Here is a 57,671-nt window from a genome sequence, read left to right as displayed (position 1 = left end):
CAAGTTGGTGATGAACCTAATGCTCAGCGAATTAGCGCTTGCGATTCCATATAAAATGGATTTCAAGGTGGCCGACCGTTTTGGTCGGTCGGTGCTTGATCGCTTCCGTAATCCATTTATCAACCACAAATTAATCGATATTACGGTACAATACACAACGAAAATGCGGATGCGCAACATTCCATTGCTCGTTCAATACTACCAGGAATTTGGAAAAGCACCCGAATTATTTGCGATGGGCTTTGCGGCCTATTTGCAATTCATGCATGCGGTGAAAGAAGAAAATGGCAAGTATTTTGGCGATTCGAATGGAGAGATGTATCCGATAAACTGTGATTACGCGGCCTATTTTTATGAGGCGTGGAAAGATTTTGATTTGAAAAAAGTATTAGCAGATACGAGTCTTTGGGGCGCTGACCTAAGTGCATTACCTGGATTTGAGGCTGCAGTACAGAAATACATATAACAAACCTATGAAGGCTTTTTTAAACGAAGATTTTTTATTGCAATCGCCTACGGCGCAGACGCTTTATCATGATTTTGCGGCGAAAATGCCCATCATCGATTACCATAACCACTTGGTTCCTCAGCAAATTGCGGAGGACAAGCAATTTGATAATATTACGCAAATCTGGTTGTATGGAGATCACTACAAATGGCGTGCGATGCGTGCCCATGGCGTAGATGAAAAATACATCACGGGTAATGCAAGCGATGAAGAAAAGTTCATGAAGTGGGCGGAAACGGTTCCATACACCATGCGAAATCCTTTGTATCATTGGACGCATTTGGAATTGCAACGCTATTTCGGTGTATCGGAATTATTGAATAAAGATTCGGCGAAACGTATTTATGACCATTGTTCGGCATTACTTCGTACGAAGGAATTTTCTGTGCGGAATTTATTGCTAAAAATGAACGTGAAGGCTCTTTGTACAACAGATGATCCGATCGATAATTTGAGCTATCACAAGCAAATCGCAGCGAGTGGATTTTCGATTAAGGTATTGCCTACATTCCGTCCCGACAAAGCAATGGGCGTAGATGATGAGCTTATTTTCGTTGAATATGTGAATGCATTAGCAGAGGCTGCGAGTCAATCGATTCGTAACTTAGCCGATTACAAAGCTGCTATAAAATCACGTCACGATTTCTTTCATGAGGCAGGTTGCCGTTTGAGTGATCATGGCTTAGAGCATATATATGCGGAAGAATTTACGAATGAAGAAATTGAATTAATTTTCGAGCGATTAATCACAGGAAAATTAATCAGTAAGAAAGAGAAATGGCAATTCAAATCTGCCATGCTCGTATATTTTGCTCATTTAGATCATGCGCGCGGCTGGACCCAACAATTCCATTTGGGTGCCATTCGTAATAACAATGCCCGTTTATTAGGTGCATTGGGACCTGACACGGGATTTGATTCCATCGGCGATTTTGAGCAAGCGAAACCACTTTCTGCATTTTTAAATCACTTGGATTCAACGAATCAATTAGCCAAAACGATTCTATACAATTTGAACCCACGTGATAATGAATTGCTCGCTACCATGACGGGCAACTTCCAAGATGGGACCATCGTGGGCAAGATGCAATTTGGATCGGGCTGGTGGTTTTTGGATCAAAAAGATGGTATGGAAAAACAAATCAATGCGCTTTCGAACATGGGCATGTTGAGTCACTTCGTGGGGATGTTGACGGATTCCCGCAGTTTCTTATCTTTCCCGCGCCATGAATATTTCCGCAGAATCTTGTGTAATTTACTCGGACAAGATGTGGAGAATGGGGAATTACCAGCCGACATCGCTTGGTTAGGTAAACTGGTAGAAGATATTTCGTACAAGAATGCATCGGCATTTTTTAATTTTGAATAAAGCATGAAAAAAGTAGTCACGTTTGGGGAAATCATGGGACGTTTAAGTCCTCCAGGCTATTCCCGCATTGTGCAAACACAGTCATTTAACATCACTTATGGTGGTGGTGAAGCGAATGTTGCAGGAGGCTTGGCCCATTTGGGTATTCCAGCAAAACATGTTACACGTTTCCCAAACAATGAATTAGGAAAAGCTGCCGCGGGATATTATTCCCAGGTGGGCGTTGACACGAGTGATATCGTATTTGGTGAAGGGCGTTTGGGTTTGTACTTTGTTGAATTTGGTGCAGCGATGCGTCCGAGTAAAGTGACTTATGACCGGGCGGATTCAGCATTTGCGAATTTGAGCCCATCGGAATTCAACTGGCAAGAAATCTTCAAAGATGCGTGTTGGTTCCACTGGACGGGTATCAGTCCGGCCATTTCGGAGTCGGCGACGCAGACATTGCGTGAAGCCATTTCGGTGGCAAATGCCTTAGGTATTACGGTATCGGCAGATGTGAATTACCGGAAAAATCTTTGGCAATACGGAAAATCAGTTCAAGAGGTGATGCCCGAGTTAATTGATGGCTGTGATATTATCGTTTGTGGCAAAGGAGATGCAGAAGACATTTTGGGAATCGTTCCCGATGGTAGCACAAAAAGCGGTTGGCATTCTGTTTGCAAACAAATCAAAGCGCAATTCCCTCGCTTGAAAAAAATCATCAATACAAAAAGAGGCCAAATATCCGCTTCGCAGAATACACTTGCTGCCATGTCATTTGATGGTGACAAAGTGTTGAAATCTGAAACCGTTGAAATCAGCCAAATCGTAGACCGCATTGGTGGCGGTGACGCTTTCATGGCAGGTTATATCTATGGGAATTTGATCTATGGGGATGAGGAGCAATCCTTGGCATTTGGCGTAGCAGCCTCCGCGTTGAAACATACCATTGAAGGCGATATCAATCGGGCGAATTTGGATGAAATTGAATTAGTAATGAAAGGCGACTTAAGTGGTCGTTTAAACCGATAATCATGGCAAGAAATAGCTCAACTGTTGTTTACCAACGCATTTCCGAAACTCCCATTGTTCCTTTGTTTTTCAATGCTGATTTGGGTGTGGCCCAGTCGGTATTAAAAGCTTGTTACGATGGAGGCATTCGCGTGTTCGAATTCACGAATCGAGGTGCGGAAGCGCCAGCCATTTTTGCCAAACTAATCGACTTCTGTGAGAAGGAGTGTCCAGATTTGGTATTAGGTATCGGTACGATTTATGATGCCAAACAAGCGTATGAATTCATCCAAATGGGAGCTGATTTTATGTTACAACCCTTTACGACACCCGAGGTGGGAGAGATTTGCGCGAAACATGATATTCCATGGATGCCAGGCACGATGACCTTAACGGAGATTCGCAATGCGGAAGTTTTGGGAGCAAAAATCGTTAAAATATTCCCCGGTAATGTCGTAGGACCGGGCTTTGTAAAAGCAATCAAAGGACCGATGCCGCATAGCAAAATCATGGTAACGGGTGGAGTAGAGCCGACACACGAAAGCATGAAGTCCTGGTTTGATGCAGGAGCATCCGCGGTAGGTATGGGGTCTCAATTATTCCCACCTGCCTTAATTGCTAAGCAAGATTACCAAAGTATTTCGAATACAATTAGTGATTTAATACACATTTATAAGGGTCTAAAATAACCCGAACAAACCCCTCTAAACCATGAATAAAATAGGAACGTATCGCTGGCGAATTTGTGCCTTGCTCTTTTTCGCTACGACGATTAATTACTTGGATCGCCAGGTGATTGGTCTTTTAAAACCGGTTTTGGAAGACCAGTTTAATTGGTCGGAGACCGATTATTCCAACATCGTCATCACCTTCCAAGCGGCTTACGCGATCAGTTTATTGGGATTCGGAGGAATCATCGATCGCATCGGAACAAAATTAGGCTATACCATATCAATCATTGTTTGGAGTATTGCGGCGATGTTGCATGCATTGGCGACAGGAACCTTGAGTTTTGCGTTTATGCGTGGACTTTTAGGATTAGGTGAAGCGGGCAATTTCCCTGCTGCGATTAAGACAACAGCGGAATGGTTTCCGAAAAATGAGCGTGCATTAGCAACGGGAATATTTAATTCAGGCGCAAATATTGGAGCCGTTGCGGCACCGATTTTAGTGCCATGGATTTTGGGTGTTTACGGCTGGGAAATGGCCTTTATTGTCACGGGAGCCATTGGATTCGTTTGGTTGATTTTCTGGTGGTTCTATTACGAAGTGCCATCGAAGCATAAGATGTTATCCAAAGAGGAATTTGACTACATCCATGCCGACAAGGAGGAGAAAGACGAAAATCAAGAACCCGTTAAATGGGCTCGTTTATTCGGATTTAAACAAACCTATGCGTTTTTATTTGGCAAGATGTTGACAGATCCCATTTGGTGGTTTTTCTTATTCTGGTTGCCATCGTATTTCAATGAGCGTTTCCATTTAGACTTGAAAAAACCAAGCATGGAATTGATTATCGTATACACAGCCACGACCATCGGAAGTATTGGAGGCGGTTGGTTATCCGGCTGGTTAATTAATAAGGGATGGCCTTCGTTTAAAGCACGTAAATTCTCGATGTTGGGTTTTGCCTTGGCGGTTGTTCCGATTATGATGGCGCGTTATTGCGATAACATCTGGCAAGCGGTTGCATTGATTTCCCTTGCGGCGGCAGCGCATCAAGCATGGAGCGCGAATATTTATTCGATTGCTACGGATATGTTCCCGAAGAAAGCGGTGAGTTCTGTAATCGGAATCGGAGGAATGGCTGGTTCTGTGGGCGGTATTTTCTTCCCCATGATCGTGGGATTCTTGTTGGACAAATATAAAATGGCAGGAGACATCAATGATGGTTATAACATCATCTTCTTACTTTGTGGTAGTGCCTATGTATTGGCTTGGGGGATTATTTATTCCTTGGCTCCAAAACTTGAAACTGCGAATATCGATTAATTGATATAATTTTTTTTATCCCCCTTCGTTAGCTTTGCCAAACCTTTAAGGATTGGCAAAGCTTAAGGGCGATGTCATTTTTACTCGCCAAAGTCAATTTCATTTGCGCCCCATCTGCCCGCATAATCGTTACTTGGTTCGTATCCGTTCCAAATCCAGCGCCAGGGTCTCTCAAAGAATTCAATACAATGTAATCCAGTTTTTTGCGGATTAATTTGGCCTGTGCATTCACCTCCTCATTTTCCGTTTCTAATGCAAAGCCCACCAAAACCTGGTCAGGGTGTTTCATTTCCCCCATTTGGGCTAAAATATCCGACGTTTTCGCTAGGCTTATTGACCAGCTCTCCGCCTGTTTCTTAATTTTTTCATCTGCAATCTGTACTGGCCGATAATCAGCTACCGCTGCAGCCATGATGCCAATATCCGCGGATGGGAATTCCGATAAACAAACGGTTTCCATTTCCGCCGCTGTTCGAACAGGTATAACTCGAATGCCTGCATATTGCACTGTGACATGCATCGGTCCTGCTACCAGCGTCACATCTGCTCCTAACAAATACATCGCTTCGGCAATGGCGATTCCCATTTTCCCCGACGAATGATTCGAGATAAATCGGACAGGATCAATCGACTCTTGCGTGGGACCTGCCGAAATTAAAACCTTTTTCCCTGCAAAATCTTGCTTTCTAAAAACTTGTGAACATAGCGCTTGAATCATTTCTTCCGGCTCAGCCATTCGACCAGGCCCATGTAAACCTGAAGCCAATGAACCTGTATTCACATCCAAAACGAGGGTTCCCCGAGAACGCAACATAGCCATAGAAGCCTGTGTGGCTGGATGTAAAAACATATCCTCGTCCATCGCGGGCGCAACTACCACCGGGCAACGAGCTGAGAGAAAAGTAGCTAATACCAAATTATCGCACAGGCCATTCGCCATCTTTCCAAGTGTATGGCAAGTGGCTGGGGCAATCAACATAACATCTCCCCAAAGACCCAATTCTACATGGTTATTCCAAACGTTATTCTCGTGAAATTCCATCCAAACCGGATGGCCCGAAAAAGTGCTTAACACCAAGGGTGAAACAAAATCTTGTGCAGCTTTCGACATGACTACTCGAACTTCAGCTCCCTGTTTTGTCAATAATCGAACCAACATAATACATTTATAGGCGGCTATGCTGCCTGTAATGCCTAGAATTATTCGTTTCCCCTGTAACATAAGCCCAAAAATAGGTAATATTGCCTGATATTTTAGTCAATGAAACAATTCCAAACACAAGATTCACTTAAATTATACCTCCAAAACACCGGAGGCAGCATCGGTTTTGTCCCCACCATGGGTGCTTTGCATGCAGGACACCTCGCATTGATTAAAGCCGCGCAAGCACAATGTGATCTAGTTGTTTGTAGTATTTTTGTCAATCCCACGCAATTCAATGATCCAAGCGATTTTGAAAAATACCCAAAAACCTTAGCGAATGATTTGCTGCTGCTAAGCGAAATGGGTTGCGATGTGGTGTATACGCCGGAAGTTGCCGACTTATATCCTTCAGGCATGACGGATTTACCGCATTACCCGCTTGGCCGATTAGAGGAATTGCTCGAGGGAGCTCACCGACCAGGTCATTTCCAGGGAGTTTGCGTAGTCGTAGACCGACTCCTTCAAGCGGTAAAACCTGATTATTTGTTCATGGGGCAAAAGGATTTCCAACAAATTGCTGTCGTTCGAAAAATGCTCGAAATCACGCAATCTCAAGTTAAATTAATCGCCTGCCCTACCGTTCGCGAAGCCAATGGATTAGCGATGAGCAGTCGGAATACCCGACTAAGCGCCGAACAAAAAACGCAAGCCTTATCAATCTATCGAGGCTTTCAGAGTGCCTCCGCGGCGGAATTTGAGGCAGCATTGTTGGCAAACGGATTTGATTCCGTCGACTACATTGCATGTTGCGACCCGAACACGTTAGAAAATAAACCTTGGGGAGAACGTCCCTGTCAACTATTAGTCGCCGCTTTTATTGGAGGCGTCCGACTGATCGATAACCACTATATGCCATGAGCTATTTGAAAGAATTCAAAAAAATTACCACACACAGTTTGCTTCTGATGAAGCAGCAGGCTGAACGCATTTCGATGCTCACCTGCTATGATTATTCGATGGCCTTGTTATTGGATGCAGCGGGCGTAGACTGTCTGTTGGTAGGCGATAGTGCTAGCAACGTCATGGCAGGACACGAAACGACCTTGCCGATTACACTGGACCAAATGATTTACCATGCCCAATGTGTCGTTCGGGGAACGAAACGCGCACTTGTGATTGTGGACCTTCCTTTTGGTTCTTACCAATCAAATTCCGAAATCGCCTTGTCGTCAGCCATCCGCATCATGAAAGAAACGGGTGCACATGCGATCAAGTTAGAAGGGGGATTAGAAGTAGTCGAAAGCATTAAAAAGATTGTGGGCGCCGGAATTCCTGTCATGGGACATTTAGGCTTAACCCCACAAAGTATTTACCAGTTTGGCTCTTATGCTGTTCGTGCGAAGGAAGAAGATGAAGCCCAAAAGCTTTTGGAAGAAGCTCAACTTCTACAAGCAGCGGGATGTTTTGGCTTAGTAATGGAAAAAATTCCTGCCGGACTTGCTAAACAAGTGACGGAGACACTCAACATCCCGACCATCGGAATAGGCGCGGGAAACGCTTGCGATGGTCAGGTATTGGTGATGCACGACATGCTTGGAATCAATACAGAATTTAAACCGCGATTTTTACGTCGCTATTTAAACTTAGGGGAATTAATTCCGCAGGCTGTCAAAGCCTATGTTGCGGATGTGAAAAGTCAAGATTTCCCTAATGCGGAGGAATCGTATTAGACTAATCGGTTCGCTGCATTTGGAAAAACTACAGTTGGTTTGAAGGTTTTGGCTAGTTCAAAATCCATCAAAGCATAAGAAATGATAATGACGATGTCGCCTACGACCGCTTTCCGAGCAGCTGGGCCATTTAGACAGATAATGCCTGAACCCCGTTCTCCTTTGATTAAGTAGGTTTCAATGCGTTCTCCATTGTTGACATTAACCACTTGAATTTTTTCGTGTTCAAGCATGTTGGCAGCCTCCATTAAATCTGCATCCATGGTGAGACTCCCCACGTAATCGATGTTGGCTTCTGTGACTGTTGCCCGGTGAACTTTGGATTTTAATATTTGTATTTGATACATAAAAAGGCGGAAATTGTGAGAAGCAAAATTACCGAATATAAATTTGAATGAGATGAAATTGTTATTGGATTTTGGGAATTCCCGCTTAAAATATGCGGTTTATGCGGGTGATTCGAAAGTTACCGAGGGATTTATTCCCACATTAACAGAGAAAAACCTGTGCGAAATTCCTCATTTTGCGGAGCTTGAATCTATTCACTTAAGTTCGGTCATTGACATACCCCCAGCGATTCACGCATTGATTTCGCCAAAACTAATTCCCAATCAAACAATCATGCGTGGAAATGGCTACGATGTTAGCAGCTTAGGAGAAGACCGGAAACTGATTGCTTTGGGCGCGGGACCTAGCCATTTAAGTATTTGCTTGGGAACCTGTATCACCTACAATCTCGTAAATGAAGCAAATGAATTTGTAGGCGGAGCCATCAGTCCCGGATTGCACATGCGTGCTGCTGGAATGCACGCGCATACGGCTCATTTACCGCAGGTGGCCCCCCAACATCCTTATCCATTTTTTGGACACGATACGCAAAGCAATCTTATCGCCGGTGTGATGGCGGGTGTTGAATTTGAAATGCAGGGATTTATTCAGCAAGCCAAAAAACAAATGCCGAATCTCCAGGTGGTTTTGACGGGGGGAGATGCCCACCACTTTTCAACATTGTACAACGTAGATCCCGATTTAGTTTGGAAGGGAATGCTGATTTGAATATCAGTTAATTGATATAATTTTTTTCTCCAGCCAGCGTTAGCTTTGGCAAACCTTTAAGGATTGCCAAAGCTTAAGGCGAAGGAAAATTATTTCACCAAATACTGACCTAACTGTTGATTATACCATAGGTTATCATCGAAATCCTGTTCTTCGATAATTTTACCATCTTTCATTTTTACAAGCGTCACGCCAGACAAGTTCATCATATTACCTGTCTTGATGTGTTTGCCTTTAAAATTCCAGTGTTTCACTAATTTGTCTCCGTGACCCCAAACATCAATGAACGTGAATTTGATGTCGGAAAATGTAATCAAATAGTAATTAAACGCATTTTTAAATCCCTCAATACCCGTCGCGCGAATTCCCTCTTTTTGATTCAATAAGACAACATCCTTAGCGAAATTTATTTCGTTAATCGCATCAATATCGCGGTGATTAAGAATTTTATCCCAGGTCTCTGTATACATTTTGACGTTTGCCGACATGTGATTTTCTGCATCGAGTAATTCTTTGCATTCCTTGCTACTTTGTGCTTGAGCGCCTAGGCTAATAAGAACGAATAATAGAATCGATATTTTTTTCATACATACTTGTTTTGATTGAATTCAAAACTACCCGAATCTGATTGAAGAATAGGGAAAAAGATCCCCTAAAATGTTCCCTATTCCTTAAATAGGAACAAGCTCATATGAATTAACGATTTCCTAATTTTTACTTAACATACAGAGAATGGGGAGCTTGTACTTTTGGTAAACGAAAATACAAGCCATGCGGCCAACCTACAAGACAATCGTCATCTCCGACTTACACCTAGGGAGTAAGGGAGCAAAAGCAAAAGAAGTCAACGAATTTCTGAAGTCAAATTCCTGCCACCAGTTGATTCTCAACGGAGACATCATCGACGGATGGCAATTAAAAAAAGGAGGTTCATGGAAAAAGAAGCATACTGGTTTTTTCCGCGCCGTATTAAAAATGATGGACCGCTTCGATACAGAGGTCATCTACTTGCGCGGAAACCACGATGATTTCTTGGATCAAATCTTGCCTTTAAAAATTGGAAAGCAATTCTCCATTCGTCAAGATTATATGTTGGCCTCTCACGGCAAAAAATATTTCATCACCCACGGCGACATCTTCGATAGCATTACAAGCCAAATGAAGTGGCTAGCCTATTTAGGCGACATCGGTTACACTTTTTTATTGTGGTTGAATAAGTGGTATAATCAATACCGTTCTTGGCAAGGAAAACCCTATTATTCCTTATCACAAGTCATCAAGCAAAAAGTTAAGGCAGCCGTAAATTTCATTTCCGATTTCGAAGAGAAATTAGCTGAATTAGCGAAAGCTAAAGGTGCCGACGGCATCATTTGTGGACACATTCACAAAGCGGAGATCAAGCAAATCGATGGGATTACCTACATGAACTCAGGTGATTGGGTGGAATCCTTAACGGCATTGGTTGAAACGCATGCGGGTGAATGGCAATTAATCGATTATCCTAGTTTTGATTTAACATCTGAATTAACAGCAATATGGGCAGATTCATCTTTACCGTCCAAGGAGAAGGTCGCGGGCATTTAACGCAAGCGATTTCCTTAACCCAAATCGCACGCGAAGCGGGACACGAAGTAGTCGGCTATGCCGTAGGCTCCTTTGAAGGCAGAAAAATTCCTGCCTTTTTTGCTGATTTCATCGGCGAGACGCCCATCATTCAGTACGAAAGTCCTTCGATCAATTATGGTAAAGGGAAATCGGTACAATTAGGTAAAACTGCGATGCAGGCTTTCACCAAATTTGGGACCTATTGGAAGAGTGCCACGCAATTGGGTGAATTCATCGAGGATTTACAACCGGATGGAATCGTCAACTTCTATGAATCCATTACGGGTTTATATAATTTAAAATCGGGCTCTAAAATACCGTGCATGTCGGTAGGCCATCAATACCTCCTGCTCAGCGAACATTTTGAATCCATTCCCGAAAAAGCACTCGATCGCTATTTATTGAATGTGAATACGCGGATTACGGCCATTGGCTCTCGCAAATTATTGGGCTTATCTTTCCGCGAGTTGCCTAACGATACCAAACGGAATATCATTGCTGTTCCTCCCCTATTGCGTCAAGAGGTTAAGTCGATCCAACCACAAGCGGGAGAACGCTGGTTAGCCTATCTAACTCATTACCGACTCGCTGATGAAATCATGGCTTGGTCGAAACAAAATCCGGAAGTTAAATTGGATTGCTTTTGGGATAACCCTACGCGCAAAAGTGAATACCAATATTCCGATTCGCTTACCTTCCATCCAATCGATGCAGAAAAATACCTAGATAAAATGACCCATTGCGCAGGTCTTATCTCGACCGCAGGATTTGAGTCGGTGGCTGAAGCCATGTACCTAGGCAAACCAGTAATGATGGTTCCGGTACCCAATCACATTGAACAAATGATCAATGCCCATGATGGTGTATTATCAGGCGCTGGCGTTCGAGCTCGTTCATTTGATTTGAATATTTTCAAAGACTATTTACCACTCCACAAACCGGTTCAAGATACCTACCAGCACTGGGTTTCGCAGGCTAATTTTGGCTATCAATTGACCGATTTAATTCGTAAACCTGTTGCAAGTCCTACATTCAGCCCACGCAATGAAGGTGGTTTATCGACAAGTTGGTGAAAATTTAATATTTGATTTCCAAGATTAATTGATAATATAGGCTTGGAAATTAGTTACATAAAAGATGAAGTAGAATACAAAAAAAAGCCGAAGGATTTTCCTTCGGCTTTTTCATTTAAGACAAGATGCGACTAGAATGTATAGCGTGCACCTGCTTGCATCTGCCATCTTGAACCCAATTGATCAATTGAGTAAGGTGTCGTAGGTACTGCAAACTTATATGTTGGATCAGCAGCTGTACCCGAATTAACACGAGATAAACCTAAACTAGCTGTTGAGTTAAATGTGTTTGGAGAGAAATAAAGTCTTCCCCAATCCTTGTTAATCAAGTTCGTTGCATTGATGATATCCAATGAGAATTGTAATTCGTGACCATTCGATACTTTGATTGCATGTGAAATTTTCATGTCCACAGTTGCATTCCAAGGTGTACGACCACCGTTACGTTCTGTGAAATCACCTTTACGTGTTTTCAAATACTCATCGCCATTCACAAAATCCATGAAAGCCTGTGCTTGTGTCGCGGCAGAGCCTAATTTAGAATCTGAAACAAAATAACGTTCTGCTTCGGTAGCATCTTTAAACACATAAGCTAATCCAGCTGCTTGTGGCGTATTTGCAATCGTACTGTTCACAAAACCCCATGTGAATGGCGCTCCTGATTGTGCGGAGAACACACCTGAAATTGTCGTTGCTCCAGCTTTCTTCCAGTTAAACGTATATCCAAACTGACCGATAATACGGTGACGAATGTCAAAGTTTGAATACGCTAATGAAGGATTGTTCGGGTTCAAAGACTGATTCAACTGCCAGTTTGATTCCATCGAGTTACGAATACCATTTGTCAAGTCATAACTTTGGCCATAGGTATAAGCAGCCATGAAGTTAAATCCGAAATCATACGACTTCGTTACTTGCGCAGTTAAGCTAAAACGGTGACCTTCAGACGTGTTCGCTAATTCGTAAGCATTTGAGAACGAAGTATTCAATTTCTGACCTGTTGCGCCGCCCGACAAGTAAATAGGCATTTGACGTTGCGTATCGTAGCTATAGTACTTCACAGAATCTTTCAAGTTAACCATTTGGAATTTCAAGTCCGAAATGGTTTTTGTGTAAATACCTTCCAACGTAATCTTGTATCCATTGATCGTTTTATCAACAGCTAAACTACTTCTCCAAACCTGTGGCATTTTGAAGTTATTTGCCATCGCATCTACTTGCGTCAAACTCTTTTGACCATTGTTGAAAGCAAACGTTTTTGCTCCATCTTTCAACACATCACCTACGTTCTTACCTGCTACGTTATTCACGTCAAAGGCTCCGTAACCAACACCATCATTGTAGAAGGCATAACCCAACCAAGCAAATGGAATACGACCCGTGAAAATACCTGTTCCACCGCGGACAATCGTCGAGCGATCACCGTTCACATCGTAATTGAATCCTAAACGTGGAGAGAATAAGATTTGACCAAAGATTGAATTACTTACTTTGTTTAATGGCGTTGCTGCTGTATAAGTCGTACCAGCATTCACATCCGTTGGAGTGGTTGCCAATTTCGGGCTTAAGTTAGGAGCATCTGTGCTCGCTAAGTCAAAACGAATACCTGGAGACAATTTGAATTTTTCATTCACTTGAATTTCATCTTGTGCGTAAACGCTGTACAAACCTACATTAAAAGTTGCATAAGGATTGTTGTAGATGTAATCACGATCGTTGTTTGTGAAGCTGTAAGATCCACGAACACGGTTCACATTAGAAGCTAAGAAATCTGCTACGCTTTTGTAAGACACACGACCATTCCAAGAATTCACAAAACCATAGTTGATGTTGTATAGCTCATTATGCGTTCCCACTAAGAATGTGTGATCTCCTTTGAACCACGTGATGTTATTCGTGAATTCAAAAGTCTTTTGCTTCATGTTAAACACGGTCGCCTCACGCTCATTTCCTAAGAAGATTGTTCCACCGTTTGCGGCAATTTCCACTTGAGGAAAAGCAAAGTTTGAACTAGATGGCGTACGGTAATCTCGGATGTCTGAGTACCCTAAAATCAAACTGTTTGAAGCACTACCAAAATGGCTTTTTAATTCCGCAACAGTTGAGTTTGTTTGATTATGCTGCTTAAAGTCCATTGAACCAAAACGGAAGTTGGCCGCATCACGCTCTAAATTCGAAGCTTCTGAATTAACATAGCTGTTACGAATAGACAATTGATGCTTATCCGAGATATTCCAATCTAAACGATTGAAAAACTTCGTGCTTTGTGAGTAGATAGAGTAGTCGCCAAATGCACCAGCATCAAATCCGTAATTTGATTTCAAGAAAGATGAAATTTGATTCGCAGTTGCCTCATCAATAACACCACCTTTATCGCCCGCTTTGTAGAACAAAGGCTCGTTGCGACGCGTAATTTCTTCGTTGGTAAATAAGAACAATTTGTTCTTAATCAAAGGTAATCCCAAACGGAAACCTGTTTGATAATCTGAATAACCGCTTGGAATCGCAGCGCCATCACCCGCATTATTTGGGCCAGTTAAAAATGCATTACGACCGTAACCATAAACAGAACCCTTTACTTGGTTTGTTCCTGTACGCGTCACCGCATTGATAGAACCACCAGTAAAGTTTCCGATTTTCACATCGTAAGGAGCTACATATACTTGAACATCTTGAATCGCATCCAAAGAGATAGGATTTGTACGTGTACTAGAACCTGGCATACCTGAAGTTCCTGATTGACCTCCTAAAGATGGGCTAAAACCAATCGCGTCGTTGTTAATCGTTCCGTCAACTGTTACGTTATTATAACGGAAGTTGGTTCCTGCAAACGAGTTACTCGAGCTACCTTGTGGCGTCAAACGCGTCATGTCTGTTAAACTCCGATTCAAAGTAGGAACTGCTTTGATTGCCGTTTCACTGATTGTAGTCACAGAACCTGTACGTGTACCGCCTTTGTCGGCCTTCACAACAACCTCTGTCAACGTAGTCGTTTCTTCAGAAATGATTACATTGACATTCGGATTTGCACCCAAAGTCAAGTTCAAGTTTTCTGCTTTAAATGTTTGATAACCGACGAATGAAACCGTTAAGGTATAAGGACCACCCGGATTCATATTGGCCAACACGAAATTTCCATCAATTTGTGTAGCCACGCCATAACGCGTTCCTGTGGGCGTGTGCACTAGAACGACGTTTGCACCAGGGATTTCTTCTCCTTTGGCATCTTTCACTTTACCACTTACGGTTGAAGTTGTGATCTGCGCATTTGCATCGAATGAAAAAACGGCTAACATGATCATCATCAGCGCGATTGCCGACTTGCTAAAATTGTACATTTTTTATATTGGTTGTTTTAACGAGTACAAAGGTAAGTCGCTCAAACAAATCCTATGTTAAGAAATTGTTAAGAGAATATAATCGAAACATTAAGACTAGCTTGCAAAACAAAAAAAAGGCCTGAAATGAATTCAGGCCTCTTAAATGAAATAATATCGATAACAATTATCCCGTAATCCAACGGAATAAAACGAATAAGGTTGCTGATAAAATGATTGTAATAGGCAAGGTTAATACCCATGCCATGACAATATTTTTAACTGTGCCACCTTGTAAATTTTTAATACCGCGATTGGCAACCATTGTTCCAGCAATACCGGAAGATAAAACGTGAGTCGTACTCACGGGCCATTTGTAAGCAGTTGCTAATCCAATGGTCAATGAAGCGATTAATTCAGCAGATGCTCCTTGTGCATAAGTCAAGTGATTCTTTCCAATTTTCTCACCAATCGTTACAACAATACGCTTCCACCCTACCATGGTACCTAATCCCAAGGAAAGTGCAACTAGCCACATCACCCAAGCCGGAGCAAAATCGGTAATCCCAGCAATTCCACTTGAAGAACTTGCTCCAAAACTAAAGAAAGGAGCCTTTTTACCAGCTGTCGCTCTTTTTAAAGCATTTAAATCGGTTGCAGATAAAGCAACAGATTCGCTTTCAATTAACTTTTTAGCATTTTTATTAATTGTCAATGCGGCCTTACGAATTTGGAATTTTTGATCTACCGATAGTTTGGCAGTTGTAAGTCCGTCAACTAAAATCGTATCTAATTCATCACCCGCTTTCAGTACTTTGTGATAGCTTTCTACTTCTTTCTCCGACAAAGGAACTGTATCAATTTTAGCAACAATTTGTCTCACTTGTATCAAGCTCGTTTTCACTTCCACCAGGTCCAAATTTGTATTTACAGCAAAGTATCCAGGTAGGAAAGCGATTAAGATAACCATCACCAAACCGATACCTTTTTGCCCGTCATTCCGCCCATGAAAGAAAGAAACGAGGGTACAGGTTGTCACCAAAATAGCACGAATCCACAAGGGTGGAGGAGTATTTTTCTTAGGCTCTTTGAAAATCGCTTTATTCTGAACGGTCTTCTTTAAGATATACATCAAGATGATCGCCAATGCAAAACCAAACAGAGGAGAAAGCAATAAAGCCTGTCCAATTTCGATCGCTTTATCCCAGTTGATTGCCGAAATTCCTTTATTTGAATTCTCAGGTAAAAGCGCGTGTCCAACTCCAATTCCAATAATAGAACCAATCAAGGTATGCGAACTAGAAGCTGGAATTCCCAAATACCAAGTTCCTAAATTCCATAAAATAGCCGAAATCAAAAGTGATAAGGCCATCGCCATGGAATGATAGACATTAGAATCTATGAGCAATTCCGTGGGTAGCAAACCAATGATACTCATGGTGACACCCACCCCTCCTGTCAATAATCCTAAGAAGTTCATGAAGCCAGACCATACAACCGCCTGCGTTGGTTTCAACGAATGCGTATAAATTACCGTTGCAACAGCATTAGCTGTATCATGAAATCCATTGACAAATTCAAAAGCACATGCTGCGAATAAGCAGAAGAACAACAAAAAGAGGAGAGTTGGATCGAGTCCGAACATAGGAATTTATTTAAGGAATTCGAAATTTAACAAAATTAACAGAAAGCACATAGCTCAATATTACGGAATTGTTAAGAATGCTTCCGCAGAATTAAATTGTCAACTAATTCAAATATCGATTACGAAGCTTTTGTAAGCTTTTTTGATCCAAGCCTAATTCTTGACTTAAGAAATTATCCATGGAACCATATTGCTTATCAATAGTAGCTAAAAAAGTCTCCATATAGAGAGCAGGCGCACCTAACATCCCTTTGGCCTTTGCTTCACTCATCCCTGACTTAACCATCATCAAAATCATTTTTTCCTGGGTAGCCTTCCAATAGTAATTAGTTGCTTGGTAATCCGCAATTATGGTATTTCGGTCAACACCTAAACTTGATAAAACTAATGCTGCGCCAATGCCTGTACGATCCTTACCTGCTGTGCAGTGAAATAACATCGATTTACCAACTTCTAAATTAAGCAATTGGTCAAACATGGGTTTATATTTTGCTTTTAGAAATGAGGTGTTAGCATACATGGCTAGGATTAGAGAATCCGAATTCATTTTCGCGTAATTAACCGTGGTAGGTAAAGATTCGCTCCCCGCAGGTAAATTTAAATACATGGCACCCGCAGGCAAACGATCTGGACTTGCTTTAATTTCAGCTGGACCGCGTAAATCACAAACGAGCGAAACATGCAAATCTTGCAATTTTTGTAAATCTGAATCAGTCAATTTACTAATATCAGCAGAACGATAAACCTGCCCCCATTTCACTTGCTTTCCATCTTGTGTTTTATAACCTCCCAAATCTCGAAAATTTTGGGACCCTTGCAAAACCACTTTACGCTGTAAACTATCAGCAATTTGTGCGTTTGAAATCGTGGCGATTCCCATCGCCACGATAAATAATATTTTTTTCATGTTACTAATTAAAATAATTCCCAACGAACACCCGCTTGCCCTCTGCTAGAATACCATTCCAACATAGTCACGCGACGTTCATCTCCTAAATACGTTTTCAAAGGCTCATTTGTCAAATTATTCAATTCAACAAATGCTTTAATTCGCTTACTAACTTGTACACTCGCGGAAGCATCAAGCGTGAAATTTTTACCCGTGTAAGTATAAAAATCTTTTCCAAGAGTTTGGTTAATCGTCTCCAAAGAAGCTCCTCGGAAATTACCTGCCAATCGAAGCATTAAACCATTTCGCTCATAGTATAAAATAGCATTGTATAAATGCTTAGACTGATTTGGCAAGGTTGTTTTATCCATACGCGTGGTTCCAACTACAGGTACAGAAGCCTCACTTTGAATATTCGTGTAATTTGCCTCCACACCTAAACCACTTAAGAATCCAGGCAAGAATGTTAAACGCTTATTGATACCGATTTCAAATCCCAACAAATGACCATTTGAAATATTGGAAGCTTGAGTTAACATATAATTCACCCCATTGATGCTTTCCATGCTGCGATTTGAAAATACGATATCTTTCAATTGCTTATAAAAAACACCCCCTGAAACAATTCCTAAATTGTCAAAATAGTGCTCATACATGATATCAAAATTATTCGCCCGAGTTGGCTTCAAACTCGTATTTCCACGTGAGATTGTCGGAATGGCTTGCGTCATATCCACATTTTCTCCTGGATTCAGGTCAGAGAAATTCGCGCGAGAGAATGTGCTTGTATAGGCCAAACGTAAATTCGACTTCTCATTCAATGCAATCTTCGCGTGGAACATAGGCAACAGGTTCGTATAATTTGTTGACTGTGAAATCGGAGTTACACCCGAAGTGGTAACTGTACCAACTTTCGTCGTCGAAAGCTTATTTCCATCCAATGTCAACATCGTTGACTCCGAGCGAATTCCCCCAATTAAAGTAATTGCATCCGTCGGCTTATATTCAGCCATCAAATAAGCCGCTAAGACCGATTCATTTGCTTTATATTTCAAGGTTGCATTGGTTGCAGGAGATACATCACGCATCCCATTCGCAGTCAGAGCTGCCGGCGAATACAAATCAAACAATCCTTGAGGAGTCAATGGATTTACGATGAATGCCGAATAATCTAATTCCAATGGATTGAAATATCCAGCACCAATTGGAAACTCTTCACGAGGCAAAGTTGACAAAGGAATTAAAGCGGGAGAATTAGGCACACCTAACGCTGCATTTGGCACAAAAACAGCAGTTGTTCCGAAAGATGCATCTCGGTTTTTAACGCGGTATTTTAAACCTCCTTTTAACTTCAATTGCGAGTTTGCTTCATGGGTAAAATTCACCTGCATATTCTGATCTGCCTCTTCTGTATCTAGGCCATAGATTACCAATTGCTGCAAAGTCAATTTGGCTGGATCCATCTTCTCATTGGCATCGGCTAACATGGGATCAAAAAGCAATGGATCTTGACCGATACCATCCGGTGAATCGAAATTCCAATATTTCTTTCCATTGGATGACAAGCCAATAAATCCTCCGTTAATTTTCTGACGAAATGTTGAGATGGGTAAACCCTTTGTGCCATTTGTAGGTGGCGTTTCCAAATAAAAACGCGATATGTAGCTAGAAGCTAACCAATCAACTTTAAGTTTTTCTCCAAAAAAATGTTCTCCACCAAATTCAAATCCATTCAATCCAGTTTGATAATGTGAATAGCGGTAATTGTATTGATAACGCTTATTAGTATAATCGACGTAAGACTCGTGCACTGGACGAATGTCATTAAACTTATCCCATAATCCACGTGAATAAATTTTATGATTGTTGTTGAATTTGTATTCAATTCCATAAGTCAGACCATAGGTTTGGCGCTTACCCATATAGCGTTTAAACATGATGCTATTGACAGATGTGCGATCCATTGCGACAGCAGAACCCGTGTTGTATGAAACATCATACGAATCCGTACCCCAATTCCGATCCCAGAAAGCCCCGGTAACGACAACACCTAATTTTCCTTTAAAAAAACGGTCACCAAATGTCAAAGAACCATTCGTTGATCCATTTTGTGAAAATGCATTGTAACCACCAGCTGCACTGACATTTAACACGCGTTTTGCTGGCGCAGTCTTTGTCACAAAATTAATAGAACCTCCAATCGCATCAGCTTCCATATCAGGAGTAATGGCTTTCGAAACTTCAACACGTTGAATCATTTCTGATGGAACAGCATCAAGAATAGACGCGCGCGTACCATAGACAGATGCCGACGGCAAGCGACTTCCATTAAATAACGTTGATGTCCATGAAAAAGGTGTACCACGAACCGTTGCTTGATCTGCTTCCCCGTGATAACGTGCTACAGCCACACCTTGAATACGCTGAATAGCTTCCGCTGCATTTCGATCCGGTAATTTACCTATGGCATCAGCAACGACTACATCCATGATGGCAATGGCATTTTTCTTGATTGAATAGGCTTTCGACTGCGAGCCTGCCACAAAACCTTTAACAATGACTTCACCTAAAGTGTTATTTGCTGGCTTCAACGTAATATTACCCAAAGCAGTTAGGTTGCTTGAAAGAATAATCGTTGTATCTAAGTTCTCATATCCGATGAATGAAAATTGCAAATCAACTTTTGTTTGTTTGGATAGCATCAAACGAAAGTCTCCATTTTCATTTGAAATCGCTGCCAAATTTGAACCTTTTAACCGGACAGTAGCCCCAGGAAGCGCACCTTCCGCGGAAATCAATTTCCCTTGAATCCCTTGCGCCATTACATCTATTTGAGAAAATAACGTAAGCGCAAAAATGTATGTATAAATAAACTTTTTCACAATCGTGTCGATTAAATATTACAATGAATAAAATTTGACTTGACCATCATTTTCAGATGAAACAATGAGCAAAGGCTTACCTGTTGGGCTTTTATCCGCAGCAACAAATAATACTCCTTCAGGAGCATCTCCCGTTTTAAGTGTCATAATAAAAGATGGGTATCTCGGATTGGTCACATCAAAAATCATCAACGCATCCGTACGCTCACATCCTAAGAAAGCATAGGTCCGATTTCCAATTTTACCTAATGCGATACCTTCCGGTTCTGAACCTTTATCATCAGACCGTGCATCATCATATAAGCCAGCAGCAATGGAACGCTGATCAACTTCATTTTGCGTATCATAAATTTGAACACCTGTAAGACCATTCCAAACTGACATTGAACGAGCTCCCAAAGAATACAATTCATCGAAATCGCCATCTCCATCTGTGTCACCTAAGGTCGTTGTAACATTTAATCGACCAAGAACAGCATCTGCTTTCAAGGCAGTACCAAAAGGAAAATTGGCATAATCTAAAGTCAAATCTTTTACGCGCTTAATTTCAGCAAAAGCAGTATACTCGCGCGCATCTCCTTCATTTGCAGTAAACAAATATGGAATCCCATCCTTTTCTTGAACAGCGATTGCATCAGGCATATACATCCCTTTTACTTTTGCATAAGCACCAAACCCAACTTTCGAATCTTTGTCAGAAAAGTCAAACGCATTATTGGCCACACTGTAATCTTTAAATCCCAAAGGAAAAACATCCGTAATTGCCTGAAGATTCAAATCAATTTTTGCGATTGCGTTATTTTCCTGTAAGGTTACCCAAGCCGTTTTAGAATCCTCTGAAACCGTAATGTATTCGGGTTCTATATCTTTTACCAATGTTGCCTTAGGCCCAAAAACACGTAAACCCTTCTTTTTTAAAATTGCTGCATATGACTCAAATCCGGCAAAATTTAATGTCTTCACCGAATAACCCGCAGCGATATTAATGACAGATACACTGCCTTCAGGGTCTGTTAAATAATCATCAGAAGGTTCGCCTTCATTAGCAGTTAAAATCAAATTCCCATCAGGCGAAAACGTAACCATATCCGGCAATGCACCTACAGTAATTTGCTTAATCTCCGTCAAATCATTGGTATTAAACACGACACACTTACCCGCATTTTGCTTTACTTTGGCCTCGATTGCAGCGGCTAATTTTCCATTGGAAACGGAAAGACTATTCACATAACCGCCATAAGGTTCCATTAATATTTTGGAAACCAACTTAGGCGAGGTAGGATTCGATAAATCCAACACATCTATTCGATTAACATCAGAATTATTAACGACGAATAATTTCTTTGTAGCTGGATCATAGGCCGAAATTTCTGAAGCTCCTAACCCACCCAAAGTGATACTTCCCACTTCTTTGAATTCAAATACCTGAGGGTCATTTTGAAAATTTCCCAATTCATCTTTTTGACAAGACTGTAATGCCAAAACGACGATGGCAGAAAATATTATTCTTTTCATGAATATTAATTGTTTATGTCCAAAAAAGTGGCAGAACAATGTCCTGCCACTTGATAAGAATCACTAATCAACTTTAGAAAACTATAAACTTATTTAATTAACCACATGATATCGTTGATATCATCCTTGCCAGCATATTGACTCGCAATTGAGGCCGTATAATTCGTAGCGTTTGTCGTACGCTCCGTTGTTGGATAAATCCATCGCTGTGCAATACGACCTGAATTACCATTACCTACACCAGTATAAAACTTAGGATAACCCGTTCTTCTCCAATTGAAATAAGCTTCCATTCCTGAATTCATGAAGAATGACAAATACTTTTGAGATACGATTTGCTCAATTGCTTTATCGGTAGCCAATTTAACAGCTGGTTGAGCATAGTAGTCAGCAAATGTAAAATCTACATTATAAGTTACTTGATCAGCAGCAGCCATTGAACCTGTTTTTGAATAAACCATTGCGTTAGCTCCGTCTTTGATGCCATAGAAAGATTGAGAGGCTTGGATACCTTTTTTGTACCAATCTTCTGTCGTTCCAGTAGCCCAACCCCGTGCAATTCCTTCTGCAATGTTGAAGCACAATTCAGGATAACCTACGATGAATGTATTCTCTGCTGTATAGTTCTTGTAATAACGGTTACGATTTTGAAAAGAGTATTTTCCTGGGGCAAAACCCGCTCCATTACTAATACCTGCCTTAGATGACATATCTGCCAAATCCTCACCAGAACTAGCACCTACGAATGATGTATAATCAGATGGCAACTTTCCTGATTTCAATTCAAAACCTGCAGGCTCGCAAGTAATCATTACACGAGGATCTTTTAGGCCAACTAATAAATCTACATAAGCCGCAGACATATTTTGACGTGTTGCATCAAAACCAAAGTTGTCAGGATTTGATGGATACTTATTAAACGCATTCCAAACAAATTGTAAGCTCTCTGCATTTGAAGTTAACAAAGGATACTTCGTCGGATTAGTAACCATCTCAGCAAACTTTGCTTTTACGCCTAAATCTGTATCCGCCTCTTTCTTAGATAAAGAAATCAAAACACGTAAACGATAAGCATTTACCGCCTTTTGCCATTTTTTCAAATCACCTCCGTAATAGATATCACCCGAAACTGTTTGTCCTTTGGCAATTAATGATGTCAAATCTGTGTTTGAATCATCTAACCACTTCAAGATTTGAACATAAATTGCCTTTTGCGAATCATACTTTGGGGCAACTCCTTCAATACCTTTTAATGCTTCAGTCATAGGCAAGTCTCCTACACGCTTCGACATTTGATCGAAAAAATAAGCACGGAAAAACTTACCTAACGCTGAGTAGCCATTAACATCTGCTAAACCGGCACGCTTCGCCTCTTCCTCCATTTTTACTACGTTTTTCAACGTCGTATATTGGTTAGGCATTTGTCCGAAAGTATATTCATTATTCGCATAATAGTTATAGTTTGAACAATAGAACTGGTTCCAACGCATCTCTGCTGAGAATGGACGTCCATTATCATTGAAGAAACTATTTTCAATCCCTTGTAATACAAGCGATGCTGGTACGTTAACTGGACGGTTGGAATCAAATTCCAACTGATCAAATGGTTTCTCGCAGCTTGTTAAAGAGAGTGCTACGACACCCATGATTCCGAATAAATAATTTTTAATTTTCATTTTATATAATTTATATACGATGACTCGATGTGGATTAAAAAGTAAGGTTTAAGTTCACCCCGTAACGACGTACTGATGGAGTTTGAGGGCTCGAGCTACCATCACCGATGTATTGATTTAAATCAATATCCTTTTTCTCAGCGAAGTACAATAAATTACGACCCACTAAAGAAACAGTAGCTTGGTTAACATATTTACCAAACCAAGTTTTGGGTAGATTAAAAGTCACATTAACATCACGCAACATGCTGAACGTACGGCTCATCAAGTTACCTTCATCTGAATTATAGTAACGCGAAACATAATCCTGTACAAATTGCTTTGTTGCATTTGGCGCGTATTGTAAAGCTGCGTAATTCGTAACTTTTCCATCCGAGTCATATGCCAATGCAACACCATTACTTACTTGAACACCTTCTCCTACGAATGCCTTAACACCCAAGGCATCTTGTGGACGCGCTGCAGCAAAAATACCTTCTGTTGTTCCGATGTGACGACCACCGCGGTAAGCTTGTCTTTGTGTGTAGTTGGAAATCACACCACCCACACGACCATCAAATTGGAAGCTTAAGCTTACTCCTTTGTATGTCAACTTATTGTTGATACCATATACAAAATCAGGATTTAAATTACCCAAGTATTGATTAACTGGCGCGTAGATTGGTCGGCCTGATGCATCGTTAATAATTTGGCCTTGTGGTGTACGAACAAATGCACGACCGTAAAATTTATCCACACGATCACCAACCTTTAAGAAGGTATTCAAGCTATTCACACCTGGATAAATCTCTGTTAATTTTTCAATGTAAGAACCGTAGTTAGCAATCACATCCCATGAAAAATCCGCTGTCTTTACTGGCGTTCCAGTTAAAGAAATATCAAATCCATTCTTCTCTGTTTTAATACCATTAACTAAAGCCGCTGTGTAACCAGAGGTCGAAGAGATTGGCAAAGAGAAAATCGATGGACCATCTTGTGAATTCCAATAGGTTACATCTAAACCAATTCTATTTTGTAAAATACGCAAGTCCATTCCAATTTCCTTCTGAGAAGTCTCGGATGGATTCAAATTAGGATTGTTCAAGGTATTCGTAAAATACGCTGCCGTCTGGTTATTGTAAGCGAAAGACGTCGAATAAACTGCCGAGTTCGTGTAAGAAGGTCCATCATAAGGTGAGTTATAATTCTCTCCTGAATAAACTCCAGCCATATTACCAATCGTTGATTGTGTCAAACCATCCTTAACGTTTGCATATGAGGCACGGAATTTCAAGAATGAAATTACCTCAGGCAATTTCACGTAATCCGTTAATACCGTCGAAGCTGCAACGGATGGATAGAAGAATGTGTTATTACCTGAAGGCAATGTTGACAACTTATCCATACGACCTGTTGCCGAAACCGTCAAGAAATTCTTATATGAAAAGTCAGCAGAGTAATAAGCCGACAATACGCGCATTTCAGAACCAAAGTTCGCGATTTTTACAGGGTTCGCTGAGTTAGCGAAATTGTATAAACCTGGAACATTTAGGTAATCCGTTGTTCCATAAATTGAACGGTATTGGAACGTACGCATCGAAGCACCCGCTGTAACTTTTGTATTTAAACCTGAGAATAGGTCTTTGTCATAAGTCAACAATAATTCTGTATTATTTTCGAACAACGAACGACGATCTTCACGGTAATCACCACGACGTTCATCGCGACCATAAGTACCCGCTGAATAAGGGAATTTCTCTGTACGAACCATGTCCCAAGTTGTTACTTGTGTACGACCTAAAACTTCTAAGCCGTCTGCAACTTGGTAACGAAGGGATGCTTGACCAACCACATCGTTTTTGTAATGGCCACGTAACCATTCATATGACATGAAATATGGGTTATTGTAACGCTGGTATTCCGCATAAATTTGTTGGGTACCTTCTTTACCAGCTTGCCAGTAATTGCGCATATCGGCTACGTTCCAATCTGCGCCTGCCCAATAAACGATGTTATAAATAATCGAGTTAGGACCATAATTTACATCAGGAATATTCGGAGTATACTGGCGATTGTATTGTAAATTAGACTCAAACTTCAACTTATTTGAGAATTTATAATCTGCTGTTACGTTAAAGTTAGAGATGTTCAATTTTGTGTTTGGCACAATTCCTTTTTGATAGATATGCGAGGTAGAGAAACGTAAATTGTATTTCTCACCCGTTGCAGAAACGGAAATGTTGTTTGTAGATAAAACACCTGTTTCTAAGAAACGCTTTAAGTTGTCTTTTCCACGTGCAATCCAAGGTGTTCCTTGACGAACGCCTGTAATTGGATCTACTGGAGAATCATACTGAGGAATCAATTGACCATTAAAACGAGGTCCCCATCCACCATCATAATCACCATCATTCAATCCACCACCTTTACCGTCACCGAAAGCATAAGCGCCATGATCGCCAGGACCATACTCGTCTTGAACTTCAGGAATTGCATAAAAACCCTTTTCCATCATCGTAGAAGAGTTTACTTCTACAGAGAAACCACGCTTATCTTTCGACCCACGCTTCGTTGTAATTAAAATCGCACCATTTTTTCCACGGAAACCATATAATGCAGATGCTGAAGCTCCTTTCAATACCGAATAAGTTTCAATATCATCAGGTGAAATATTCCAAGTATCTGAGTTGATTGGAACACCATCAACCACATATAAAACTGTTGAGTTACCACGCAAGGAAATATTCGGCTTACGTAATAATTCCGGCTGAGCACCAATTGTCAAACCCGCAACTTTACCAGCTAACGCATTAATAGCATTGGGCTCACGCGATTTCACAAGACTCGATCCATCAACCGTTTGAATAGCTACACCAATCTTCCGAACGTCTTTCTTGATACCCAAGGCCGTTACAACGACTTCTTGTAATTGCTTTTCATCTGTTATTAAAGCGACATTAATTGTTGACTGTGTTCCAACTGAAACTTCTTTAGCAGCAAATCCAATCATTGAAAATTGCAAAATTGCATTATCGCCTACTTGGATCGAAAATTTACCATCAGCACTTGAAGTAGTACCTTTCGAACTTCCTTTTAAGCGAATGGAAACGCCAGGAACTGTTGCGTTATCATTGGCTGAAACAACCGTACCACTTACGGTACGACTTTGGGCTAATGTAACCAAGCCCGAACAGGTAATCATTGCAAAAACGAACCAAAACGCAAGTTTCGATCCCTTTTTCACAAGTAAATTGGGTAGATAGTTTTTCATTTTTGAATTGTTTGTTAAAAATTTTCACAAAACTAGTTGAAGCCTTTTAGCCCAAAATAGAGTGCTTGCAAAATTATTGTTAAGAAAAGTGCGCCTATGTTTTCGAATTGTTAAGGATCTGAACGATTGCCAAAAAGAGCGCAATTAATCTTCAAAAAATACAACAAATAAATGCTTAACAATTTCATCACAATGCGCTAACGATGGATTAATCTCCAATGTGGATATTCGAAAAAATATTACCATGAAAGCAATTAAATTAGTAGTCTTTGATATGGCGGGAACAACCGTCCTGGATCAACATGAAGTTGAAAAATGCTTCAAACAAGCTGCCCTAAAAAATGGCCTAAATTCATCCGATGAACGTATACTTGCCTTGCAAGGCTATGCCAAACTTTGGGTATTCCGCACTTTATGGACCGAACAGCTAGGCGAGAACAATCCGCTAACTGAGGAATTGGCACAAAAATCCTTTCAAGACTTCAAAAGCATTCTGGAAAATCACTACCGGACCGAGCCGGTTTTACCCACAGAAGGTTGTTTAGAAACGTTTGAATTTTTACACAAGCAAGGAATATACATCGCTTTGACTACCGGCTTCTACCGCGAAGTTGCTGATATCATTTTATCCAAATTGGGCTGGGGACAATCCTTGAATCGAGACTATAAAAACATTAACAATAAATCAGGCATCCACCTTTCTGTTACGCCAGACGAAGTTGGAGGTAAAGGCAGACCTGCTCCCGACATGATTGAATACGCGATGCGCCAATTAGGGATCACCGATAAACAACACGTTATCAACATCGGTGATACGCCTGTCGACTTACAATTTGGCATCAATGCAGGAGTCGCTTATGCGCTAGGTGTATGCAATGGAACGCATACACGGGAACAATTAGCTAAGCATGCGAACGATGGATTACTCAATGATATTTCAGATTTAATTGATTTCATTCAACATGATTAAAAACAAAAAATACGATTTGATTATTGTCGGCGGAGGTGTAATAGGCACATTTTGCGCCTACCACGCCCTACTCAAAAATAAAAGTGTTCTATTATTAGAGAAAGATGCTCAACCCTATGAGGCAAGCTTTCGAAACTTTGGACAAGCGGTTCCTTCAGGACAGCGGCTGGATACTTGGTTTGAACATGGAAGAAGGTCCCTCAAAATTTACAAGGAACTTCAAGAAGAACTCGATATTTCTTTGGTACCAAACGGATCTTGGTATGTAGCTTCGGATGATGAGGAACTAGGATTACTCGAGGAAATGAGTGAGCTCTTAAACGAACGTGATTATAAAAATCGCTTATACACGGCCACGGAAACGAGCGAAATCAACCCACACTTTAAAAAAGACTACGTCAAAGGGGGCTTATTCTTACCAGATGAGGCATCACTAAACCCTTTGGTCATGGTTCATCGCGTTCGCGAATATTTAATTAAAAGCATGGGGCTTCATTACCAAAATTTATGTCCTGTCATTGGTGTAGAAAAAAAACGGGGTATCGCCATGTTGACTACCGCCAATAAAAAAACTTATTGGGCGGATGATGTCATTTTAGCGAATGGTCGGGATACTCAATTCCTTTTTCCTGAACATTATCCGAGCGATGAATTAAAAGTGTGCAAATTGCAAATGATGCGATTGGCTCCACAGAAGAAAATTCTAAAATCCAATATCTTAACTGGGCTTACGATTCGTCGGTACGAGAGTTTTCATTCATGCCCATCCTATCAAAAACTCAGCACGAAACCCGAACATGCACCTTTCAAAAAATACGGTATTCACATGCTTTTTAAGCAAGCGGATGATGGCTCCATTATTTTAGGGGATTCACATGAATATGCACCTGTGCATAAAAGTGCTAATTTTGGATTTGAAATTTCCCGTGAAATCAATGAGTTGATGTTAGCCGAAGCTAAACGTATCACCAATTTAGAAAAATGGGACGTTGACCAAACTTGGGCGGGTTATTACTTACAAGGCACGGAGTCAGAAGTATTTACCAAAACCATTGACGATGTGATTCACATTATTAACGGGATTGGAGGAAAAGGCATGACGACGAGCCCGGGTTTTACACAGAACTACATCAAAAATTTATATCTCTAAGATGAAAAAAATTATTCTTTTTTGCTTGTGCAGCATCAGTTTATTTGCCCAGAACAAACCCAAAAACATCTTGTTTTTAGTAGGTGATGGCATGGGAGTGAGTCAAATTTATGCCGGCTTAACTGCGAATAAAGGCCATTTGAATCTAGAGCAATTCAAGGTGATTGGATTTCATCGCAACCAAGCATCAGACAATTATGTGACAGATTCCGCCGCAGGAGCGACTGCTTTTGCGATAGGAAAGCAAACGTATAATGGGGCCATTGGTTTGGATTCCTTAAAGCAACCGAGTGTTAGTCTTTTGGAGCTTGCTGAACAAAAAGGTTTATCCACGGGGCTAGTCAGCACGTGTGATATTACAGATGCGACGCCTGCTTCGTTTATCGCTCACCAATTCAAGCGTGCGATGCACGAAGAAATAGCGAAGGATTTCTTGAAAACGGATGTTGATGTGGTAATCGGAGGGGGGCGCAAATACTTTGAGGCGCGCCAAGACAAGCAAAATTTATTGGACACCTTGCGTAAAAAGAATTACGCAGTTTTGGGAGATATTGCTTCGATGGAATCCATTCACCGAGGCAAATTAATTAACCTATATGCAGCAGAAAATCCGATAAAAATGTCGGAGGGTCGCGGAGATGCTTTGTTAAAATCCACCAAAAAAGCCATCGAACTTTTATCGCAAAACAACAAAGGATTTTTCGCTTTGATTGAAGGATCTCAAATCGATTGGGGCGGACATGCGAACGATGCGCCCTACGCCGTTGCTGAAATGATCGACTTCGACAAAAGCATCGGATATGTATTGGAGTTTGCCCGTAAAAATAAGGAGACGTTGGTGATTGTCACGGCCGACCATGAAACGGGAGGAATGGCACTGATGGGTGGCGATATGAAGACTGGCGAAGTTAAAGCTGCCTTTACAACCAAAGGCCATACGGGGCAAATGATTCCCGTTTTCGCTTTTGGTCCTGGAGCAGAAAACTTCTCAGGGATTTATCACAACTACGATTTATTTACCAAAATGCGGGACGCTTTGCATTTAGGTCAAAAATAGATTGTAAACTTTTCATGTGAGTTTCGAAAGCCCACGGCCTGATAAAAGGCGTGGGCTTCTTTTCTTCGCTTATTCGATGTTACCTCAAGCGAGACAGCTCCCCATTTTTGTACTTGTTGGACGACATCTTGAATCAACTTCTTTCCGTAACCCTTTCCTTGTTGGACTTCCGTGACGATCATTTCTTGAATTTCACAAACTAAGCCCTGATGATGCAATAGGTATTGCCCCCTGCAAGAAACAAACCCGATGATTCCATCCGTCGAACTTTCTAATACCCGCAACAGGGTCATCGGATCGGCTAGGTAACTAGCTAGAATTTGATTAAAAATCGAGGGATCCGATTGGTTATTTTCCAACTCATTTAACAGCAGAATTAGCGCCTCGGAATCCGTCGCATTCGCATCCCGGATTGATACATCATTTGGCATATTACGAAATCATTATCGCGGCGTAAAATGTGCTTTAAATAAGCAATAGGCCATTTTATACCAACATTGAAGGCGCTAATTTAAGTAAAAATTCGCCATGAACACATTGATAGAAAAAATAGAAAATCTCTTTCTAAAAGCCGGAGATTCTGAATACGGAGGAGAATCGGTTACCCAGGGTGAGCATGCGCTTCAAGCCGCCTTTTTAGCCAAATCCGAAGGCTATGATGCACACCTCATAGTTGCTTGTTTATTACATGATGTAGGGCACATGCTTCATGCTTTACCTGATGATGCACCCGAGCAGGGCATTGATGATTTACATGAAGAATTAGGCTTTCGATTCTTGGAAAAATATTTTATTGATGCGGTTGCTGAACCCGTGCGACTGCATGTAGACGCTAAACGTTATTTGTGTGCAAAAGAACCCGAATATTTTGGCCAATTAAGCGAGCCTTCCCTAATCAGTTTAGCCTTGCAGGGTGGCCCCATGTCGGCAATAGAATGCCAAGCATTTGAATCCAATCCGTTCTATCGCGAAGCAGTCCAGCTCCGACGAATAGATGACTTAGCTAAAATTCCTAATCTGGAAGTTGACCCCATCAGTTCATACGGGGAAATGTTGAAAATAAGCGCCAAATGATCGCCTATATTTCAAGCGAAAATAAATCGTTTTCCTTAGCACATTGGACAAAGCACCCGCTTTGGTCGATGGTGGCCGCTTTCGGTTGCTATTTTTGTGTCTATGGATTTCGTAAGCCTTTTACAGCGGGGCAATATGTGGATCAGTATTGGTTGGGAATCCATTGGAAATCTATCTTAATTTCTTCACAAATTGCGGGATATATGCTCTCCAAATGGTGTGGCATCTTTTTTGTATCCTCCATCACTTGGGAAAAACGAGCACGTGCCATTCTCATTAGTATTTTGATTGCCGAATTGGCCTTACTCGGTTTTGGAATTGTACCAAAGCCCTGGAATTTGGTTTTCCTAGTCATGAATGGACTTCCATTAGGAATGATTTTCGGCTATATTCAAGGCTTCTTGGAGGGCAAGAAGAATACGGAACTTTATATTGCAGCCCTCGGATCCAGTTTCATTCTGGCAGATGGAGTGTCTAAGTCTGTGGGAATAAATATCTTAAATTGGGGAGTTTCTGAGACATGGATGCCCTTTTTTGCTGGATTATTATATGCCTTGCCTTTATTGTTTTTTGTATGGATGTTGACGCGCATTCCGAAACCAAGTGAACAAGAAGTGGCGGATCGAGCAGAGAGGACACCAATGAATCAAGCTGATCGGATCCATTTGGTGAAACAACTATGGCCAGGAATCCTTACAATCAGCATCCTGTATTTATTCGCATCATTATTACGTGGTATGCGATCTGATTTTGCCCCCGAAATTTGGAAATATCTGGGCTTCAAAAGCTTACCTGAAACGTATTCTCAAACGGAAATTTGGGTAACGGTGGGAATTCTTGCCATCAATGGCAGTTTGGTGCTGATACGAAGCAATTACAAGGCATTTTTTACGAGTATATTGGCGATTGCAACAGGATTTCTGCTTTTAATCATAGCTGGATTTTGGGGGATCGATTCCATGGGACCCTTTTGGCTGATCGTATTAACTGGATTTGGGATTTACCTTCCATACTTAACCATTACGACATCCGTTTTTGAACGCATGATTGCGATTACGCGACATAAGGCCAACATCGGTTTTTTAATGTATATCGTAGACTCCGTGGGTTATTTAGGATACAACGTTTTACTCCTTTCCATTGGATTTATTTTCCCTAATCTCGATATACCTGAATTGTTTTTTACTTGGGTAAAGCTACTAGGAATCGCAGGAATGGCACTTTGCTTGATTTCAAGTGCCTATTTTATCAATAAACTGAAGCAATAAAGACATTGAATGGCCGTTAGACTGACGCTGGCAGGGTCATGACCCTGCCAGCGTCTACCCCCTAACTTATTTCTTTGCCGATTGAAAATTCAATCCCATAAGTGCTGAAACTTGATGAATCAATTCGCGCTGATAAACTTGCTCTTGACCATGAACTTCACCTAAAGCAGGAACCTTCGCCCCGATCATCGCATACCAAATCTCATGGCAATCTTTTACCTTGTCACCATGCGATGTCCATTGTGCTTTAATCTTATCACCACGCCCATGATCAGTCGTAATTAAAAGCGTAGTTTTACCTTTATACAAAGGATCAGACTCTACGAAATTCCAAATTTCAGATAGCCAAGCATCGAATTGATGCGCAGCATTCAGATAGTGACCATAATGCCCTTCATGCGCAAATTCATCTGTCTCACCATATGAAATGAACATCGCTTTTGGCTTCTTATTTTTCAAATAATCCATCGCTTGAAAATGCATATAGTTGTCTAACACCTCCACTTCACCAAATGCACGAAATGATTCTTTTGTCATACGTGATAATAATTCACTTGATTGCGTTTGGGCATAAGCGTGATAATCATCATATCCATTTATCACAGGGAAACCTGCACGCTTCTCATTCAAAATACGATCAAATGCATCCCAGGCACCGAAAGCAGCCACAGACCCTTTATAGGCAGAAAGGCCGTTCAAATACTCAAAGAAATTCGTATTAGGATTCGGTAGGTATTCATTCGAATTAACAGCCGTGTCAACTTGACCTGTCAACAACTCACTATATCCTGGATAGGAAAACCAATAAGGATTTGCCACATTGACCAAAGAACCCAATGAACGATTCCCGTGTAATTGACCCTTTTTAGCAATCGTTTTCCAGAAAAAAGGCAATAATTTTTCCCTACGTACATTAAGCTCTGGAGCCCAATAGTTCTTAATGATGTTGGCACTATCGCCATGATGAAAACGCTTGACTTTTACGATGGATGAATCTACTCCACCAAAAACTTCTTGCCAGCGAAAGCCATCCGTCATAATCACAATGACCCGATGATCAGTAACTTTTTGTGCCTGCACAGCGGGCAAACAAACAAAACAAAATACTACTAAATACAAATACTTGAACATGACGAATTCGATGGTTGAAGAACAAATATAGCGAAGGAAGACTAAGGAAACATTATGCGAAAATTAACAATAGGTTTTTTTAGTTGCGAATCATATAAGGTTATATAAACAAGAAATGCCGGCAAGAATCCTGCCGACATTTTCTTAATTACACCAATATAAAATCGTTTTAGAGGCCTATGGTAGAAACCCAAGCTCTCTTTTGTTTGTCATATCGTAAGGTGGAATCCGGCCATTCCACATAATGTTTCATCGCAAGATATTCTGTCAAATGTCCCTTTTTTACGAATTCACGGAATAAAAAACCTCCACGTTCTTGGACAGTTTCTTTATCATAGTGAGGCGTATTAACAACTTCTTCAAACTGATCAATCTCAAATGAATTGGCTTTTAGGGTAAATGAACCAATCACACCCCGAAGAAGGTCTTTACGACCTGCCACGGGTCTACTGATCAAATAACGATAGACTCCTGAAGTATCTTTTTCAAGATGAATGAATTGATAAAGTGGCAGTCTGCCAACGTATTCTGCCCGAAATTTTGCTTGGTATTTAGTTGAATCCGTCGCATAAAGCGCTTTTTCACTAATAATGCTGATGATATTGGTGAGTAAAGTATCCCGTTCTGAATCGGAAAAATAATAGGATGCCTCATCTTTAGAATGGCATGAAACTAAGGCAATAACACAAAAAATGAAGCTTAAAATAATATTTTTCATATTGGTATAAAAAAGGGCTGCACGTAACGTGCAGCCCTGAAATCAAATTACTTAATATAAAGTACTGAGTTAGGAGAGAATTCAGCCCAACCAGCAGTCCAATCTGAATCTTTAAATGCTCCAATGTAGTCTGAAGCAGTCATTCCTGGCAATGCAGGCAATGCTGTTCCGATCAATGACTCAGATGTACCAGCAGTCAAAGTCAATGTAGGACGAGCTGACCACAATGCAGAAGAAATTCCCGTATTGGCTGTAGAGGTCAAAACTTTGTTACCCGCAATTGCCTTGAACCAAGCAGATGCCGAAACACCTGTTCCAATTTCGATTGGCTTAGTAGCGACAGTTCCAGCAGCACCCGTTTTCGCAATTTGCTCTTCGTCAGCTACAGCTACACCAAAGCCATAAACGTTCGCATTTAACGCTGTGAAACCTGAAGTTCCCCAGCCTGATGTACCTGCAATTACTACGTTTTTCACAATCAAATCACCATTGGCCGCGTTTGTTTTCGCGGAACCTTTTTGGCTATCAATGTATAAACCCGTTGGGTAACCCGTGATAAATGTATTGTAAATCTTCAATTTGTTGTTACGACGTAACTGTGCACCATTTTGGAAGTTGAAATCCAAGTAAGATGAAGCAGTACCTTTCGCTCCAATGATCGAGATATTCGCGAATGTTGCCGAAGTAAATGGCGTAGCAGCATCTCCATTTGAGTTATTGTCTACCTCAAAACCATTTGACCCTGACGCATCTGCCAAGTTACCATCACGGTAGCCTAAGCCAAACTGAACGTTTCCTGAATAACCGTTATCTACATCAAAATCATCATCCGTACCTTTGTAAGCGATCAAATACTTCGCATTAACTGTACCACCAAACCACTCAAAAGAATCATCTAATCCAAATGAAGCTTGAACATACTCAATCGTTGTACCTGAACCTACTGAACCCATTGTTAATGAGTTAATCTCTTGGTTTGGATTCAAAGGAATACCTGCATATTCAATACGAACGTATTTCAACGTACCAGAATTATCCGCCGCATCTGTTCCACCGTGGAAACCTTTGTAACCACCTTCTAATTCAACTGTACCTGTTAAGTTGTTAGGAGCCTTACCACAAATAACAACACCACCCCAATCACCAGGAGCACGGCTACCCACACCTTCTGCAGATGTAAATACAATCGGAGCCGCAGCTGTACCGATAGCGATCAATTTAGAACCACGTTGTACAACCAAAGTTCCTTTTGTTGCCTTATCACCAATGATAACCGTTCCCGCCTGAATAGTCAATTGACCCACTTTAGTCACTGTACCAAATGTAGCCTCTTCACCTACACGTACATAACCTTTCAAACGATAAATTTTATCTGCTGTCCAAGTTACGTTTCCTTCAATCACACCTTCTACATCAACAATCGTTTTTGGAGGTACAACTGAAACTGTAACAGGAATCGAAACCAAAGAAGAAACCTGATTTTTGTTATCCGTTACTTGAACTGTAAAAGTAACCGTAGAACCTGCAGTACCCTCAATAACATAATCTTTAGAATATTCAGCCGTTTTTTCACCCGTCATCATTTTCGAATCAAAAGCCGCACCATTTTTTAATACAGTAATCGACTTAATTCCAGCAGGCGCATTGATAGATGCCTTTACGGTAACTGTAGCACCAGGAATACCCGCAAGCGTACCTGACGCTGAAATCGTAGGGACAGGGAATACTTCCTCTTCCGACGAGCAACCCGCTAATGTTGTAACTGCGATAGCCAACATTGCGAATACTTTAAACATGTTTGTTTGTAAGCGTTTCATCACTTTTGTTTGATTAAATTGTTAGATTAATTAATTGAATGGAGAAATAATAAGTCCTAAAGAAGCTACGCGACCCGGCGCATAATTCTGAATAATTTGATCCTGATTACGATCGAAAACCTGATCTTGATTTCCATCTTGTAGAATGGTGTTGCCTTGATTCAAGATATCCGTCACGCCACCTTTCAACATGATGGCTTTCGTCAATTGCTTTGAGAAACTAAAGTCAATCACATTTCGTGGCATCTCAAACCAGTCTGGATACGGTGAACCAAAGTTGTTCCCTACCGCAAAAATTCGTTTACCGATTACATTGTAGTTGAAGTTAACCTGCAATCCCTTTTGCGTATCATTGTAATTCAGGCCCGCATTAACAATGTAAGGAGACTGTCCCTGCAAAGGACGATTGTCCGACTGGTCATTTGCCACCGCATCATCTAATTTCACCCGACTAAAAATGTAGGTACCATTAAATACTAAGCTCGTTTTGCCTAGAATGGAATTAGGTTTTTCAGGGCTAAGATTTTTACGCAATTCCGCTTCGATACCCGTTGAATAGGCCGATTTCGCATTCGAGAAATTCAAGATTGGATTCGCGCCTGATGCAAATACTACCTCAATCGGATTCGTAAAATCTTTGTAGAAGGCTGCTACTGAAATCAATTCAGTTGGAGTCGGATAAAATTCATAACGGAAATCAAAGTTTTGAATATCCGCATTCTGTAAAGTAGGATTACCCGATACCGTACGGTTATTGACAAAATCATAGAAAGAGAAAGGAGCTAACTCGCGGAATTCAGGACGATTCAATGTCTTTCCATATGCTAAACGCAACAAGGACTTCTCTGAGAAATTGTAAGTCAAGTTCAAGGAAGGCAAGATATCCAAACGCGTATTGTTATAATTGATTGGCTTGCCAACCAAATCTGCTGAATTTAATTTTTGACTATTTTGCTCAGCACGAACACCTACAATGGCATTAAATTTCTTACCCAAAGCATAATTGGCCGAAACGTATGCCGCTAACAAATTATTGGCCGCATTATAAGAGTCATTCGGATTCGTTTGCTCGTCAATTTTAATTCCCGTCTTGGAATTAAAGTTCTGAGGGGAAAACAATTGGTCGATCGGCAATGACGTCTGAAAGGATGGAGTTGATTTTACATATCCAATATTTCTTGCACCAAAATCACGCGATTTATCTTCATAAAAAGCACCCGCTTTGAAATCCAATTCTTTCCCATCTGCTAATGCATACTTCTTGTCTAAATTGAAAGCAGCTGTTACTGAACTTTCATCCATGTTGATGTAGGTTCTACCCAACAAAAAGGTTTGAGCAGCGCCGTTTGGAATAAACAAGAAAGAAGATGATCCATCTACATTGTAACGGAAACGCTTATAGTCCGGTTGATTACGGTATGCTGAATTATATCCAACCATCCAGTCTGTTTTCAACGAACCTGCTTGAAATTCGTGACGGCCTGTCAATTGACCCGTGTAAATACCTCTGAATACCTGATCGAATGAACGAATGTCCCAGTTCGAACCATTATCAAATCCTGTACGCTGAATGTATTGCGTATTCGCTAATTGATTAAATAAGTTTTTGAATTCGATGACAGAACCACTAGCAAAACGTGCCGACCAGTTGTGGGAAACACCAAACCGAAGCGCATTTGTATATTGCTTATCAAGGTAATTAAAGATTTCATCTGCTTCACCAGTTGACTGAATATTACTATATCCCCAATCGTTACGCTCCATATTAAAAATCGAACGTGTATTGGAATAATTGACAGCGGTAACATTACCTATTTTCACAGAACCTAGGTCGAATTTAACGCCTCCAGACAAAGAAGCACGTAAATCAGGCATTGCCGTAGATTCTACAGGAACCCAATTGTTCTTTAAAGAAGCGCCAATCGCATCTAAGCCTGCTGAACCTGCATTTATTAAAGCCGTACGATTTAACGGGAAAGACTTGGGTAAATCAAAATAACCTTGATCAAACCCCGTCCAAGCTAAATTCGCATTTTTGGTACCAAAAAATGCCGAACCTGTTGTTCCCTCGCGATAGGCACTTGAAATATCCAAGGTAATAAAATTGTTTTCTGGAATAGACTTCGTGAATATTTTCACAACCCCACCGGCAAATTCACCCGGAATTTCCGCCGAAGGTGATTTAAATACCAAAATTCGGTCGATTTGTCCTGCAGGTATAATATCAAACGAGAACGAACGAACATCCGTTTCCATCGAAGGAGCAAACGCATTATTTAATTGAACCGTATTATAACGCTCATTCAAACCACGAATGTTGATGAATCGCTCCCCAAAAATCGTAACGCCCGGAACTCGCTTGACAACTTCAGCAGCTGTACGATCCAATGTTTTAGTGATTTGCGCAGCAGAAATTCCACTAACAACTAATTGTGCGGCTTTAATTTCCGAAATAACCGAAACTTCTGTGTTGGTCAATTTCTGGGCCACCACTTTTACTTCAGCTAATGTTGCTGATTCCTCCGCTAACGACAAGTTCAATTCCGTCACTTGGTTTGATTCGACTTTTACTCCTTCATAGATTTTCGATTCATAACCAACGAATGAAACTTTTAAAGAATAAGAACCTGCTGGCAATTTGCCAAAAGAGAAAAAACCATTGATATCTGTTGCGGCTCCTTTATTAATCCCTTGAACGAGAATAGTCGCACCGATAATGTCTTCTTTTGATTTTGAATCTTTGATTGTACCCCGAATAGTTCCTCCTTCTTGTGCAAATGCGGCAACTGTAGATACGAGTAATAGAATAAATACGTAAATGGATTTCATGCGAATTTTAATACTGGTGAATTTTACGATGCAAAACTAGCCTGAAATACTAGCAGCCTTATTACGAGTCAATTAACGATGCTTTACCAAATCGTTAAAACAATAACACATTCCATAACAATTCCGTAATACAATGATTTATGCTGTACTTTTCCGACAATTTTCCAACAATCCTAAACTGTTTATTGTATTATTTTGTGAATTATAATTTTTTTAAGAAGAACTTTCTTGAAAAAATGAAATTTTACACGGATTTAATTTGGAGCTAAATGAGAAAGCCTAGTTTTGGGTCAACAAACGGAAATAATTCCGCCTAAGTATTTTTAAATCAAACGCTTATGAAAAAGCAAATCAAAAACGCATTGGCTATTGCCTTATTTGCAATCAGCATGTCCATGACTTCCAACGCAATGGCAACGGAAGTAAGCTTACCAGTTAGCATTAACCAAGTAGGAAAAATGAAATTCCTAGTAAGCGCAGAACCGAATTCGAAACTTGTTGTCATCATTTATGATGCAGACCAAAATATCATCCACCAAGAAGCCATCGCAAGCAAAAAGCTTTACAACTTCGCGAACCTTTTAGATGGGAAGTATAAAATGGAAATCATGAATGCCAACAAACAAATCATTCAATCTAAAACATTTAACATCCTAACGGAAGTAAAACGCGATTTAGTCGCTGTCCAATAGGTTCCATCAACATTGAAAGATTAAGGGTAAAAGGGCGCGGATTTTCTGCGCCTTTTTTTATCAATTTACGCAACGAATTACCCAGCAAAATTTCCTATTTTTGCTCCCCCTAATTCAAATAAAATCAAACCCTATGGATTACCTGGCAGGTCTCAATGAGCCCCAACGAAAAGCAGTCGAACACATCGATGGTCCCTTAATGATCATTGCCGGTGCCGGCTCGGGAAAAACCCGCGTACTGACCTACCGAACAGCCCATTTAATCGACAAGGGCGTTGATCCATTTAGCATTTTGCTATTGACCTTTACAAACAAAGCCGCTGGCGAAATGCGCCATCGGATCGAAACGGTCATCGGCTCCCAAGCCAAAAACATTTGGATGGGAACTTTCCACTCCGTTTTTGCCAAAATCCTACGTTTTGAAGGGGAGCGCCTAGGATACACCTCCAATTTTTCAATCTACGATACAGACGATGCCAAATCACTCATCCGAACACTGATCAAAGAGCAAAATTTGGATGATAAAGTCTATAAAGTCAATCTCGTGTTGAACCGCATCTCCAATGCAAAGAACAGATTGATTGGCCCAGAACAATACTTAAATAGCCCCGTTTTAGAACAAGAAGATCGCTATGCCAAAATCCCCATGATGGGACAACTGTACAAATTATATTGTACACGCTGCTTTCAGGCAAATGCCATGGATTTTGATGATCTCCTTTTTCAAACCAATATCCTTTTCCGCGACCACTTAGACGTGTTGCATAAATACCAACACAAATTCAAACATGTGATGGTGGATGAGTTTCAAGATACCAACGTATCCCAATACCTCATCACGAAAAAACTGTCGGCCGTTCACCGCAACATCTGCGTAGTGGGTGACGATGCCCAAAGTATTTATGCCTTCCGCGGAGCCGATATTCAAAATATCTTGAACTTCGAGCGCGATTACGCGGATTTGACAACCATCAAACTCGAAGAGAATTACCGATCTACGAAAGCGATTGTGGCCGTGGCCAATTCGGTCATTGCACGCAATAAGAACCAACTCAAAAAAGACGTCTTTACGTCCAATGAAGATGGAGATCAAATTGAAATCATCCGAGCTGGAAGTGATAATGAAGAAGGCCGGATTATTGCATCAAGCATTTTTGAAACCTGCCAGAAAGAGGGTTTACATTTCTCCGACTTTGCCATTTTATATCGGACAAATGCACAATCTCGTTCATTTGAGGAATCATTGCGAAGACTAAACATCAAGTATCGGATCATCGGTGGGCTTTCTTTCTACCAACGTAAAGAAATCAAAGATGTTCTAGGCTATTTGCGATTTGTTGTAAACCAACAAGACGAAGAGGCATTCAAACGCATCATTAATCTACCTAAGCGTGGAATCGGTGATACGACCATAGCCAAAATCTCCTTGACAGCAGCGGAACAAAACTCAACCGTTTGGGATGTCGTTGCCAACATCAATCAATTTCAAGGGGTTCGTGGAACCGCTCCGATTGAACAATTTGCCGACTTGATCAAGTCTTACAAATTGATGGTCGAGGTGGAGCAAAAAGACGCCTACGAGGTCGCAAGTCATGTGGCCAAAACCTCTGGACTCGTACGGGAACTTTACGAAGATAAAACGGTCGAAGGCTTGGCGCGCTACCAAAACGTGCAAGAATTACTGAATGCCATCAAGCAATTCGTGGATTCAGAAGAGAATGAAGATAAATCGTTGGCAACCTTCTTACAATCCGTTTCCTTATTAACGAATGCGGACACGACCGAAGACCCGAACGACAAGGACAAAGTAACCTTGATGACGGTCCATTCGGCCAAAGGCTTGGAGTTTAAACACGTGTTCCTCGTAGGGCTTGAGGAAGATTTATTCCCGAGTCAAATGATGTTGCAAAGTCAAGCGGACTTGGAAGAAGAACGTCGCTTGTTCTATGTTGCAATTACCCGTGCGGAGAAAAAATTAATGATTTCCTATGCGGAATCCCGCTATCAATTCGGCCGATTAAAAAGTTGTGAGCCGAGTCGGTTCATCGATGAGCTCGATAGCACCTACCTGAAAATGGCCAAAACGCCAGAAAAAAAAGACACTTCAAATTTCCGTCCTGTTCAAAAAACAGGCTTTGTCGAAAAGTCTACAAGTGCAAGTGCCGCCCAATTGATTCAAAAGCCGAAGCAAAATACCAATTATCAACACGTTCCGTCGACAAATTTTGTACAGTCGGACCCGATGAGTTTAGCCGTAGGCCAACGAGTTGAGCATCAAAAATTTGGCTTTGGTACGATTCAGAAATTAGAAGTTAACGGAGCAGAACGCAAGGCTCACATTTTATTCGAACAAGGTGTGGGTGAAAAGACTTTACTCTTGAGTTTTGCAAAACTGATGATTATCGCTTAGCCGTATAATATAAATGGGCGGGACTCGTTAAACTTGCAATCTCTGAAATCGTTGCATAACCTTGATTTCTTCCATCAAAAGCCAATGCCTCACCTTGCGGTTCAAGGATACTAGGCACGATGCGGGGCTCCCGTCGTAACGCATCGGCAATGCTCTCATGTTTTTGCTTTTTCCAATAATATATTTCTAAATAATTACGAATGATGATTTCTTCGTTGGTAGAAGCCACATTCCCATCCGTAATGAAATACAATTGCTTCAACAGACTTAGGTCCGAGGTCGGTATAGAAAAATTCAATTCATACAAAAATTGAGCACTTTGTACACCTTTTGATGCGAATGTTTCCGATGGTAAAAAATAGAGTCGCTTTCGGTCTTCGCGCTTTGAAATAAAGTACAAATCACCCGTAATCTGATCAATTAACATACATTCCATATCGCGAGCACCGTCAGGTAACGTAAATTCAACTGTTTGAGAATGTTTGATAACCCGGCGCAATGGATCCGTTAGCTTTAACGAAGGCTCTAAAAAACGATGTACGCGATAGGTAGGATTTTGCGCAAAATTATCGCCAATATCGGCAACATATAAATAGGTTTGCCCGGTCCGGTTTTGCCAGCGGCCCATCGCTTCCCAATCGCGATTATGTAGTCCAAGCAAGCTGTATTCCGCTTTTCCTTGGCCAGACTCGCTCACCAAAAACATCCGATTCAAATCCTTCGAATCATTAATTACCCAAAAATTTCCAGGATTTCGAAGCGAAGCGACCATGCCGGAAGCTTCATCAATTTCTATGTTGGCCAGTATTCCTACATCCTTCGTGTTTGAAAAACGCGTTTTGGCTTGATCTGAATCGCCGATATAAAAAGACTGGCATGCCCAAACGAGCAAACCCATCATAAAAACCTGAATCCGACTCCTGTTTCTCACTTTTTCTTGTAATAATATAAGTGGGGAGGTGTCAAATCTGGCGATTCAGAGATCGTGTAATATCCGGAACCATCGAGCGAAAAAGCAACTCCCTCTCCTTGTGGTTCTAATTGGTATGGAACAGCCTTAGCTGAACGAAGCAACGCTTCAGGGATACTTTCGCCCGTTTTACGTTTCCAGTAATAGATGCCAATGTAGTTACGAATCAAAATTTCGGAATTGTCGGGTGAGACACTTCCGCCCGTTAAATAATAAGCTTGTTGAACTTTCAAATCGCTCGAAAACGGTGTTGAAAAGGTTAAATCTTGAATGTATTCAGCAGTTACAGTAGTTCCATTCAGCACCTTTGCCGCCGGTATTTTATAAAGGCGCTTACTATTTTCACGTTTACTGATGACAAAAATATCTTTCGATTTTTGGTCAATCAACAAAGTTTCCATGTCGCGAAATCCGTCCGGCAAATGAAATGTTAGTTTGTTTATATCCGTCAAAACGGTGTATGGATTCGATGTAATCGCTAAATCCTTGAACCAATAAATGGCATAATTTGGGTTATCTTGAAAATTATCACCAAAATCAGCTACATAAACCGTTGCGGATCCGTCTAGTTCATTCACCACGGCCAAATCCTCCCAATCTCTATGAACAGCACCACTCAGCAAATATTCTTTTTTCCCCTTTCCTAAGGAGTCAATCAAATACAACATCGGTCCTTTTGCATCCGAATCATTTGTTACCCAAAAATAGCCCGGGTTTTTTCTGCTCGCAGCGATCCCAGAAGCTTCCATGATACTCGGATTATCTAGCGCACCGCGATCGACGGCATTCTCAAAGGAGGATTCGCCTTGAGTTGGATCCGTAGGCTCAGGCATCAGTTTAACACAAGCCGATAAACTAAGACCTACCAAGAAAATATACAGGTTTATGCTTTTTTTAAACATCTTGTTCGGAAACGGGAACATCGTTCTTTTTATTGCTCACTTTTACTTTTTTGACACGTCGGGCATCCACCGATTGAATTTTAAACTCAAAATCTTCCCATATTATTTCCTCTCCGGAATTCGGAATACGGCCAAATAATTCGATCATTAAACCACCCAGCGTTTCACTCTCGCCTTTGGCCTTTTCAAAATAAACGACATCTAAATCAAATACCCGACAAAAATCATTCAAGGAAGTTTTGGCTTCAAACAAATAATTTTGCTCGTCAAGGCGCTTGTAGTCGGCCGTTTCATCATCAAATTCATCGTTGATTTCCCCCACAATTTCTTCGATGATATCTTCCATCGTCACAAGGCCTTCTGTCTCTCCATATTCATTGACAACCACCGCCATGTGGACACGCTTCTCTTGAAAATCGTAGAGTAAATCGTCAATTTTCTTATTCTCAGGCACGAAAAAAGGTTGATGCAATAAGGAAATCCAATCGAATTTTTCGTCTTCTTCTACATGGACCAATAAATCTTTGATGTACAAAATTCCTTCAATTTTATCGATGGTTTCTTTGAAAACAGGAACACGCGAATATCCGTTTTTATTGATTTTATCCATTAATTCATGGAAATCCATTTCCGTATCAAAGGCTACAATATCTCGACGAGCTTTCATGACTGATTTCACGGATGTATTCCCAAAATTCAAAATGCCACGCAAAATATCCTTTTCCTGCTCTGTGGTATTTTCGTCGGTTGTAATCTCTAATGCATGGTTCAATTCATGCGCCGTCAAAGTATAGGATTTCTTTTCGATTCGTTTTTCGATCAAATTAGAAATGGCCAACAATGATTTGGAAAGTGGGGTGAAAACCAAGTTGAAAAACTGAATTAATGTCGCAGAGAACGTCGCAAAACGAATGTTGTTTTGTTGGGCCCAAACCTTCGGAATCAATTCTCCAAAAAACGTAATGATGAAAGTTACCCCAAACAATAAAAACAAGGTAACAATCAAAGTGCCCACCGATTGCGGCCCTAAAATCATTTCCGTTAAATAATTGGATAAGGTAATGAAGATGATGTTGACAAAATTAATCGAAATCAACAAAGTCGCTAAAAGCTGCTGTGGCTTATCCAAAAGAAGGCTCACGGCCTTTTCTGCGGGGTTATCGCTATCACGGAGTGCCGCACGTTGCTCCGCATTCAAGGAAAAGAATGCTACTTCGGAACCAGCCAATAGCGCGGAAAGAAATAATAAAGCAATCAATATGAGCCCGATGAAAAACACCGAACTTAACGGTAGATTGGGATCAATGAAGCCAAGTAAATGAATGGGAAAGGGGTCAGCCTCCATAAATTAATGTGCACAGTACGCACAAATTTAAGAAAAAGGGAATAGAGTCATCCTATATTCCCTCTTCTTATTGAAAATTTAAAATGGCAAATCATCGCCATCTTCCTGCATCACCGCAGGAAATGGGTTCACATTTGCTGCAGGGGCATTTAAATTTACGGCCTCTGGCTTGGGACGCTCTGCGGAATCTGATCCTTTTTCATTCCGTCCGCCAATCAAATTCATATTCGTTGCACGAATTCGATAACCACGCACTGTCGCTCCCGTTTTATCTTGCCATTCTTCTGAACGAATTTTGCCTTCGATGTAAACTTGATTTCCTTTTCGTAAATATTGCTCGGCAATGTTTGCCAAATTATCCCATAATTCTACACGATGCCACTCGGTTTGCTCGACCCGTTGGCCATCTTTGCCCGTATATGATTCGGACGTCGCGATATTGATATTCGCCACTTTCACCCCATTGGGTAATGCACGCACTTCAGGATCTCCGCCTAAATTGCCTAATAAAATTACTTTGTTTACGCCTGCCATAATAGTATTGTTTAAAGGTTAGGTAATTGAACAGCCAAATGTACATGTTCTAGCCTTCCAATATTTCCTTCAATGCAATATTATCAGTAATCAGATTTAATAACAAGACGGGTTTGCCCAATTGCTCAAATTCGGATGACAAAATCCATTGATAATCTTGCGGTATTTTGAAGCTAAATTCGGCAGGCAATTGTAGCAACCAAGCGGCAGAAATAATTTTCTGATGGCTTAATACATGGATTGCAGGGGCCTGCAATGCCACGGCGTGTGCCATAAGCGGTGACAAAAATGGGTGCGAATTAATTGCTTCTTCGATCGAAGAAGATTCGACACAAAAGAACTCCCATAAACCTTGCCAAATATCCTTTGCTTGACGCTGATGTACTAAAACCTTCCCATCTTGTTCGATGATAAAGTATTGAAATTGGCGAATGCGTTGGGGCTTCGACTTTGATTTAACAGGTAATTGGTTAATTCGATTCTCCCGATGTGCCACACAAGATGTGCGCAAGGGACAACTTCCACAATCCGGTGCAGGACTGCACTGAAGCGAACCAAACTCCATAATCGCTTGATTAAAGCGCGCTGGGTCTGACGAAGGAATTAATTCTTGCGCTAATGCTGTAAATTCCTTGCGGGCTGAAGAATGTAGAATATCCGTTTCGATTCCAAAATAGCGCGCCAAAATGCGATAAACGTTTCCGTCAACCACCGGACTGGCTTCACCAAAAGCAAAGGAGGCAATGGCCGCAGCGGTATAAGGACCTACACCAGGCAACTTAATTAATTCAGTATAGGAATCCGGAAATTTTCCACCTAGCATATCAACCACATATTTGGCTGTTTTGTGCAAATTTCGGGCCCGACTGTAATAGCCTAAACCTTGCCACAAACGAAATAAAGTCGTTTCGTCAGCTGCGGCTAAATCGTAAACGCTAGGGAAAGCCTCGGTTAATTTATAAAAGTAAGGCAAGCCTTGTGCGATGCGCGTTTGTTGGAGGATAATCTCCGACATCCATATTACATAGGGGTCATTCGTTCTTCGCCAAGGCAAATCACGCGCATGATCTGCATACCAGGTAATTAGAGTTTCGGCAAAAGGGTGTCGTTGAGCTTTCTTCATGAAAGTATCAAAGATAAGGGGGCCGCCAAAAGCAAAAAAATAAATATCACTTTTTCATTTGCCCCTTTTAAAGAAAAACCTTACTTTTGTGTCCCTTTTGAAAGCAAGGGGGAATGAAATAGAATCAACGAATAAATAAAGACTCATTACCGTGACTAAGGCAGATGTAATTGCTGAGATTTCCAGCAAAACAGGGATAGATAAAAACGATGTATCTAAAACGTTAGAAAACTTCTTTGAAGTAGTAAAGGATAACCTAGCGAATCAAGAAAATATTTATGTTCGTGGATTCGGAAGTTTTATCAACAAGAAAAGAGCGAAGAAAATCGCGCGTAATATTTCGAAAAATACGTCAATTACGATTGATGAGCACTATGTGCCGAGCTTTAAGCCAGCAAAAGTGTTTATAGAACAAGTTAAAACAAGCACTGACCCTGCTAAAGCTTAATTCATTTGAAATAAGTTTATAGGTCAATAAAATGAATAAAACGCTTGCGATCATTTTATGTGTTGGCCTTGGCTTAGTAGCCCTCATTTTCCAATTACCTAAAGGAAATGTGAGTAATAAAACAGAAAACTCCGTGGCAGGAGGGGCAAACCGAGATGCTGCAGCAAAAGAAACTGCGCGACCGGAGTCTGAAAGCAGCCATGCCACTCCCTTAACACCGGAGCAGCAAAAACAAATCGCCGGTTTAAAAGTAAATCTGCAAAATGCCAAAACAGAAGCACAGCAAGTAGCCGCTTTGGAAAAACTAGCAACGGCTTTTATTGGCGCCGACAAATACGATAGTGCTGCTTATTATGCAGCAGATTACGCGAATAAACATGCGTCTTTGACCCATATTTTACGCGCAGGTCAATTGTTTTTTGAGGCACAAACCTACGCAATCAACGCTAAAAAGGGTCAAATCCTTGGCGAGAAAGCGCGTAATTACTTTGAAAAAGCGTTATCGCTCGATCCGAATAACCTAATGGTTAAAACGAATATGGCGATGACTTATGTAGATACACCTACGCCGATGAAAGGCATTAGTCTTTTGAGGGAAGTGATTGAACAGGAGCCGACTTTCGTGCCGGCGATATTCAACTTAGGTATATTAGCCATTAAATCGAATCAGTTTGGCAAAGGCCAAGAACGATTCACACAGATATTGAAGCTGGAACCTAACAACTACAAAGCCGCCTTAAACCTCGGATTTTGTTTGGCCCAGTTAGATAAAAAAGAAGAGGCTAAAAAGATTCTGAAGCGCGTTCTGAACGAAAGTAAAGATGCTGAAGAGAAAAAAGCCGCAAACGAATTGCTTGCAGAAATGCAGCATTAAATACTGTAGAGATACGATTACGTGTCTTCACAACAATAGAAAGCTGAAAGTCAGCTTGGTAAATTATTAATAAATAAACGCTCAAAGCTATGCCTTGCGGAAAGAAAAGAAAACGTCACAAGATTTCAACACACAAAAGAAAAAAACGTCTTCGTAAGAATCGTCATAAGAAGAAATAATATAAGGTTTACAGTTTCATTTTGGAATTGTTAGCAAAACCCAAGAACAGGCATTTTATCTAACAATAAATAGCCTGTTTTTGGCGTTTAATTTCCTGTATATTTTATATTCGGGTTTAGGCCCCAATAAAACATTCTTCTTGTCAACATTGTGAGTAATGAATTAATCATTAATTCTACACCCAAGGGTGATAGAATAGCCCTTTTGCAAGACAAAAGGATCGTAGAATACCACATTGAACAATCGGAACCACAATTCTCCGTAGGAGATATTTACTTAGGTACGATTAAAAAATTGGTTTCTGGATTAAACGCCGCATTTATTGATATTGGTTATGAAAAAGATGCATTCTTGCATTACCATGACCTTGGTCCTAATTTACATACACTTCAAAAATTCACCCGTGATGTCTTAACCAAAAAAGGAAAGACGATTAAACTGGAGAACTACAAATTGGAGTCGGAAATTGACAAATTAGGCAAAATCGATAAAGTACTGACTCGTGGACAATTAGCCCTTGTGCAAGTTGTCAAAGAGCCTATCTCAACGAAGGGCCCTCGCCTTTCTTGCGATATTTCCATTGCTGGACGCTTTTTAGTGTTAGTTCCATTCTCAAACGGAGTTAACATTTCAAAGAAAATTACGTCAAAAGCAGAACGCAATCGCCTTCAAAAATTGATGACATCGATCAAACCAAAGAACTATGGGGTGATTGTACGTACCGTTGCTGAAGGGAAAGCGGTGGAAGAAATGGAGCGCGACTTGAAAGAGTCAATCGCGAAATGGGAAGAAGGCATCAAAAAATTAATTGATGCGAAACCCGCTGAACGAATCATCGGTGAAATGAGTCGGGCGACATCCATGTTGCGTGATTTATTAAACAATGATTTCGACAATGTGATCGTCGATAGCCAAGACCTTTATAACGAAGCGAAAGACTATGTGCATAATGTCGCTCCAGAGAAAGAAAAAATCGTAAAACTACACACGGGCAAAACGAAGTTGTTCGAACAGGTAGGCATCGAAAAGCAATTAAAAATGCTTTTTGGCCGCTCGGTATCTTTACCCGGTGGTGGCTATTTGATCGTGGAGCATACAGAGGCTTTGCACGTGATTGATGTCAATTCAGGCAATAAATCGAATTCGGAGGAAGATCAAGAAGCAACAGCTTTAAGTGTCAACCGCGAAGCTGCGAAAGAAATTGCACGCCAATTACGTTTACGTGATATGGGCGGAATCATTGTGATCGATTTCATCGATATGAAGAAGGCGGATAATCGCAAATTGATTCAAGATATCATGCGCGATGAGATGCGTGGCGACCGTTCGAAATACACCATTCTTCCGTTAACGAAGTTTGGCTTGATGCAGATTACGCGCCAACGTGTACGTCCGGAGATGAACGTTTCTACGCACGAAACGTGTCCAAGTTGTGGGGGTACAGGAACGATTACGGCGAGTATCGCGGTGTCGGAGATTGTGGCCCAGCATGTAGAGCATTTGGTATTGAAGCAAAATGAAAAGAAATTAACATTATTGGTTCATCCATTCTTGCACGCATATTTCACGAAGGGATTCCCATCCATTCGAATGAATTGGTTTTTTAAATACAAAACCTGGATTTCCATCATGGAAGACTCCTCGTTTGGCATTACAGAATTTAAATTCTTAAACCAAAACGGAGATGCAATTGAAATCTCATCTTAGGATACTATTCTTATTTGTGTTAACACTACCATTGGCCTTTCAAGCGGAAGGCCAATGGTGGAAGTTGACCGAAGATGCTGAAAAAGAGCGCTCCAAAGGCATGCTCCTGCTCACCTCTGAAGTACAGATTGAAGCCACCACGGCTATCAATCAAATGTACAATTTCCACTTTCCTGAAGCGGAACGCGAATTCAATTACCTGAAAGTTAAATACCCGAACCATCCCCTGCCCGACTTCCTTTTGGGTCTGATGCAATGGTGGAAAATTGTCCCGAATACCGGCAATGAAGTCTATGACGATCGTTTAATCGAATACATGGATAGTAGTATCGATAAAGCGGAGAAGATTTGGGATGAAACAGAAAACCCAGAAGCGGCATTCTTTATGGCGGCGGCTTATGGATTTAAAGGCCGACTACATGCGGAAAGAAAAAATTGGACGCGAGCAACATTGGCCGCGAAAAACGCCTTAAAATACCTGGAATACTCCCGTAATTTTGCGGATTTCAGTCCGGAGTTGATGTTTGGCGATGGCTTGTACAATTACTATTACCACTTTATCAAACAGAATTTTCCGCTCTTAAGACCTGTACTCTGGTTATTCCCCAAAGCCAACAAAATGCAAGGGGTAGCCCAACTCGAAAAAGTGAGCTACCAGGCATTTTATACGCGTACGGAGGCGCGCTATTTTCTCTTGCAGATATATGCGATGGAAAACATGAGCGATAAATCCTATGACCTAGCGAAATACACACATGAGAACTATCCCGATAATCCATTCTTCCATCGATACCATGCCCGTGCGGCTTTTATCGTAGGCCGGATGGATGAGGCGATGGAGCAATCAAAAGAAATTTTAAATCGAATAGCTCAGCATCAAGTGGGATATGAAGCTGTTTCCGGTCGGTATGCGAGTTATATTTTGGGCTATTATCAATTGTACGTCTATAAAAACAGGCCGGAAGCCAAGCAATATTTCCAGCAATGTATGGATTTCAGCAAGCAAACGGATTCCTTTGAATCGGGCTATTACTGGGCCTCTGTGCTTGGTTTGGCGCGTATTTCGTTTCAAGAAAACAACTATGACCAGACCGTAGATTATTGCAAAGAGGTATTAGATAAGGCAGAAAAGAAATCAGCCCAACACATCGAGGCCAAAAAATTACTAGCTGAGGCGAAGAAAGCTCGGCGTAAAAGGAAATAAGAAGCTTCCGGGGAAATTCGTACCTTTGTTATTACATGGAAATGAACGCAGCATTAATCAAAAAATACTTTCCTGAAATTACGGAACAACAAGAAGCTCAATTTGATCAGCTTTTACCTTTGTACACGGAATGGAACGAAAAAATCAATGTCGTATCTCGGAAGGATATCGAAAATTTGATGTTGCACCATGTATTACATTCACTTGCAATTGCTAAATTCCTCCCTTTTCGCCCAGGCACGGAGGTACTTGACGTAGGGACCGGAGGTGGTTTTCCGGGCATTCCTTTAGCCATCTTATTTCCAGAAGTGCAGTTTTTGCTTGTAGATAGCATAGGTAAAAAAATCAAAGTGGTAGAAGGTGTTGCAGAGGCATTGGGATTAAGCAATGTTCAAGCGAGACATATGCGTGCGGAAGACGTCGATCAGGATTTTGAATTTATAGTTAGTCGGGCCGTAACACGCCTCACCCCTTTCTATTATTGGGTTAAAAACAAAATCAGTCCAAATCATTTTCATACAAAACGAAACGGCTTATTATTATTAAAAGGCGGAGAATTAACCGAAGAAATTGCAGAATTAGGCAAAAAAGTGAAAGTGACAGATCTGACTTCGTATTTCAAAGAAGACTTTTTTGAAACGAAAAAATTGGTTTACGTTCCGATGTAATCTACGAGTATATGCAGAAAATTTCCGTAGCCATGTGCACTTATAACGGTGCAGAATTCCTTTCTAAGCAATTGGAATCTATCAAGCAACAAAGCATGCCCATACATGAGCTTGTTGTTTGTGATGACGGTTCATCGGATGAAACACTAGCGATTCTAGAGCGATTCAGTAAACAAGTTGCCTTCTCAGTTCAAGTTCACAGCAATCCTCAAAATCTTGGGAGCAGCAAGAATTTTGAGAAATGTATGGCCTTATGCGAGGGCGATTTGATTTTCCTTTGTGATCAGGACGATGTTTGGATGCCTGAAAAAGTTGAAAAGATTGTGGCTTATCTAGCGGCGCACCCGGAACAGGAGGCCGTTTTTTCAAATGCGACCATGATTGATCAGGCAGGATTTCCTACCGGAAAGACATCGTTTGAACAAATTGAATTTACACCTGAGGTGCAGAACAAATGGAATTCAGAAGGCGCTTTTGACATCTTATTAAGAGGCTATGTTGTTACTGGCGCCACATTAGCCATTAAAAAATCTGCGTTAAATTTAGTCTTACCCGTTCCCGAAATTATCCCTGATTTAATTCATGACGGCTGGATTGCATTGATTTTAAGTGCTCACAACAAGATTGGATTTATTCATGATACTTTAATTGAATATAGAGAACATGCGACCCAACAAGTTGGCCTAAAAGGAAGCCAAAAACATATCACTTTAATAGATCGATTTTTAAGGAAAAGAGATGCTAAAATCAATCGAATTAAAAATAAACAAAATGATATTCTGAAGTTGACGGAACATTTGTTACCCCTACCAATCAATGAGTTATATAAACAAAAAATAATCAGACGAAAAGAATTTTACACGATGCGTGCAACACTTCCTTCGTGCCGAATCCTGCGCATATATCCTGTGGTTAAATTTGCAATGAATGGTGAATACCAAGCGCAAGAGGGTGGGAAATGGTGGCGACCCATGTTAGGCGATTTATTTGAATAGCTATGAAAAAAGTTGCAATCGTCATTCCGATATACAAATCAACATTAACACACAATGAAGAAAAATCATTGTTGCAATGCCAGCGAATTTTAGGAAAACATCCCATTATATTCGTAGCTCCCAATTCGCTCAACCTAAATTTCTTAACTAAATGGGATATAGAATATTCTGCTATTCGATTTGAAGATCAGTACTTCAAAAGTCCTAAAACATATAACAAACTCCTTACAAACAGAAAATTTTATCAAGCATTCCTCAACTACGAATTTATTCTTATTTATCAGTTAGATGCCTATGTTTTTGAGGACAACTTATTGAGTTGGTGTACTAAAGGATATGACTATATTGGAGCTCCTAAATTGAGAAATCATCATTTAACAGACAAATTATCCTGCGAGCCTATCGTTTTGAATGGTGGGCTTTCACTGAGAAAGATCAAACCAATCATTCGTTACATAACTATTTACAATTTATTTTTCAAAGAGTGGCTGGCCAATGAGGACATGATGTTTTCATTTGCGCAGAAACGCGTTTATCTACTGAGATTTTTATTAAAATTACCCCATTGGAAAGAAGCTTTATCATTTTCAATAGAGAAAAATCCTTCAATTTCGTACGAAATACTTGGTAAATTACCTTTTGGGTGCCATGCATGGGAACGGTATAATCCGAACTTTTGGAAGCAATTTATACCACAAAGCGAGGACTAAGATTAAGCTTCAGCGGCTTGAAAAAGTAAGCGCATCGAACGCACTTTACGTCTTGAAATCGGAATGATTTCATCGTTAATTAAGCGAATTGCCTTTTGTGATTTGAAATCAATATGACAAATCGCTGCGGGATTGATTAACGCCGACTTAGATGGACGAATAAATCCCCCAACTTCAAGAACATCCGCGAAATACTTTAGGGTCCTGCAAGACAAAAACTTTCGACCATCTTTAAGGATTACGTGCGAGTAATTTCCTTCGCCCCGGACAAGCAAAATATCCAAAGGCATTACTTGAGTTCCATCGAGAACAAAAGCAGGTAACACATGTAACTTTTCTTCAAATACCATATTGACACATTAAATCACCACATTGGCTTATTCGAAATTAGACGACATTACCTCGAAAAATGAATACAATTGAGTTATTTGCGTTATTGTTATTTTAAAGCTTAAATTCGTTTATTAATCGGGAAAAAGAAAAACATGCAATTTATGTTTAAACACATTTATTGGCATTAAAGATAGAATTCCAACCTAAAAAAAGACAAACAAAAAGCCAATAGCGGATAGCCATACCCGAAAAAAGCGATATTATTGTGCATTATAAAAGCAAGAAAAAAATGAAAACAAGACGATTTGGTCGGACCGACTGGCAAGTGAGTGAACTAGGTTACGGTATGTGGGGACTTGCAGGATGGACAGGTTCAGATATTGAAGAAGTGAATGCCTCCTTGGAAAAAGCAGTATCATTAGGCGCTAATTTTTTTGATACGGCCTGGGGATATGCTGAAGGAAAAAGTGAACAAATTTTAGGTGCTTTGATCAAGCGTCATCCTGATAAAAAATTATACGCGGCAACTAAAATTCCGCCAAAAAATTTCACCTGGCCATCTAAATCTCATTTCAAAATTGAAGATTGTTTTCCTGCAGCGCATATAATTGAATACACCGAGAAAAGCTTAAAAAACCTAGGCGTTGAGCAAATAGATCTCCAACAATTTCACGTGTGGGAAGATGCTTGGGCAAATTCAGAAGAGTGGCAAAAGGCTGTTGAGCAATTAACTTCTGCCGGCAAAGTAGCCCATTGGGGGATTTCGGTGAACCGTTGGGAACCCAACAATTGCCTCAAAACACTTGAAACGGGCTTAATATCCTCAGTTCAGGTGATCTATAATATCTTCGATCAAAATCCCGAAGACCAATTATTTCCTTTATGTAAGAAACTAGATGTGGGAATCATCGCGCGTGTTCCCTTTGATGAAGGAAGTTTAACGGGCCTTATGAGCTATGAAACAACTTTCCCGGCGGACGATTGGAGATCTACCTATTTTGTGCCTGAAAACCTGATATCAAGTGTTGACCATGCGAATGCGTTAAAGCCATTAGTTCCAGAAGGAATGACATTGCCCGACATGGCATTACGCTTTATTTTAGCGAACCCTGACGTGGGAACAATCATTCCAGGTATGCGCAAAATCAAGCATGTAGAAAGTAATATTGCTTGTTCAGATGGAGCAACGCTACCCAACAATTTAGTAGCTGAATTAAGAAAACACCGTTGGGAACGCCAACCTACTGAATGGTCCCAATAGCTTGATCAAATAATTCTTTGAGCTTAGGCTCTTCTCGGAATCCCGTTGTTTTTTGGATTAATTTTCCTTTGCGAAAAACCAAAAAGCTCGGGATTTCGTCTATTCCATTGGCCTGTAAAATCGCTTGATTTCCATCTGCCTCCACTTTTATCACAGTTACCTTTCCAGCATAGTCCCCTGCAAATTTATCCACCATCGGCATCATTTTCAGGCAAGGAGCACACCATTTGGCATAAAAGTCTACGACAACCGCATCATTTTCCTTCGCCATTTTTTCAAAATCCGCTAAACTCCAAGCAGCATCGTGTTTCACAGTGGGCACTCCTTCTAAAGGCATCAATTTTGTTGTCCATTTCAAATATCCCCCTTTTAGTTCTGTCACTTGAAATCCTTTAGCCCGCATGAGCTCGGCGGCTTGCGCTGACCGACCACCCGAAAGACAATAAATCAATACCGGTTTCGACTTATCTAGTTTATCTATTTCCTTCGCAAATCCTTCCGAACGGAAGTCGATATTCGTTGCTTTGGGTAAATGCCCGCCACCAAACTCACCAGATGTACGAACATCCAACAATAAAGCCTGCGGCTGTTCAGCAATTTTGGCTGAAAACGATTCAACGTCAAGCACTTGCGCGAATAAAGAACCTACTGATAAAGCTAAAAACAGGACTAGAAGGGAATATTTTTTCATTTTGAGAGGATGTCAGGTTATAAAATCATGAATAAACACAAAACTCACGGAAATTATCCAAATTTTGCGTTATTTTGCAAGGCAATTTAAGCAATTACATCGTAATCATTTATTCACAATAACAATAAAAAGATGAGTGCAATACAGTACGTACACGCCAGACAAATTTTAGATTCACGCGGAAATCCAACAATCGAAGTTGATATCAAGACCGAAGATGGAGCTTTCGGTAGAGCAGCAGTTCCTTCAGGAGCTTCTACAGGTATCCATGAGGCTGTTGAGCTTCGTGATGAAGACAAATCAGTTTACGTAGGTAAAGGGGTTTTGAAGGCTGTTGAGAACGTAAACAGAGCTATTGCTGAAGAATTATGGGGCTTAGAAGTTTCTGAGCAAAACATGATCGACCGTTTAATGATTGAATTAGATGGTACTTCTAACAAAGGAAAATTAGGTGCAAACGCAATCTTAGGTGTTTCTATGGCGGTAGCTAAAGCTGCAGCACAAGAAGCAGGTTTGCCTTTATATCGTTACATCGGTGGTGTTAATGCAAATACATTGCCAGTTCCGATGATGAACATCTTGAATGGTGGTTCTCACGCGGACAACTCAATTGATTTCCAAGAATTCATGGTTATGCCAGCGAAAGCTGAGTCATTCTCGCATGCTTTACGTATGGGTACTGAAGTATTCCACGCATTGAAAGGTGTGTTGAAATCTAAAGGATATTCTACGAACGTAGGTGATGAAGGTGGTTTTGCACCAAACATCAAGTCGAACGAAGAGGCGATCGAAATCGTATTGCAATCAATCGAGAAAGCAGGTTACAAACCAGGTGAAGAAATTTTCATCGCGATGGATGCGGCTGCATCTGAATTCTACGATGAGAAAACGGGTCTATATACCTTCAAAAAATCAGATGGCAAGCAATTGAACAACATGGAAATGGCTGCTTACTGGAAGACTTGGGCGGATAAATATCCAATCATTTCGATTGAAGACGGTATGGCAGAAGATGATTGGGCAGGTTGGGCTGAGCAAACAAAATTAATCGGTTCTAAATGCCAATTAGTAGGTGACGATTTATTCGTTACAAACGTGAAGCGTTTACAAGAAGGTATCGAAAAAGGTGTAGCAAATGCAGTATTAGTTAAAGTAAACCAAATTGGTTCATTAACAGAAACAATTGATACGGTTAACTTAGCGAAACGTAATTCATACAAAAACATCATGTCACACCGTTCAGGAGAGACTGAAGATGCAACAATCGCTGACTTAGCAGTTGCATTGAACACAGGACAGATTAAAACAGGTTCTGCTTCTCGTTCTGACCGTATGGCTAAATACAACCAATTGCTTCGTATTGAGGAGGAATTGGGAGCAAATGCTTATTTCCCAGGTTTAAACTTCTAAGCACTCGTGAATCGCATCAAGCAGCACTTTCTTGGGCCGAACAAATTTTATTGGATTTCAGCGAGCATCCTCTTCGTGTGGATGTTCGTGCTGGATTCCAATGATGTCACTGTTCAGTTTCGCCTTTGGAATGAATTAAGGCAGCTTGAAAACGAGAAATCGTATTACCAACAAAAAACAAAAGAATTGGAAAAAGAGCGCCGCATGGTCATCGGAAATCCATCTTTGTTGGAGAAATATGCGAGGGAAAAATATCTGATGAAGAAACCGAAAGAAGATATTTTTGTGATTGTGGACGAAAACAATCAACCCATCGAGCACTAACAAAAAAGCCCTTCAATAGACTGCCCCCAAAAAGTTAGACACTTATTGGGGGCATTTTTATGAACAAAAGAAACAAGTATGATTACAAGTTTAGGCTTCAATGTTTTGAAGCCGTAATCAAAGACAACTGCTCGATACGAACAGTTGCTCAAAAAAAAGGAGTTAACATCACTAATTTACGCCTTTGGTATCGTTTCTATGAACGATATGGCAAGGATGGGCTGAAAGAAAG

50 protein-coding genes (1 of these 50 running past the window's edge) are annotated in these 57,671 nt (G+C 40.7%); 28 read left to right on the top strand and 22 right to left on the bottom strand.

Features of this window, described 5'->3' with window-relative positions; translation table 11 throughout:
• The 5 genes in view from SKC38_RS12355 to SKC38_RS12335 are tightly spaced (at most 22 nt apart) and all read left to right on the top strand, a layout consistent with a single transcriptional unit that may run on beyond the window.
• Positions 1-466, top strand: partial view of a tagaturonate reductase gene (locus SKC38_RS12355; protein ID WP_377977456.1) — the final stretch only. The gene continues 986 nt to the left of window position 1, outside the view; the window shows 466 of its 1,452 coding nt (coding positions 987-1,452); its start codon lies off the left edge, out of view; it ends in the stop codon at positions 464-466.
• A gap of 7 nt (positions 467-473) precedes the next feature.
• Entirely contained in the window at positions 474-1,877 is a 1,404-nt protein-coding gene (gene uxaC, locus SKC38_RS12350) for a glucuronate isomerase (RefSeq protein ID WP_377977455.1), read from the top strand.
• Between the two features lie 3 nt (positions 1,878-1,880).
• Positions 1,881-2,891: a PfkB family carbohydrate kinase gene (locus tag SKC38_RS12345; protein ID WP_377977454.1), complete on the top strand. Its 1,011-nt coding sequence runs from the start codon at positions 1,881-1,883 to the stop codon at positions 2,889-2,891.
• A 2-nt stretch (positions 2,892-2,893) separates the two neighbouring features.
• Positions 2,894-3,559 carry a bifunctional 4-hydroxy-2-oxoglutarate aldolase/2-dehydro-3-deoxy-phosphogluconate aldolase gene (locus tag SKC38_RS12340; RefSeq protein WP_377977453.1) on the top strand — a complete coding sequence of 222 codons (666 nt, stop codon included), beginning with the start codon at positions 2,894-2,896 and terminating at the stop codon, positions 3,557-3,559.
• 22 nt (positions 3,560-3,581) lie between these two features.
• On the top strand, positions 3,582-4,862 hold the full coding sequence (locus tag SKC38_RS12335; protein WP_377977452.1) for an MFS transporter: 1,281 nt from the start codon (positions 3,582-3,584) through the stop codon (positions 4,860-4,862).
• 28 nt (positions 4,863-4,890) lie between these two features.
• Here the strand turns inward: SKC38_RS12335 and coaBC are convergent, their stop codons facing one another.
• Positions 4,891-6,084 (bottom strand): bifunctional phosphopantothenoylcysteine decarboxylase/phosphopantothenate--cysteine ligase CoaBC, encoded by a 1,194-nt coding sequence (gene coaBC, locus SKC38_RS12330; protein WP_377977451.1) that lies wholly within the window; start codon positions 6,082-6,084, stop codon positions 4,891-4,893.
• A 39-nt stretch (positions 6,085-6,123) separates the two neighbouring features.
• On the opposite strand from coaBC, the gene panC reads away from it, so the two are divergent.
• Both panC and panB read left to right on the top strand, forming a co-directional pair.
• Entirely contained in the window at positions 6,124-6,924 is an 801-nt protein-coding gene (panC, locus tag SKC38_RS12325) for a pantoate--beta-alanine ligase (protein ID WP_377977450.1), read from the top strand.
• Positions 6,921-7,736: a 3-methyl-2-oxobutanoate hydroxymethyltransferase gene (gene panB, locus SKC38_RS12320; protein ID WP_377977449.1), complete on the top strand. Its 816-nt coding sequence runs from the start codon at positions 6,921-6,923 to the stop codon at positions 7,734-7,736. Before panC ends, panB begins: the two co-directional genes overlap by 4 nt.
• On the opposite strand, the gene panD is transcribed toward panB, so the two are convergent.
• The gene (gene panD, locus SKC38_RS12315) at positions 7,733-8,083 is read right to left on the bottom strand and encodes an aspartate 1-decarboxylase (RefSeq protein WP_315574257.1); all 351 of its coding nucleotides are present in this window, start codon (positions 8,081-8,083) and stop codon (positions 7,733-7,735) included. The genes panB and panD overlap by 4 nt on opposite strands.
• Positions 8,084-8,135: 52 nt before the next feature.
• Between panD and SKC38_RS12310 the strand changes: the two genes are divergently transcribed.
• Positions 8,136-8,792: a type III pantothenate kinase gene (locus SKC38_RS12310; RefSeq protein WP_377977448.1), complete on the top strand. Its 657-nt coding sequence runs from the start codon at positions 8,136-8,138 to the stop codon at positions 8,790-8,792.
• 89 nt (positions 8,793-8,881) lie between these two features.
• Here SKC38_RS12310 and SKC38_RS12305 read toward each other — a convergent pair whose 3' ends face one another.
• Positions 8,882-9,379, bottom strand: coding sequence for an ester cyclase (locus SKC38_RS12305; RefSeq protein ID WP_377977447.1), 498 nt, complete (start codon positions 9,377-9,379; stop codon positions 8,882-8,884).
• Between the two features lie 184 nt (positions 9,380-9,563).
• Here SKC38_RS12305 and SKC38_RS12300 point away from each other — a divergent pair, with 184 nt between their 5' ends.
• Positions 9,564-10,376: a UDP-2,3-diacylglucosamine diphosphatase gene (locus tag SKC38_RS12300; RefSeq protein ID WP_377977446.1), complete on the top strand. Its 813-nt coding sequence runs from the start codon at positions 9,564-9,566 to the stop codon at positions 10,374-10,376.
• Positions 10,328-11,470 (top strand): glycosyltransferase family protein, encoded by a 1,143-nt coding sequence (locus tag SKC38_RS12295; RefSeq protein ID WP_377977445.1) that lies wholly within the window; start codon positions 10,328-10,330, stop codon positions 11,468-11,470. Before SKC38_RS12300 ends, SKC38_RS12295 begins: the two co-directional genes overlap by 49 nt.
• 131 nt (positions 11,471-11,601) lie before the next feature.
• Here SKC38_RS12295 and SKC38_RS12290 read toward each other — a convergent pair whose 3' ends face one another.
• From SKC38_RS12290 to SKC38_RS12260, 7 genes are all read right to left on the bottom strand, one after another.
• Positions 11,602-14,808 (bottom strand): TonB-dependent receptor, encoded by a 3,207-nt coding sequence (locus SKC38_RS12290; RefSeq protein WP_377977444.1) that lies wholly within the window; start codon positions 14,806-14,808, stop codon positions 11,602-11,604.
• A gap of 166 nt (positions 14,809-14,974) precedes the next feature.
• Complete coding sequence (locus SKC38_RS12285; protein WP_377977443.1) at positions 14,975-16,432, bottom strand: inorganic phosphate transporter; 1,458 nt, start codon at positions 16,430-16,432, stop codon at positions 14,975-14,977.
• A gap of 103 nt (positions 16,433-16,535) precedes the next feature.
• Entirely contained in the window at positions 16,536-17,339 is an 804-nt protein-coding gene (locus SKC38_RS12280; RefSeq protein ID WP_377977442.1) for a tyrosine-protein phosphatase, read from the bottom strand.
• Between the two features lie 8 nt (positions 17,340-17,347).
• On the bottom strand, positions 17,348-20,203 hold the full coding sequence (locus SKC38_RS12275; protein WP_377977441.1) for a TonB-dependent receptor: 2,856 nt from the start codon (positions 20,201-20,203) through the stop codon (positions 17,348-17,350).
• Between the two features lie 18 nt (positions 20,204-20,221).
• Complete coding sequence (locus tag SKC38_RS12270) at positions 20,222-21,718, bottom strand: choice-of-anchor I family protein (RefSeq protein ID WP_377977440.1); 1,497 nt, start codon at positions 21,716-21,718, stop codon at positions 20,222-20,224.
• Positions 21,719-21,807: 89 nt separating this feature from the next.
• Positions 21,808-23,394, bottom strand: coding sequence for a SusD/RagB family nutrient-binding outer membrane lipoprotein (locus tag SKC38_RS12265; RefSeq protein ID WP_377977439.1), 1,587 nt, complete (start codon positions 23,392-23,394; stop codon positions 21,808-21,810).
• Between the two features lie 34 nt (positions 23,395-23,428).
• Positions 23,429-26,644 (bottom strand): SusC/RagA family TonB-linked outer membrane protein, encoded by a 3,216-nt coding sequence (locus SKC38_RS12260; protein ID WP_377977438.1) that lies wholly within the window; start codon positions 26,642-26,644, stop codon positions 23,429-23,431.
• A gap of 244 nt (positions 26,645-26,888) precedes the next feature.
• On the opposite strand from SKC38_RS12260, the gene SKC38_RS12255 reads away from it, so the two are divergent.
• Genes SKC38_RS12255 through SKC38_RS12245 form a run of 3 tightly spaced genes read left to right on the top strand, consistent with a single transcriptional unit; the run spans position 26,889 to position 29,821 of the window.
• Entirely contained in the window at positions 26,889-27,614 is a 726-nt protein-coding gene (locus SKC38_RS12255) for an HAD family hydrolase (protein WP_377977437.1), read from the top strand.
• On the top strand, positions 27,607-28,764 hold the full coding sequence (locus SKC38_RS12250; protein ID WP_377977436.1) for a TIGR03364 family FAD-dependent oxidoreductase: 1,158 nt from the start codon (positions 27,607-27,609) through the stop codon (positions 28,762-28,764). The genes SKC38_RS12255 and SKC38_RS12250 overlap by 8 nt, the downstream gene beginning before the upstream one ends.
• 1 nt (position 28,765) lies before the next feature.
• Positions 28,766-29,821: an alkaline phosphatase gene (locus SKC38_RS12245; RefSeq protein WP_377977435.1), complete on the top strand. Its 1,056-nt coding sequence runs from the start codon at positions 28,766-28,768 to the stop codon at positions 29,819-29,821.
• Here SKC38_RS12245 and SKC38_RS12240 read toward each other — a convergent pair.
• Positions 29,812-30,252 carry a GNAT family N-acetyltransferase gene (locus SKC38_RS12240; protein WP_377977434.1) on the bottom strand — a complete coding sequence of 147 codons (441 nt, stop codon included), beginning with the start codon at positions 30,250-30,252 and terminating at the stop codon, positions 29,812-29,814. The genes SKC38_RS12245 and SKC38_RS12240 overlap by 10 nt on opposite strands.
• A gap of 97 nt (positions 30,253-30,349) precedes the next feature.
• On the opposite strand from SKC38_RS12240, the gene SKC38_RS12235 reads away from it, so the two are divergent.
• Entirely contained in the window at positions 30,350-30,895 is a 546-nt protein-coding gene (locus SKC38_RS12235; protein ID WP_377977433.1) for a phosphonate degradation HD-domain oxygenase, read from the top strand.
• A complete protein-coding gene (locus SKC38_RS12230; protein ID WP_377977432.1) occupies positions 30,892-32,163 on the top strand; it encodes a DUF5690 family protein in 1,272 nt (423 codons plus the stop codon). The genes SKC38_RS12235 and SKC38_RS12230 overlap by 4 nt, the downstream gene beginning before the upstream one ends.
• 66 nt (positions 32,164-32,229) lie before the next feature.
• Here SKC38_RS12230 and SKC38_RS12225 read toward each other — a convergent pair whose 3' ends face one another.
• The 4 genes from SKC38_RS12225 to SKC38_RS12210 all read right to left on the bottom strand — a co-directional run bounded on the left by SKC38_RS12225 (position 32,230) and on the right by SKC38_RS12210 (position 38,658).
• The gene (locus SKC38_RS12225) at positions 32,230-33,294 is read right to left on the bottom strand and encodes a phosphoglyceromutase (RefSeq protein WP_377977431.1); all 1,065 of its coding nucleotides are present in this window, start codon (positions 33,292-33,294) and stop codon (positions 32,230-32,232) included.
• Positions 33,295-33,463: 169 nt separating this feature from the next.
• On the bottom strand, positions 33,464-34,012 hold the full coding sequence (locus SKC38_RS12220) for a hypothetical protein (RefSeq protein WP_377977430.1): 549 nt from the start codon (positions 34,010-34,012) through the stop codon (positions 33,464-33,466).
• Between the two features lie 47 nt (positions 34,013-34,059).
• Positions 34,060-35,829, bottom strand: coding sequence for an Ig-like domain repeat protein (locus SKC38_RS12215; RefSeq protein ID WP_377977429.1), 1,770 nt, complete (start codon positions 35,827-35,829; stop codon positions 34,060-34,062).
• A gap of 30 nt (positions 35,830-35,859) precedes the next feature.
• Complete coding sequence (locus SKC38_RS12210) at positions 35,860-38,658, bottom strand: TonB-dependent receptor (RefSeq protein ID WP_377977428.1); 2,799 nt, start codon at positions 38,656-38,658, stop codon at positions 35,860-35,862.
• A 338-nt stretch (positions 38,659-38,996) separates the two neighbouring features.
• Here SKC38_RS12210 and SKC38_RS12205 point away from each other — a divergent pair, with 338 nt between their 5' ends.
• Together SKC38_RS12205 and SKC38_RS12200 are read left to right on the top strand one after the other, a co-directional pair.
• A complete protein-coding gene (locus tag SKC38_RS12205; protein WP_377977427.1) occupies positions 38,997-39,350 on the top strand; it encodes a hypothetical protein in 354 nt (117 codons plus the stop codon).
• A gap of 133 nt (positions 39,351-39,483) precedes the next feature.
• Positions 39,484-41,760: an ATP-dependent helicase gene (locus tag SKC38_RS12200; RefSeq protein WP_377977426.1), complete on the top strand. Its 2,277-nt coding sequence runs from the start codon at positions 39,484-39,486 to the stop codon at positions 41,758-41,760.
• On the opposite strand, the gene SKC38_RS12195 is transcribed toward SKC38_RS12200, so the two are convergent.
• The 5 genes from SKC38_RS12195 to mutY form a co-directional block, all read right to left on the bottom strand.
• Entirely contained in the window at positions 41,750-42,661 is a 912-nt protein-coding gene (locus SKC38_RS12195; protein ID WP_377977425.1) for a hypothetical protein, read from the bottom strand. The two genes, SKC38_RS12200 and SKC38_RS12195, sit on opposite strands and share 11 nt — an antisense overlap.
• A 26-nt stretch (positions 42,662-42,687) precedes the next feature.
• Positions 42,688-43,563, bottom strand: coding sequence for a hypothetical protein (locus SKC38_RS12190; protein WP_377977424.1), 876 nt, complete (start codon positions 43,561-43,563; stop codon positions 42,688-42,690).
• Between the two features lie 61 nt (positions 43,564-43,624).
• Entirely contained in the window at positions 43,625-44,977 is a 1,353-nt protein-coding gene (gldE, locus tag SKC38_RS12185) for a gliding motility-associated protein GldE (RefSeq protein WP_377977423.1), read from the bottom strand.
• A 78-nt stretch (positions 44,978-45,055) separates the two neighbouring features.
• Entirely contained in the window at positions 45,056-45,511 is a 456-nt protein-coding gene (locus SKC38_RS12180) for a single-stranded DNA-binding protein (protein WP_377977422.1), read from the bottom strand.
• Between the two features lie 49 nt (positions 45,512-45,560).
• Complete coding sequence (gene mutY / locus SKC38_RS12175) at positions 45,561-46,634, bottom strand: A/G-specific adenine glycosylase (protein ID WP_377977421.1); 1,074 nt, start codon at positions 46,632-46,634, stop codon at positions 45,561-45,563.
• A 151-nt stretch (positions 46,635-46,785) separates the two neighbouring features.
• On the opposite strand from mutY, the gene SKC38_RS12170 reads away from it, so the two are divergent.
• The 7 genes from SKC38_RS12170 to SKC38_RS12140 all read left to right on the top strand — a co-directional run bounded on the left by SKC38_RS12170 (position 46,786) and on the right by SKC38_RS12140 (position 53,420).
• The gene (locus SKC38_RS12170) at positions 46,786-47,082 is read left to right on the top strand and encodes an HU family DNA-binding protein (RefSeq protein WP_377977420.1); all 297 of its coding nucleotides are present in this window, start codon (positions 46,786-46,788) and stop codon (positions 47,080-47,082) included.
• Positions 47,083-47,113: 31 nt separating this feature from the next.
• Entirely contained in the window at positions 47,114-47,956 is an 843-nt protein-coding gene (locus SKC38_RS12165) for a tetratricopeptide repeat protein (protein ID WP_377977419.1), read from the top strand.
• Positions 47,957-48,286: 330 nt separating this feature from the next.
• A complete protein-coding gene (locus SKC38_RS12160) occupies positions 48,287-49,843 on the top strand; it encodes an Rne/Rng family ribonuclease (protein ID WP_377977418.1) in 1,557 nt (518 codons plus the stop codon).
• Between the two features lie 16 nt (positions 49,844-49,859).
• A complete protein-coding gene (locus SKC38_RS12155) occupies positions 49,860-51,047 on the top strand; it encodes a tetratricopeptide repeat protein (protein WP_377977417.1) in 1,188 nt (395 codons plus the stop codon).
• Positions 51,048-51,088: 41 nt separating this feature from the next.
• Positions 51,089-51,715: a 16S rRNA (guanine(527)-N(7))-methyltransferase RsmG gene (gene rsmG / locus SKC38_RS12150; protein WP_377977416.1), complete on the top strand. Its 627-nt coding sequence runs from the start codon at positions 51,089-51,091 to the stop codon at positions 51,713-51,715.
• A gap of 11 nt (positions 51,716-51,726) precedes the next feature.
• Positions 51,727-52,710: a glycosyltransferase family 2 protein gene (locus SKC38_RS12145; protein WP_377977415.1), complete on the top strand. Its 984-nt coding sequence runs from the start codon at positions 51,727-51,729 to the stop codon at positions 52,708-52,710.
• Positions 52,711-52,712: 2 nt separating this feature from the next.
• Positions 52,713-53,420 carry a DUF5672 family protein gene (locus SKC38_RS12140; protein ID WP_377977414.1) on the top strand — a complete coding sequence of 236 codons (708 nt, stop codon included), beginning with the start codon at positions 52,713-52,715 and terminating at the stop codon, positions 53,418-53,420.
• Between the two features lie 2 nt (positions 53,421-53,422).
• Here the strand turns inward: SKC38_RS12140 and SKC38_RS12135 are convergent, their stop codons facing one another.
• A complete protein-coding gene (locus tag SKC38_RS12135; protein ID WP_377977413.1) occupies positions 53,423-53,770 on the bottom strand; it encodes a LytR/AlgR family response regulator transcription factor in 348 nt (115 codons plus the stop codon).
• Between the two features lie 272 nt (positions 53,771-54,042).
• Here SKC38_RS12135 and SKC38_RS12130 point away from each other — a divergent pair, with 272 nt between their 5' ends.
• The gene (locus SKC38_RS12130; RefSeq protein WP_377977412.1) at positions 54,043-55,014 is read left to right on the top strand and encodes an aldo/keto reductase; all 972 of its coding nucleotides are present in this window, start codon (positions 54,043-54,045) and stop codon (positions 55,012-55,014) included.
• Here SKC38_RS12130 and SKC38_RS12125 read toward each other — a convergent pair.
• A complete protein-coding gene (locus SKC38_RS12125) occupies positions 54,995-55,705 on the bottom strand; it encodes a thioredoxin domain-containing protein (protein WP_377977411.1) in 711 nt (236 codons plus the stop codon). The two genes, SKC38_RS12130 and SKC38_RS12125, sit on opposite strands and share 20 nt — an antisense overlap.
• A gap of 132 nt (positions 55,706-55,837) precedes the next feature.
• Between SKC38_RS12125 and eno the strand changes: the two genes are divergently transcribed.
• From eno to SKC38_RS12110, 3 genes are all read left to right on the top strand, one after another.
• Positions 55,838-57,115, top strand: coding sequence for a phosphopyruvate hydratase (gene eno, locus SKC38_RS12120; RefSeq protein WP_377977410.1), 1,278 nt, complete (start codon positions 55,838-55,840; stop codon positions 57,113-57,115).
• A 6-nt stretch (positions 57,116-57,121) separates the two neighbouring features.
• Positions 57,122-57,439, top strand: coding sequence for an FtsB family cell division protein (locus SKC38_RS12115; RefSeq protein WP_377977409.1), 318 nt, complete (start codon positions 57,122-57,124; stop codon positions 57,437-57,439).
• Between the two features lie 59 nt (positions 57,440-57,498).
• Positions 57,499-57,671 (top strand): transposase (locus SKC38_RS12110; RefSeq protein WP_377977466.1); only part of this gene is annotated, 173 nt, incomplete at its 3' end.

Origin of the sequence: Aquirufa echingensis, assembly GCF_042714525.1 — a bacterium.
In the GTDB taxonomy this organism is placed as follows: domain Bacteria; phylum Bacteroidota; class Bacteroidia; order Cytophagales; family Spirosomataceae; genus Aquirufa; species Aquirufa echingensis.
The sequence above is the reverse complement of the archived record's forward strand: the minus strand, read 5'-3'. Positions and strand labels throughout refer to the sequence as shown.

Excerpts from the sequence above, each read along its gene's own strand:
- uxaC (WP_377977455.1), top strand. The coding sequence starts at position 474 with ATGAAGGCTTTTTTAAACGAAGATTTTTTATTGCAATCGCCTACGGCG.
- SKC38_RS12345 (WP_377977454.1), top strand. The coding sequence starts at position 1,881 with ATGAAAAAAGTAGTCACGTTTGGGGAAATCATGGGACGTTTAAGTCCT.
- SKC38_RS12340 (WP_377977453.1), top strand. The coding sequence starts at position 2,894 with ATGGCAAGAAATAGCTCAACTGTTGTTTACCAACGCATTTCCGAAACT.
- SKC38_RS12335 (WP_377977452.1), top strand. The coding sequence starts at position 3,582 with ATGAATAAAATAGGAACGTATCGCTGGCGAATTTGTGCCTTGCTCTTT.
- coaBC (WP_377977451.1), bottom strand. The coding sequence starts at position 6,084 with ATGTTACAGGGGAAACGAATAATTCTAGGCATTACAGGCAGCATAGCC.
- panC (WP_377977450.1), top strand. The coding sequence starts at position 6,124 with ATGAAACAATTCCAAACACAAGATTCACTTAAATTATACCTCCAAAAC.
- panB (WP_377977449.1), top strand. The coding sequence starts at position 6,921 with ATGAGCTATTTGAAAGAATTCAAAAAAATTACCACACACAGTTTGCTT.
- panD (WP_315574257.1), bottom strand. The coding sequence starts at position 8,083 with ATGTATCAAATACAAATATTAAAATCCAAAGTTCACCGGGCAACAGTC.
- SKC38_RS12310 (WP_377977448.1), top strand. The coding sequence starts at position 8,136 with ATGAAATTGTTATTGGATTTTGGGAATTCCCGCTTAAAATATGCGGTT.
- SKC38_RS12305 (WP_377977447.1), bottom strand. The coding sequence starts at position 9,379 with ATGAAAAAAATATCGATTCTATTATTCGTTCTTATTAGCCTAGGCGCT.
- SKC38_RS12300 (WP_377977446.1), top strand. The coding sequence starts at position 9,564 with ATGCGGCCAACCTACAAGACAATCGTCATCTCCGACTTACACCTAGGG.
- SKC38_RS12295 (WP_377977445.1), top strand. The coding sequence starts at position 10,328 with ATGGGCAGATTCATCTTTACCGTCCAAGGAGAAGGTCGCGGGCATTTA.
- SKC38_RS12290 (WP_377977444.1), bottom strand. The coding sequence starts at position 14,808 with ATGTACAATTTTAGCAAGTCGGCAATCGCGCTGATGATGATCATGTTA.
- SKC38_RS12285 (WP_377977443.1), bottom strand. The coding sequence starts at position 16,432 with ATGTTCGGACTCGATCCAACTCTCCTCTTTTTGTTGTTCTTCTGCTTA.
- SKC38_RS12280 (WP_377977442.1), bottom strand. The coding sequence starts at position 17,339 with ATGAAAAAAATATTATTTATCGTGGCGATGGGAATCGCCACGATTTCA.
- SKC38_RS12270 (WP_377977440.1), bottom strand. The coding sequence starts at position 21,718 with ATGAAAAGAATAATATTTTCTGCCATCGTCGTTTTGGCATTACAGTCT.
- SKC38_RS12265 (WP_377977439.1), bottom strand. The coding sequence starts at position 23,394 with ATGAAAATTAAAAATTATTTATTCGGAATCATGGGTGTCGTAGCACTC.
- SKC38_RS12260 (WP_377977438.1), bottom strand. The coding sequence starts at position 26,644 with ATGAAAAACTATCTACCCAATTTACTTGTGAAAAAGGGATCGAAACTT.
- SKC38_RS12255 (WP_377977437.1), top strand. The coding sequence starts at position 26,889 with ATGAAAGCAATTAAATTAGTAGTCTTTGATATGGCGGGAACAACCGTC.
- SKC38_RS12250 (WP_377977436.1), top strand. The coding sequence starts at position 27,607 with ATGATTAAAAACAAAAAATACGATTTGATTATTGTCGGCGGAGGTGTA.
- SKC38_RS12245 (WP_377977435.1), top strand. The coding sequence starts at position 28,766 with ATGAAAAAAATTATTCTTTTTTGCTTGTGCAGCATCAGTTTATTTGCC.
- SKC38_RS12240 (WP_377977434.1), bottom strand. The coding sequence starts at position 30,252 with ATGCCAAATGATGTATCAATCCGGGATGCGAATGCGACGGATTCCGAG.
- SKC38_RS12235 (WP_377977433.1), top strand. The coding sequence starts at position 30,350 with ATGAACACATTGATAGAAAAAATAGAAAATCTCTTTCTAAAAGCCGGA.
- SKC38_RS12230 (WP_377977432.1), top strand. The coding sequence starts at position 30,892 with ATGATCGCCTATATTTCAAGCGAAAATAAATCGTTTTCCTTAGCACAT.
- SKC38_RS12225 (WP_377977431.1), bottom strand. The coding sequence starts at position 33,294 with ATGTTCAAGTATTTGTATTTAGTAGTATTTTGTTTTGTTTGTTTGCCC.
- SKC38_RS12220 (WP_377977430.1), bottom strand. The coding sequence starts at position 34,012 with ATGAAAAATATTATTTTAAGCTTCATTTTTTGTGTTATTGCCTTAGTT.
- SKC38_RS12215 (WP_377977429.1), bottom strand. The coding sequence starts at position 35,829 with ATGAAACGCTTACAAACAAACATGTTTAAAGTATTCGCAATGTTGGCT.
- SKC38_RS12210 (WP_377977428.1), bottom strand. The coding sequence starts at position 38,658 with ATGAAATCCATTTACGTATTTATTCTATTACTCGTATCTACAGTTGCC.
- SKC38_RS12205 (WP_377977427.1), top strand. The coding sequence starts at position 38,997 with ATGAAAAAGCAAATCAAAAACGCATTGGCTATTGCCTTATTTGCAATC.
- SKC38_RS12200 (WP_377977426.1), top strand. The coding sequence starts at position 39,484 with ATGGATTACCTGGCAGGTCTCAATGAGCCCCAACGAAAAGCAGTCGAA.
- SKC38_RS12195 (WP_377977425.1), bottom strand. The coding sequence starts at position 42,661 with ATGATGGGTTTGCTCGTTTGGGCATGCCAGTCTTTTTATATCGGCGAT.
- SKC38_RS12190 (WP_377977424.1), bottom strand. The coding sequence starts at position 43,563 with ATGCCTGAGCCTACGGATCCAACTCAAGGCGAATCCTCCTTTGAGAAT.
- gldE (WP_377977423.1), bottom strand. The coding sequence starts at position 44,977 with ATGGAGGCTGACCCCTTTCCCATTCATTTACTTGGCTTCATTGATCCC.
- SKC38_RS12180 (WP_377977422.1), bottom strand. The coding sequence starts at position 45,511 with ATGGCAGGCGTAAACAAAGTAATTTTATTAGGCAATTTAGGCGGAGAT.
- mutY (WP_377977421.1), bottom strand. The coding sequence starts at position 46,634 with ATGAAGAAAGCTCAACGACACCCTTTTGCCGAAACTCTAATTACCTGG.
- SKC38_RS12165 (WP_377977419.1), top strand. The coding sequence starts at position 47,114 with ATGAATAAAACGCTTGCGATCATTTTATGTGTTGGCCTTGGCTTAGTA.
- rsmG (WP_377977416.1), top strand. The coding sequence starts at position 51,089 with ATGAACGCAGCATTAATCAAAAAATACTTTCCTGAAATTACGGAACAA.
- SKC38_RS12145 (WP_377977415.1), top strand. The coding sequence starts at position 51,727 with ATGCAGAAAATTTCCGTAGCCATGTGCACTTATAACGGTGCAGAATTC.
- SKC38_RS12140 (WP_377977414.1), top strand. The coding sequence starts at position 52,713 with ATGAAAAAAGTTGCAATCGTCATTCCGATATACAAATCAACATTAACA.
- SKC38_RS12135 (WP_377977413.1), bottom strand. The coding sequence starts at position 53,770 with ATGGTATTTGAAGAAAAGTTACATGTGTTACCTGCTTTTGTTCTCGAT.
- SKC38_RS12130 (WP_377977412.1), top strand. The coding sequence starts at position 54,043 with ATGAAAACAAGACGATTTGGTCGGACCGACTGGCAAGTGAGTGAACTA.
- SKC38_RS12125 (WP_377977411.1), bottom strand. The coding sequence starts at position 55,705 with ATGAAAAAATATTCCCTTCTAGTCCTGTTTTTAGCTTTATCAGTAGGT.
- eno (WP_377977410.1), top strand. The coding sequence starts at position 55,838 with ATGAGTGCAATACAGTACGTACACGCCAGACAAATTTTAGATTCACGC.